Source organism: Pseudonocardia sp. ZF1, from assembly GCF_056835605.1.
Genome location: NZ_JAJNBY010000001.1, coordinates 5110902 through 5168572 on the forward strand (window position 1 = coordinate 5110902; position 57671 = coordinate 5168572).

At 75.6% G+C, this 57671-nt stretch carries 46 protein-coding genes, 1 pseudogene and 1 riboswitch (1 of these 48 only partly in view); of the genes and pseudogenes, 22 read left to right on the forward strand and 25 right to left on the reverse strand.

The features are described 5' to 3' along the window. Together moaA and ZF1_RS24590 are read left to right on the forward strand one after the other, a co-directional pair. On the forward strand, nt 1–658 hold the 3' portion of the coding sequence (moaA, locus tag ZF1_RS24585) for a GTP 3',8-cyclase MoaA (protein ID WP_251786766.1). Its footprint begins 401 nt before the window's first position; only the last 658 of its 1059 coding nucleotides appear in the window; its start codon lies off the left edge, out of view; its stop codon occupies nt 656–658. A 2-nt stretch (nt 659–660) separates the two neighbouring features. Further along, nucleotides 661–945, forward strand: a complete 285-nt coding sequence (locus tag ZF1_RS24590) for a MoaD/ThiS family protein (protein WP_251786767.1) — start codon at nt 661–663, stop codon at nt 943–945. A 63-nt stretch (nt 946–1008) separates the two neighbouring features. Here the strand turns inward: ZF1_RS24590 and ZF1_RS24595 are convergent, their stop codons facing one another. Beyond that, nucleotides 1009–1470 (reverse strand): hypothetical protein, encoded by a 462-nt coding sequence (locus tag ZF1_RS24595; protein ID WP_405414648.1) that lies wholly within the window; start codon nt 1468–1470, stop codon nt 1009–1011. Between the two features lie 103 nt (nt 1471–1573). Here ZF1_RS24595 and ZF1_RS24600 point away from each other — a divergent pair, with 103 nt between their 5' ends. From ZF1_RS24600 to ZF1_RS24610, 3 genes are all read left to right on the forward strand, one after another. After that, on the forward strand, nt 1574–2284 hold the full coding sequence (locus ZF1_RS24600) for a response regulator transcription factor (RefSeq protein WP_346103295.1): 711 nt from the start codon (nt 1574–1576) through the stop codon (nt 2282–2284). Next, entirely contained in the window at nt 2284–3561 is a 1278-nt protein-coding gene (locus tag ZF1_RS24605; protein WP_482638441.1) for a HAMP domain-containing sensor histidine kinase, read from the forward strand. The genes ZF1_RS24600 and ZF1_RS24605 overlap by 1 nt, the downstream gene beginning before the upstream one ends. Before the next feature lie 107 nt (nt 3562–3668). Then, on the forward strand, nt 3669–4085 hold the full coding sequence (locus ZF1_RS24610) for a PepSY domain-containing protein (RefSeq protein WP_346103299.1): 417 nt from the start codon (nt 3669–3671) through the stop codon (nt 4083–4085). A gap of 18 nt (nt 4086–4103) precedes the next feature. Here ZF1_RS24610 and ZF1_RS24615 read toward each other — a convergent pair whose 3' ends face one another. From ZF1_RS24615 to ZF1_RS24630, 4 genes and pseudogenes are all read right to left on the reverse strand, one after another. Further along, the gene (locus ZF1_RS24615) at nt 4104–5096 is read right to left on the reverse strand and encodes a DUF2399 domain-containing protein (protein ID WP_346103301.1); all 993 of its coding nucleotides are present in this window, start codon (nt 5094–5096) and stop codon (nt 4104–4106) included. Further along, entirely contained in the window at nt 5093–9574 is a 4482-nt protein-coding gene (locus ZF1_RS24620; protein ID WP_482638442.1) for a hypothetical protein, read from the reverse strand. Before ZF1_RS24620 ends, ZF1_RS24615 begins: the two co-directional genes overlap by 4 nt. Before the next feature lie 517 nt (nt 9575–10091). Further along, nucleotides 10092–10829, reverse strand: a pseudogene (locus ZF1_RS24625) (hypothetical protein); the annotation flags it as partial. Further along, the gene (locus tag ZF1_RS24630; protein ID WP_482638443.1) at nt 10826–12286 is read right to left on the reverse strand and encodes a hypothetical protein; all 1461 of its coding nucleotides are present in this window, start codon (nt 12284–12286) and stop codon (nt 10826–10828) included. The gene ZF1_RS24630 and the pseudogene ZF1_RS24625, both read right to left, overlap by 4 nt. 148 nt (nt 12287–12434) lie before the next feature. On the opposite strand from ZF1_RS24630, the gene ZF1_RS24635 reads away from it, so the two are divergent. Next, nucleotides 12435–12956, forward strand: coding sequence for a PepSY domain-containing protein (locus ZF1_RS24635; protein ID WP_482638444.1), 522 nt, complete (start codon nt 12435–12437; stop codon nt 12954–12956). Between the two features lie 59 nt (nt 12957–13015). On the opposite strand, the gene ZF1_RS24640 is transcribed toward ZF1_RS24635, so the two are convergent. From ZF1_RS24640 to mftF, 7 genes are all read right to left on the reverse strand, one after another. Further along, a complete protein-coding gene (locus ZF1_RS24640; protein ID WP_062398168.1) occupies nt 13016–13324 on the reverse strand; it encodes a hypothetical protein in 309 nt (102 codons plus the stop codon). Then, a complete protein-coding gene (locus tag ZF1_RS24645) occupies nt 13321–14337 on the reverse strand; it encodes a P1 family peptidase (protein WP_350591022.1) in 1017 nt (338 codons plus the stop codon). Before ZF1_RS24645 ends, ZF1_RS24640 begins: the two co-directional genes overlap by 4 nt. 76 nt (nt 14338–14413) lie before the next feature. Further along, a complete protein-coding gene (locus ZF1_RS24650; RefSeq protein WP_350591021.1) occupies nt 14414–15130 on the reverse strand; it encodes an SRPBCC family protein in 717 nt (238 codons plus the stop codon). Nucleotides 15131–15219: 89 nt separating this feature from the next. Then, nucleotides 15220–16071 (reverse strand): FAD binding domain-containing protein, encoded by an 852-nt coding sequence (locus ZF1_RS24655; protein WP_350591020.1) that lies wholly within the window; start codon nt 16069–16071, stop codon nt 15220–15222. Continuing rightward, nucleotides 16068–18551, reverse strand: coding sequence for a xanthine dehydrogenase family protein molybdopterin-binding subunit (locus ZF1_RS24660; protein WP_350591019.1), 2484 nt, complete (start codon nt 18549–18551; stop codon nt 16068–16070). Before ZF1_RS24660 ends, ZF1_RS24655 begins: the two co-directional genes overlap by 4 nt. 1 nt (nt 18552) lies before the next feature. After that, nucleotides 18553–19068 carry a (2Fe-2S)-binding protein gene (locus ZF1_RS24665; protein WP_482638445.1) on the reverse strand — a complete coding sequence of 172 codons (516 nt, stop codon included), beginning with the start codon at nt 19066–19068 and terminating at the stop codon, nt 18553–18555. A 383-nt stretch (nt 19069–19451) separates the two neighbouring features. Continuing rightward, entirely contained in the window at nt 19452–20945 is a 1494-nt protein-coding gene (gene mftF / locus ZF1_RS24670; RefSeq protein ID WP_482638446.1) for a mycofactocin biosynthesis glycosyltransferase MftF, read from the reverse strand. A gap of 96 nt (nt 20946–21041) precedes the next feature. Between mftF and ZF1_RS24675 the strand changes: the two genes are divergently transcribed. After that, nucleotides 21042–22175, forward strand: coding sequence for an alkaline phosphatase family protein (locus ZF1_RS24675; protein WP_350591611.1), 1134 nt, complete (start codon nt 21042–21044; stop codon nt 22173–22175). Nucleotides 22176–22182: 7 nt separating this feature from the next. Here the strand turns inward: ZF1_RS24675 and mftE are convergent, their stop codons facing one another. From mftE to mftA, 5 genes are read right to left on the reverse strand one after another with little or no spacing between them, the layout of a single operon-like run. Next, a complete protein-coding gene (mftE, locus tag ZF1_RS24680; RefSeq protein WP_482638447.1) occupies nt 22183–22905 on the reverse strand; it encodes a mycofactocin biosynthesis peptidyl-dipeptidase MftE in 723 nt (240 codons plus the stop codon). After that, nucleotides 22887–27548 (reverse strand): oxidoreductase, encoded by a 4662-nt coding sequence (locus ZF1_RS24685; protein WP_482638448.1) that lies wholly within the window; start codon nt 27546–27548, stop codon nt 22887–22889. The genes mftE and ZF1_RS24685 overlap by 19 nt, the downstream gene beginning before the upstream one ends. Before the next feature lie 11 nt (nt 27549–27559). Continuing rightward, nucleotides 27560–28795, reverse strand: a complete 1236-nt coding sequence (gene mftC, locus ZF1_RS24690) for a mycofactocin radical SAM maturase (protein WP_100878817.1) — start codon at nt 28793–28795, stop codon at nt 27560–27562. A gap of 37 nt (nt 28796–28832) precedes the next feature. Continuing rightward, nucleotides 28833–29144, reverse strand: a complete 312-nt coding sequence (gene mftB, locus ZF1_RS24695; protein WP_062398180.1) for a mycofactocin biosynthesis chaperone MftB — start codon at nt 29142–29144, stop codon at nt 28833–28835. After that, a complete protein-coding gene (gene mftA / locus ZF1_RS24700; protein ID WP_060710386.1) occupies nt 29134–29220 on the reverse strand; it encodes a mycofactocin precursor MftA in 87 nt (28 codons plus the stop codon). The genes mftB and mftA overlap by 11 nt, the downstream gene beginning before the upstream one ends. Nucleotides 29221–29378: 158 nt before the next feature. On the opposite strand from mftA, the gene ZF1_RS24705 reads away from it, so the two are divergent. The 4 genes from ZF1_RS24705 to madC all read left to right on the forward strand — a co-directional run bounded on the left by ZF1_RS24705 (nt 29379) and on the right by madC (nt 34672). Next, nucleotides 29379–30515 carry a GNAT family N-acetyltransferase gene (locus tag ZF1_RS24705; protein WP_073576620.1) on the forward strand — a complete coding sequence of 379 codons (1137 nt, stop codon included), beginning with the start codon at nt 29379–29381 and terminating at the stop codon, nt 30513–30515. A 134-nt stretch (nt 30516–30649) separates the two neighbouring features. Next, nucleotides 30650–31921 (forward strand): NDMA-dependent methanol dehydrogenase, encoded by a 1272-nt coding sequence (mdo, locus tag ZF1_RS24710; protein ID WP_100878819.1) that lies wholly within the window; start codon nt 30650–30652, stop codon nt 31919–31921. Between the two features lie 103 nt (nt 31922–32024). Further along, entirely contained in the window at nt 32025–33143 is a 1119-nt protein-coding gene (locus tag ZF1_RS24715; protein WP_357436987.1) for a MadB family AAA-type ATPase, read from the forward strand. Next, nucleotides 33140–34672 carry a MadC family VWA domain-containing protein gene (gene madC / locus ZF1_RS24720; protein ID WP_073576622.1) on the forward strand — a complete coding sequence of 511 codons (1533 nt, stop codon included), beginning with the start codon at nt 33140–33142 and terminating at the stop codon, nt 34670–34672. Before ZF1_RS24715 ends, madC begins: the two co-directional genes overlap by 4 nt. 7 nt (nt 34673–34679) lie before the next feature. Here madC and ZF1_RS24725 read toward each other — a convergent pair whose 3' ends face one another. Beyond that, entirely contained in the window at nt 34680–35267 is a 588-nt protein-coding gene (locus ZF1_RS24725) for an NADPH-dependent FMN reductase (protein WP_073576623.1), read from the reverse strand. A 42-nt stretch (nt 35268–35309) separates the two neighbouring features. Here ZF1_RS24725 and ZF1_RS24730 point away from each other — a divergent pair, with 42 nt between their 5' ends. The 6 genes from ZF1_RS24730 (at nt 35310) to ZF1_RS24755 (ending at nt 42990) form a co-directional block, all read left to right on the forward strand. Next, complete coding sequence (locus ZF1_RS24730) at nt 35310–36878, forward strand: ABC transporter substrate-binding protein (RefSeq protein ID WP_357436989.1); 1569 nt, start codon at nt 35310–35312, stop codon at nt 36876–36878. 73 nt (nt 36879–36951) lie between these two features. After that, nucleotides 36952–38241 carry an MFS transporter gene (locus ZF1_RS24735; protein WP_217266913.1) on the forward strand — a complete coding sequence of 430 codons (1290 nt, stop codon included), beginning with the start codon at nt 36952–36954 and terminating at the stop codon, nt 38239–38241. Between the two features lie 9 nt (nt 38242–38250). Next, on the forward strand, nt 38251–39774 hold the full coding sequence (locus tag ZF1_RS24740; protein WP_357436992.1) for an ABC transporter substrate-binding protein: 1524 nt from the start codon (nt 38251–38253) through the stop codon (nt 39772–39774). Next, nucleotides 39771–40745, forward strand: a complete 975-nt coding sequence (locus tag ZF1_RS24745; RefSeq protein WP_073576626.1) for an ABC transporter permease — start codon at nt 39771–39773, stop codon at nt 40743–40745. Before ZF1_RS24740 ends, ZF1_RS24745 begins: the two co-directional genes overlap by 4 nt. After that, entirely contained in the window at nt 40742–41548 is an 807-nt protein-coding gene (locus ZF1_RS24750; RefSeq protein WP_251782896.1) for an ABC transporter permease subunit, read from the forward strand. The genes ZF1_RS24745 and ZF1_RS24750 overlap by 4 nt, the downstream gene beginning before the upstream one ends. Continuing rightward, nucleotides 41545–42990, forward strand: coding sequence for an ABC transporter ATP-binding protein (locus ZF1_RS24755; RefSeq protein ID WP_482638449.1), 1446 nt, complete (start codon nt 41545–41547; stop codon nt 42988–42990). The genes ZF1_RS24750 and ZF1_RS24755 overlap by 4 nt, the downstream gene beginning before the upstream one ends. A gap of 10 nt (nt 42991–43000) precedes the next feature. Here ZF1_RS24755 and ZF1_RS24760 read toward each other — a convergent pair whose 3' ends face one another. Beyond that, nucleotides 43001–43363: a four-helix bundle copper-binding protein gene (locus ZF1_RS24760; protein WP_073576628.1), complete on the reverse strand. Its 363-nt coding sequence runs from the start codon at nt 43361–43363 to the stop codon at nt 43001–43003. A 120-nt stretch (nt 43364–43483) separates the two neighbouring features. On the opposite strand from ZF1_RS24760, the gene ZF1_RS24765 reads away from it, so the two are divergent. Then, nucleotides 43484–43870, forward strand: coding sequence for a hypothetical protein (locus ZF1_RS24765; RefSeq protein ID WP_482638450.1), 387 nt, complete (start codon nt 43484–43486; stop codon nt 43868–43870). Beyond that, nucleotides 43867–45387: an ABC transporter substrate-binding protein gene (locus tag ZF1_RS24770; protein ID WP_482638451.1), complete on the forward strand. Its 1521-nt coding sequence runs from the start codon at nt 43867–43869 to the stop codon at nt 45385–45387. Before ZF1_RS24765 ends, ZF1_RS24770 begins: the two co-directional genes overlap by 4 nt. On the opposite strand, the gene ZF1_RS24775 is transcribed toward ZF1_RS24770, so the two are convergent. Then, nucleotides 45388–46137 (reverse strand): class I SAM-dependent methyltransferase, encoded by a 750-nt coding sequence (locus ZF1_RS24775; RefSeq protein WP_482638452.1) that lies wholly within the window; start codon nt 46135–46137, stop codon nt 45388–45390. It lies immediately after the preceding gene. A gap of 169 nt (nt 46138–46306) precedes the next feature. Beyond that, nucleotides 46307–46509, forward strand: a riboswitch (cobalamin riboswitch). A gap of 131 nt (nt 46510–46640) precedes the next feature. Between ZF1_RS24775 and ZF1_RS24780 the strand changes: the two genes are divergently transcribed. Together ZF1_RS24780 and ZF1_RS24785 are read left to right on the forward strand one after the other, a co-directional pair. Beyond that, nucleotides 46641–49529, forward strand: coding sequence for a ribonucleoside-diphosphate reductase subunit alpha (locus ZF1_RS24780; protein WP_482638453.1), 2889 nt, complete (start codon nt 46641–46643; stop codon nt 49527–49529). Nucleotides 49530–49534: 5 nt separating this feature from the next. Next, on the forward strand, nt 49535–50611 hold the full coding sequence (locus ZF1_RS24785; protein WP_482638755.1) for a ribonucleotide-diphosphate reductase subunit beta: 1077 nt from the start codon (nt 49535–49537) through the stop codon (nt 50609–50611). Nucleotides 50612–50729: 118 nt separating this feature from the next. Here the strand turns inward: ZF1_RS24785 and ZF1_RS24790 are convergent, their stop codons facing one another. After that, the gene (locus ZF1_RS24790; RefSeq protein ID WP_482638454.1) at nt 50730–51740 is read right to left on the reverse strand and encodes a DUF6925 family protein; all 1011 of its coding nucleotides are present in this window, start codon (nt 51738–51740) and stop codon (nt 50730–50732) included. Nucleotides 51741–51826: 86 nt separating this feature from the next. Between ZF1_RS24790 and ZF1_RS24795 the strand changes: the two genes are divergently transcribed. Then, nucleotides 51827–51958: a hypothetical protein gene (locus tag ZF1_RS24795; protein WP_337830655.1), complete on the forward strand. Its 132-nt coding sequence runs from the start codon at nt 51827–51829 to the stop codon at nt 51956–51958. A gap of 2 nt (nt 51959–51960) precedes the next feature. Here the strand turns inward: ZF1_RS24795 and ZF1_RS24800 are convergent, their stop codons facing one another. From ZF1_RS24800 to metE, 4 genes are all read right to left on the reverse strand, one after another. Further along, nucleotides 51961–52767 (reverse strand): ABC transporter permease, encoded by an 807-nt coding sequence (locus ZF1_RS24800; RefSeq protein ID WP_482638455.1) that lies wholly within the window; start codon nt 52765–52767, stop codon nt 51961–51963. 8 nt (nt 52768–52775) lie between these two features. Then, nucleotides 52776–53720: an ABC transporter permease gene (locus ZF1_RS24805; RefSeq protein WP_476652913.1), complete on the reverse strand. Its 945-nt coding sequence runs from the start codon at nt 53718–53720 to the stop codon at nt 52776–52778. Next, complete coding sequence (locus tag ZF1_RS24810; RefSeq protein ID WP_482638456.1) at nt 53717–55240, reverse strand: ABC transporter substrate-binding protein; 1524 nt, start codon at nt 55238–55240, stop codon at nt 53717–53719. Before ZF1_RS24810 ends, ZF1_RS24805 begins: the two co-directional genes overlap by 4 nt. 90 nt (nt 55241–55330) lie before the next feature. Then, nucleotides 55331–57640 (reverse strand): 5-methyltetrahydropteroyltriglutamate--homocysteine S-methyltransferase, encoded by a 2310-nt coding sequence (metE, locus tag ZF1_RS24815; RefSeq protein ID WP_482638457.1) that lies wholly within the window; start codon nt 57638–57640, stop codon nt 55331–55333. Nucleotides 57641–57671 lie beyond the last annotated feature (31 nt).

The window sequence follows — 57671 nt, forward strand, 5'->3', positions numbered from 1 at the left end:
GGCCTCCGGGGTGAACCGGCTCAACGTCTCGATGGACACCCTGCGTCCGGAGCGGTTCGCGCAGATCACCCGGCGCGACCGGCTGTCGGACGTCATCGACGGGATGGCCGCCGCGCACGCCGCGGGCCTGTCCCCGGTGAAGATCAACGCGGTGCTGCTGCGCGGCGTGAACGACGACGAGGCCGCGGACCTGCTGGAGTTCGCGCTGACCCACGGCTACCAGCTGCGTTTCATCGAGCAGATGCCGCTCGACGCCCAGCACGGCTGGCGCCGCACCGAGATGATCACCGCCGAGGAGATCCTCGCGCGGCTCGAGGAGCGCTTCGTGCTCACCCCGTCCGACGAGGACCGCGGCGGTGCGCCCGCCGAGCGGTTCGTGGTGAACGGGGGCCCCGCCACCGTCGGGGTGATCGCCTCGGTGACCCGTCCGTTCTGCGGGGCCTGCGACCGGACCCGCCTCACCGCCGACGGCCAGGTCCGCACCTGCCTGTTCGCCACCGGCGAGACCGACCTGCGCGCCATGCTCCGCGGCGGCGCGACCGACGCCGAGATCGCCGACGTCTGGCGCGACGCGATGTGGGGCAAGAAGGCGGGCCACGGCATCGACGACCCCGGATTCCTGCAGCCCGCGCGCCCCATGAGCGCGATCGGAGGATGAGCATGACCCCCTCGCTCACCACGCCCCTGGTGACCCGCACGCTGACCGTCCGCTACTTCGCCGCCGCCAAGGCGGCCGCCGGCACCGGTGAGGAGACCGTCGCGCTCCCCGGCGACGCGACGGTGGCCGACGCCGTCGCCGCACTCGGCACCGCGCACGGCCCGGAGCTGGAGCAGGTGCTGCTGCGCTGCAGCTTCCTGCTCGACGAGGTGGCGGTGCGCGACCGCTCCACCGCGGTCGGCGGGGCGGCCACGCTCGACGTGCTCCCGCCGTTCGCCGGCGGCTGAGACCCGGCGCCTCCGGCGGGGAGCCCGGTCCGTCCGGGCGGCTCGGTCCTCGGGGACAGTCGGTCAGTCCTCGGGGACGCTCGCGACCCGGCCGGTCGGCACCCCACCGGCGCAGCTCAGCGTGACCCGGACGTCCGGGACGTCGTCGCCGTCGAAGACGACCTCGGCCGGGCCGATGTCCTTGTCGTCCTCGCGCTCCCAGCCCTGCGCGGGGTTGACCGACACGATCCGCGGGGTCGCGCCGTCGCACCGGACCAGGACGTTGCCCGCCGTCCCGGCCTGCACCACCGCGGGCGGGGCGGAGGCGGGTGCCGTCGTCGGGACGGGCGCGGGTGCCGGTGGCGCGGCGGTGGCGGCCTGCTGGGCCAGGCGGGCGTCCACCTGCTCGGCACTGAGCGGCTGCGTCTGTGTGCCCGCGAGGTCGCTGCCGATGCTCCCGACGGCCGTCAGGCCCAGGAGCAGGGCACCCGCGGCCGCGGCGGTCCAGAGCGCGATCTGCAGGACGGGGCGCGTCGGTCGTTCCACGCGCACAGCATGCCCCGGACCCCGGTTAACGGATCCCTAAACGGGACACAAGCGACGGCTGTGCCCGCCGCGGGCGGGGTCGCGGCGGATAGGTTCTCCCTCCGTGGCCCAGATCCTGATCGTCGAGGACGACCCCGGCATCCGCGGAGCGCTCATCCGCGGGCTGACCGAGCGGGGGCACGCCGTCGACTCCGCACCGACCGCGATGGCCGGGCTGGAGCACGCCGTCGGGAAGCGGCCCGACCTCGTGGTGCTCGACCTCGGCCTGCCCGACATGGACGGCACCACCATGCTGCGGATGCTGCGGGGCGCCAGCACGGTGCCGGTGATCGTCGCGACCGCCCGCGACGACGAGACCGAGATCGTCTCCGTGCTCGACGCGGGCGCCGACGACTACCTGGTCAAGCCGTTCGCCGCCGCCCAGCTCGACGCCCGGATCCGGGCGGTGCTGCGCCGGCTCGGCGACGGGGCGGGCGACCCCTCCGTCGTCGTCGGCGGGCTGTCGGTGGACCCCCGTTCGCGGCGCGCGGTGCTCGACGGCACCGAGCTGGAGCTGACCCCGCGCGAGTTCGACCTGCTGCACCACCTCGCCGCCCGCCCCGACCAGGTCGTCAGCAAGCGGGAGCTGGTGACCGAGGTCTGGCAGCAGCCCTACGGCGGCGCCGACAAGACCGTCGACGTGCACCTGTCGTGGCTGCGCCGCAAGCTCGGCGAGACCGCGCAGGCCCCGCGCTACCTGCACTCGGTGCGCGGCGTCGGGGTCCGGCTGTCCGCGCCGCCGGCGCCGCCGGGGACCGGGGAGGGCACCACCTGATGCGACGGCGCATCCTCGTCCTCGTCGGGGCGACCGTGCTGCTGGTGCTGGTCGCGTTCGCGGTCCCGCTCGCGACGCTGATCCGCACGGTCGCGGAGAGCTCGGCGGTGTCCGCGGCGACCGTCCAGGCCCAGGTGCTGACCCCGGCCGTCGCGGGCGGGGACCGGTCGGTGCTGGTCCCCGCCGTCCAGAACGCCGACGGCCGCGACGCCTCCGACGTCTCGGTGTTCCTGCCCGACGGCACCGTGCTCGGCGCGCCCGCACCGCGGAGCCCGGTCGTCCGGCTGGGTCTGCTCGGGACGAGCGCGTCGACCGAGGCGGCCGGCGGACGCGAGCTGGTGTTCGCGGTGACCGGCGCCGCGGGCGGCAACGCCGCGATCCGCGTGTTCGTCCCCGACGCCGAGCTCACCCGCGGGGTGACCCGCTCCTGGCTGCTGCTGGGCGGGCTGTCGCTGGTGCTGCTCGCCGGAGGACTGCTGCTCGCGGACCGGCTGGCCCGCACCCTCGTCGACGCCACCACCGACCTGTCCGGGGTGTCCGAGCGGCTCGCGGCCGGCGACCTGTCCGCGCGCGCCGACCCCGGCGCCCCGGCCGAGCTCGGTGTCGTCGCGAGCGCGCTGAACGGGCTGGCCGGGCGGATCTCGGAGCTGCTGCGCGAGGAGCGGGAGAACGTCGCGGACCTGGCACACCGGGTCCGCACCCCGCTGACCGCCCTGCAGCTCGACGCCGAGGCCCTGCGCGACCCGGACGAGTCCGCACGGCTGTCGGCCGGGGTCGACGGCGTCCGGCGCGCGGTCACGGGCGCGATCGAGCAGGCCCGGCGACGCGGCGGCACGACCCGCAGCGCGGACGCGGCGGCCGTCGTCCGGGAGCGGGTGGAGTTCTGGCGGGTGCTGGCCGAGGACACCGACCGCTCGGTGACCCTGCACCTGGCCGACGGCCCGCTGCCCGTGGCCTGCGCACCCGGCGACCTGGAGGCGTGCGTGGACGCGCTGCTGGGCAACGTCTTCGCGCACACCCCGGACGGCACGGCCTTCGGCGTCGAGCTGTCGGCCCGGACCGGCGGCGGCGCCCGGATCGTCGTGCACGACGACGGTCCGGGGCTGCCGCCCGGGACCGACCCGACCTCCCGCGGGGTCAGCGGCGGCGGCTCGACGGGGCTGGGCCTCGACATCGCCCGGCGCACCGCCGACCAGGGCGGCGGGGCGCTGACGGTGCACTCCCCGGCCGGGGGCGGGCTGCGGGTGGAGCTGAAGCTGGGGCCGCCCGCGGGCTGAGCGGGCACCGATCTTGGGGTGCCGTTAGGAGTCGCGCAACGCGCCGTTGATCAACTGCGCGGCATCGTCACCGGTGTCAGCACGACCCCTCCCGGAAGGACATCCCGATGCCCTCGACGCTCTCCATCGCCGCCCTCGCCGCCACCGGCCTCCTGCTCGTCGGCGGCGGCGCCGCGTGCGCCTCGCCGGCCGAGGTCGCCGTGACCCCCGCCGCGCAGAGCGCCGCCGACACCGCCCCCGCACCGGGCGCCGGTGCCGCCGTGGACCGTGCCGCGGCCGAGCGGATCGCCGTCGAGCGGGCCGAGGGCGGGCAGGTCGTGACGGTCGAGTTCGACCGCGCCGACGACGGCCGCGACGACGACCGCGACGACGACTCCCGCTCCGACGGCCGCGACCACTGGGAGGTGGAGGTCCGCACCGCCGACGCCGAGCACGACGTCGACGTCGACGCCGCGACCGGCGAGGTCCTCGACCACGACGTCGACCGGGACGACCGCACCGACGACGACCGCGACGACAGCTGATCCGGACCGGGTGAGCCCTCAGGCCGGGGCGAGCCCGTCGCGCCAGTCCGGGTCGCCGGCCAGGACCGTGACCCCGACGGCCTCCTGCGCCAGGCGCGCCCCGGCCGCGAAGAGGTCGCGGACGGGGCCACGCAGTCCGGCGTCGAGCCACTCGACGTCGCTGTGGTCCACCGTCCGCGCCGAGGCCGGGCGCCCGTGCCGCAGCAGCGCCCGGTACAGCCCGGTCGCGGGCCGCACCGGCGGCAGGCCGTGCGCCTCGGCGAGGTCGGAGGCGGCCCGCGGGATCCGCAGCCCGGCGGCGTCGAGGTCGCCGAAGTAACGGACCGCCGCGGGCGGGTCGTCGCGCAGGGCGAGCACCGATGCGGTGAACGCGTTCCCCACGCCCCAGGCGAGGCCACCGACCGGGCCTGGCTCGGGCGCCAGGGCACGGCGCAGCGAGTCCAGGGTGTCGGCGTTCTCGACGACGAGCAGCACCGGCCCGCCGCCGGGCAGGCGCTCGCGGTGCAGCGGCGGGACGACCCGGCGGGCCCGCAGGACCTCCGGCGTCAGCCCGCCGGGCAGCGGGCCGTCGAAGGCCTTCTCGTCGCCGGTGATCTCCAGCGCGCGCTCGCGCAGCGGGACCTCCACCGCCCGGGACGCGTGGGCGAACAGCCAGTCGTTGACCTGCAGCAGCACCCGCGACGGCCGCCGCAGATCCGCGGCCCCCGCCAGCGCGGGATGCCACGGGCCCCGGTCCACGGCCGGTGCGGCGTCGGTACGCGGCCGGACCAGCCGTACCGAGTTCGGCAGCGGCGGCACCCCGTCGTCGGTCCGGCCGGTCGGCTCCAGCACGCCCGCGGCGGCCAGCTCGGCCAGTACCCCGGCGAGGTTCCGCCGGGCGTCGACGCTGCCGACCATCGTGGGGTCCGCCTGCAGGAACGCCGCGCGCACCGCCGAGCGCGGGATCCGGGTCCGCCCGGAGGCCGCCAGCAGCTCCGCGAGCCGCTCCGCGACCGGCCCGGGCGGGGTCATCCGGCCGACCCCGCGCCGTCGTGGCCGGTGCCGGCGGCCACCGCGGCCTCGGGGCGCCGGTAGACGCGGGCGGCGGTGATCCGGCCGCCGGGGGCGTCGGCGTCGGGCACCGACCGGGTGACCCGCTCGTCGACGGACAGGTACTTGCGTCCGGCGCGCAGGTCGGCGTCGTTGCGCAGCCGCACGAGCAGCGGGAACGACGACAGCGCGCCCGCGTCGAACAGCCCGGTCGTGTAGACCAGCTGCACCCCGAGGGCCTGCGCGACGCCGAACTGCAGCTCCAGCAGGTACCCCGCCGACGCCCGCCCGATCGGGTTGTCGAGGAACAGCACGCCCGCGTGCGCCCGCCTGCCCTGCCCGCGCTGGTGCGCCCGCAGCGCCGCCATCGTGCAGTACAGGACGATCGCCGCGGTCAGCTGCTGCCCGCCGGAGAACACGTCCTTGATCGCGGAGACGCGCAGCCGCTCGGTGCGCAGCACGGCGTCGGGCTTGAGCATCTCGACCCGGACGCCCTTCGGCATCGCCGCCCGGACCCCGCGCAGCAGCATGGACATGCCGTCGCGCCGGTCCTTCGCCTTCCCGCCCGCCATGACGGTGGCGGTGCGGTCGACGACGGCGCCGAGCTCGTGGCGCAGCGCCGCGTCGGGCAGCTCCTCGAACCGGATCCGCAGGAACTGCTGGCCCGACCAGTCGCCGAGGCCCTCGGGCAGCTGGGACAGCCGCTGCGCGAGACGCACCGTGCGCAGCGCCTCGCCGACCATCCCGGACAGCCGGGTGACGATCCCGGAGCGGTGCCGCTCGATGTTGCCGAGGTCGTCGTCGAGGGAGCGCAGCCGCGGGCGCAGCGCGGCGATCCACTCGGCGGCGAGGCCGGGCATCTCCGACCGGTCGACGCCGCCGATGTGGCGGTGCACCGGGGAGCTCAGGGTCGCGAACCGCGGGTCCTGCGCGAAGCGGGCGACGGCGTCGACCCCCTCGCGGACCTTCTTCTCGGCCCGCGTCCGCTCCCCCGCCGCGTCGCGGACCGCGTTCTGGTGGCGCTTGAGCGCGGCCTGGGCGGCCTCGACGTCACCGTCGAACGGCACCCCGGACGGCTCGGGCGTCTCGTCCAGCGAGGACACGACCAGCCCGAACCCGCGGGCGAGGTCGGTGGCGGTGCGGTGGGCGCCCTCGGCGTCGGTCCGGGCCCGACGACGGCGTTCCAGGTCCTTGCCCGCCGCGTCCAGGTCGGCCGTGGCGCGGGCGACCAGCTCGCGGCCGTGCTCGGCGTCGCGGGGCGGGTCGTAGGGGTCGATCGGCCGCTCGCCGCCGGTGAACCGCTCCAGTTCTCGGCGGGCGACGGCCAGCTCGGTCGCGGCGTCGGCGCGGCGGCTCTCGGCCTCGTCGTAGGCGGTTCGGGCCTGCTCGGCGGCGGCGCGGCGGCTGGCGGCGTCGGCGCCGTCGGGGGTGTGCAGGAACGCCGTCGCGGCCTCGACGACGGTGCGCGGCAGCCCGTCGACGGCGACCCGCCGCTCCCGCGCGTCGGCCTCGGCCCGCTCCAGCGCACCGTGCAGGTCGGTGTCGACGGAGGCCGAGGCGTAGGCGTCGCGGGCCCGCTGGAACTCCTCGCGCAGCTCGGCCAGCGACGTCCCGGGGGTCCCCTCCGGCTCCCCGTCCCGCCCGCCGACCTCGTCGGCGGAGACCGGGAGCGCCGCGGCCTCGTCGCGCAGGGTCGTGCCGATGCCGCGCTGCCGGTCGCGCGTCTGCTGGGCGTCGGCGGCCTCGCGACCGGCGCGGTCGGCGGTGGTCCCGGCGGCGTCGGCCTCCTCGCGGGCCCGCGCGGCGTCGGCCTCCCCGGTGCGCATCCGCTCCTCGTGCGTCGCCCGGCGGGCGAGCTCGGTGCGCAGCGCGGCGAGCGCGTCCGCCCGGCGACGGGTGTCCCCGGCGGTGCGCTCCAGGCCGGGCCGGTCGACGGTGAGCCGGTCGGCGCGCTCGTCGAGGTCCTCGACCTCCGCGCGGGTCGCCTCGTGCTCGGCGACGGCGGCGGCCCGCGTGGTCTCCGCGGCCTCGGCGGCCTCGGTGAGGTCGGCGAGGGTGGGACGTCGGTCGCGCAGCGCGGCGAACCGGTCCCGCAGCCTGCGGTCGTCGTCGAGGACGGTCTCCAGCTCGGCGAGCCGGGCGGCGCGCTCGGTGGTCTCGGCGACGAGCCGGACCCGGACCTGCTCGGCGGCCTCCTCGTCGTGCAGGGCCGGGTTGGGCGGCACGACGAAGTCGATCCCGGGCGCCGCGTCGGCGTCGGCGCGCAGCGCGGCGGTGGTGCCGACCGCGACCAGGCAGGCCGGCAGCAGCCGCGCCGCGTCCAGCTCGGCGCGGGCCCGCTCGGCGTCGCGCGCGTCGTTGAGCAGCACCCCGCCCGCCAGGTGCGGCAGCCGCGTCAGCACGGTCTCCCGGTCGGGGGCGGGCAGCTTCGCCAGGTAGCGACGGCCGGACCAGGCGGTGATCCCGGCGGCCTCCAGCGCCGCGAGGACGTCCTCGATCTCCGTGGGGTCGGGCAGCAGGCCGCCGTCGCCGAGCGCGGCGAGCGCGCGTTCGTCGCGGCGCTGGTCGCCGTGCAGGGTCGTCCGCTCCCGCTCGGCGCCGCGGATCGCGGTGGTCAGGGTGTCGACGACGAGGCCCGCGTCGGTGTCCGGGCGGATCTCGTCGAGTCCGAGCAGCTCCGCTGGCCGGACCTCCCCGGCGAGCGCGACGGCGTCGGCCTCCGCGGCGGAGCGCGCGGCCTCGGCGGTGGCGGCGTCGGCGCGGGCGGCGGCCGCCGCGTCCTGGGCGGCGGTGCGGCGGGCCTCGGCGGCCCGTCGCTCCTCGCGGATCGTGGCGGCCGCGCTGTCGGCGTCGGCGAGCGCGGTGGCGCACCGCTCCGCCTCGGTCCGGGCGGCGGCCGCGGAGTCCTCGACGTCGGCGGCGGTCGAGCCCGCCTTCAGGTGCCCGGCGGAGACGGCGGCGGCGACCCGGGTGTCGAGGTCGTCGAGGGCCTCGCGGGCGGTGGCGGCGGCGCTCTCGGCGCGGGCGGCGTCGGCGGTGCGGGTGACCTGCTCGCGACGGGCGGCCGCCGCGCGCTCCTCGGCGTCGGCGCGGTGTTCCTCCGCCGCGTCGGCGGCGGCGTCGGCCTCCGCGGCGACCCGGGCCAGCGCGACCGCGAGCGCGCGGGCGGCGTCCTGCCGGGCGGCGAGCGCGGGCCGGGCCTTCTGCTCCTCCTCCTCGACGCGGGCGCGCAGCCGCGCGGCCTCGGCGGCGGCGACGCGGTGCGCCAGGACCGGTTCGACGGCGTCGCGGGCCATCGAGACGGCCGACGCGGCGTCGCGCTCGCGGGTCGCCTCGGCCGCGGTCCGCTCGGCGGCCTCGACGGCGAGCCCCGCGGTGAGTCTGCGCAGCTCACCGACGGTGTCCTGCAGCCGCTCCGCCGCCCGGGCCGCGGACTGCTCGGCCTCGACCGCGCCGGTGGCCTCCTCGGCGGCGGTCACCGAGCGGGCCTCCTCGGCGATCCGGCGGGCCGCGATCCGCGACGCGGTCGCCGCCAGCTCGGTGCGCGCGGCCGTCTCGGTGTCGCGGGCGGCGGTCGCGGTGGCCTCGGCGTCGACCATCGGCTCGAGCCGGGACAGCGTGCCGTCGACGAACTCCCGCTCGGTCTCCAGCTCCTCGCGCTGGGCGAGCCGGTCGGCGTAGCCGGCGACGAGCTCGGCGACGTTCTGCGGCTCCGCCGGGTCGAGCACCGCGCGCAGCAGGAAGTCGACGAACGCCTCGTCGGAGGAGAACGAGAACGCCTCGGCGGCCTCGCCCTCGCCGGCGTTCATCGCGCGCTGGTAGCGGAACAGCTCCGGGTCCAGGCCGACCTCGACGAGGTGGCGGGTCCAGTCCCGGTGCCCGGTCTCCCAGGCGAGCTCGGCGTCGGGGTGCTCGCGGTGCGCGGTCTGCAGGCGCTCCCGGAAGGCGGCCAGGGTGACCCGGCGCCCGTCGTGGGTGAACGGCAGGTCGTCGAGGCCCATCCCGGGGACCGGCCGGAAGGAGAACCAGGCGTCGGCCAGCTTCTCCGGGTCGCTGGAGGCGACGTGCCCGCGCCACTCCGACACCTTCCCGGTGACCAGCAGCCGTCCGGTGCCGACGTGCATCCACTCGCAGACGACGTGCGCCACGTCCTCGGCCAGCACGAAGTTCTCCAGCACCGTGGTGCTGGTGGTCCCGACCACCTGGCGCCGCCCGGGCAGCAGGACCGAGAAGATCAGCTTGAGCAGGACGGACTTGCCGCCGCCGTTCTCCAGGAACAGCACCGAGGCCGGCGACGGCCGACGCGGCGTCGTGCGGTCGAGCGCGTCCGGGGCGAACAGGTCCTCCTGCACGGCGACCTTCACCGGGGCCCCGACGCCCCGCAGGTCGAGCGCGACGTCCTGGTAGCGGGCGGCGGTCGGACCGACGGAGAACAGGCGGACGCGGGTCAGCTCATACATCGCGGTCCTCCGTGGGGTGGTCGGTCGGCGGGGTGTCCGACGGGCCGGCCGGATCCGCACGCTCCGTACCCGTATCGGCAGGGTGTCGGTCCCCGGCCGTGTCGCCACCCCCGGCACCGTCCTGTGCGAACTCGCTTACCGGGTCAGCGGGTTCCCCCGACACAGCCCCGCCGACGGGATCGACAACGCCCATCGGGTCACCGGCCACGCCGTCACCCCCGACACCGCTCTGCACGAACTCGCTTACCGGGTAAGCGAGTTCCACGGACACGGGGCCCTCGACCGAGCCGACCGAGCCGTCGGTCCCGGCACCGTTCGCCCCGTTCACCGGATGAACGATGTCCGAGGAGGTCTCCCCCACAGGCTGCCTCGCCGCGGGTGCCGGATCGAGTGCCGACGACGGCCCGGCCGTCTCCCCCGACCCCGGCGGATCGTCGAGGTCGGGCGCGCTTCCCGTCCCGGCCGCGCTCTGAGCACCGGACCCGGGCGCGTCGAACACGCCGTCGTGCTCGGTCACCAGGGTCCCGGCGGCGGTCGCGGCGGGCAGGACGTTCAGGGCCAGCAGCTCGTCGAAGGCCCGCTGGGCCGCGAGCTCGCGCACCTGCACCTGGTAGCGCGGCGTCGTCCGGTAGGCGCCCTCCGCGCCGACCGGGACGAGGAAGCCCTGGTCGGCGAGGAACCGCAGCGCCTTGCCGACGATTCCGCGGGTGGTGGACTCCCCGACGCGGCCGTCCTTGGTCGCGGTGGCCTCCGGGCGACGCTGCCAGACCCGCCAGACCTCCTCGAGCTGCGGGGCGTCGGACTCGGGGTCGGCGGGACCCGCGGCACGCTCGTTCAGCACCCGGCAGGCCTCGCGGACGGCGCCGTCGACGAGCTCCACCGAGACCCGGCCGACGTAGGAGTCGTCGCCGAGGTCGTCGGGGCGGGGGAAGGCCAGCGCGGCGACGGCGAGGTGCGCGATCCCGTGCAGGACCTTGTCGGCGCCCCGGTTGGCCAGGGCGGTGCGGCGGGCGTACTCGTCCATCCGGATCTCGAACACCGAGCCCTCGGTCGCGGCGAGCACGATGCCCGGGCCGGTGTCGACGGCCAGCACCACCAGGCCCAGACCGGACGCGACGCGCTGCACGGTCGTGCGGAACTCGTCGTCCTCCCGGTAGCGCCGGACCAGGTCGGCGTAGTCGGGGTCGCGGCCGGGCAGCGCCTTGGGGCGCATGCCGTAGCCGACCAGGCGGGCCGCGGTCTCGGTGTCACTCATGTCTGCGCCGTCCGTCGGTTCGTCTGTCCGCCCTGCACCCCGGCCCGCGCCAGCAGCAGGTCCGCGCCGCCGAACTCGGGGTCGTCGAGGACCGTCCCGTCGTCGACGGCGACCAGCACCGACGGGTCGCCCTGGGTCCGTGCCGTGGCCACCGCCGTCCCGACGGCGTGCATCGCCCGCAACGCGACCAGCTGCGGCAGGTCCGCCCCGGCCGCGCGGGCCGCCGCGAGCGCCGCGGACAGCCGCACCGGGTGCTCGACGTCGGCGGGCAGCACCGCGTCGGCGGCCGCCCACGTGTCCACCCCGAACCGCTCGCGCGGCTGCGGCGCCAGCTCCGGCTCGGGAACCTCGGCGCCGAACGGGTCACGGTCGCTCGGCGGTGTCAGCAACGTCTCGACCAGCCCGCCCAGGCTCGGCACCGACGGGTTCCGCACCCCGGCCCCGGCACCGAAGTAGCCGGTCACCGGGTCGTGCGCCGCCTCGACGGTCAGCGCCAGCGACGGCCGCAGCAGCTGCCCGAACACGTCGACGGCGGCCCGCTTCGGCTTCCCGGAAAACTGCTGGCGGTCCTGCTCGGCGCGGAACGACGCGCCCGCCTCCTGCAACCGTGCCTGCAGCTGGGTGTGTCGCTGGATGCAGTCGTCGACGACGGTCACCAGCTCCGCGGCCTGCCTGCGGCGCCCGGGCTCGGTGGCCTCGTCACGGGCGTCGGCGATGTTCGCCTTGATCATCGTCTCGGCGCGGTAGCGGGATTCGATATGGGTCAGTGCCTCGTCGAGCAGCTGCGGGACGGCGTCGAGCCAGTCCACCGAGCGGACGTCGCGCCGGGTCGCCTCCAGCTTGCGCCGCAACGACTCGGCGTACTGCACGGTCCGGTAGCGGGCCTGCTCGGCCGCCAGCCGGGCGTCGCCGAGACGACCGCGGACGATCAGCGTCTCCAGCTTCGTCTCGGCGGCCTCCTGGGCCGACTCGACGTCGGTGTCCAGCGCCCCGACCAGCACGTTGATCGCCTCGTCCGAGGCGCGCAGGTAGATCCCGCCGTCCGGGGCGGCCACCTCGACGAGCAGCTTGAAGTCGAACCGGCGACGCACGTAGCGCCCCTCGTCGTCGGTCGTGCCGTACTCCACGGCGAACCCGCGGTCGATCGACCCCACGTTGATCAGGTTGTCGATCACCCACTGCGCGACGCGGACGTACTCCGACCGCGGCGCCCCCGGCACCTGCGCGCCCACGAACGGCAGCAGCCGCCGGACGACCTCCGCGTGGTCGGCACCGTGGTCGAAGTCCATGGCCAGGGTGACCTGGTCGATCGCCTGCAGGCCGATCTCGGCCATCTGGTAGCCGGTCGCGTCCCAGTCGAGCCGCCCCTTGCGGGCGTCGAGGTCGTGCAGCGGCGCCGTGCAGGCCAGGGCCTTCAGCCGGCGCGCCACTCCCTCGTCCGGGCTGATGGTCGACACCCCGACGACTGTAGTTCGGCCGCTCCGGGCCCTAACGCCGCCTTAGGGCTCACGCAGCGCGACCTTGGGGAGGGCGGCGGCACAGTTCCCACCAGCATCCGGGTCGCACCGACCCGGACCAGCCGGAACCTCTCGGAGGAAGATCACCGTGCGTACCCCGCTCACCGTCGCCGCCGTCGCCGCCACCGGTCTCCTGCTCGTCGGCGGGGGCACCGCCCTCGCACTCGGCGCGGGCGGCGCCCCGGACGAGCTCACCGTCGTCCCGACCGGCGCCGCGATCGCACGCACCGCCGACCTGCTGCCCCCGGAGCTGCCCCGCACCGCCGTGCCCACGGCACCCGCGGCCGCCACCGCGCCCGCAGCCCCCACCCCCGCCCCGCCGGCGGTCGACCGCGCCGCCGCCGAGCGCGCCGCCCTCGCCGCCGCGGGCGGCGGGCGGGTCACCGAGGTCGAGTTCGACCGGGCCGACAGCGACGACGACCGACACGACGACGACCGCGACGACGACCGCAGCCACGGCCGGGACCACTGGGAGGTCGAGGTCGTGAACGGCACCACCGAGCACGATCTCGACATCGACGCCGCCACCGGCCAGGTCCTCGACCACGACGTCGACCGGCACGACGGCGACGACCGGCACGACGACCGGCACGACCGCGACGACGACTGAACCGGCGCCGGGACCGGGGGCCGGCGGGACCCGGGTCACGGGGCCCGCCGATCGGGCGGTCAGCCCCGGCCCGCGGTCCCGTCGGCCGCGGCCAGCACCGTCGCCCGCAGCAGCTCCCGCTCCCCGGGCGGGGCCACGGCGTCGAGCAGCTGGTCGAGGGTGTGGCAGAGCGTGTAGTAGCCGCTGAGGAACGACACGGTCCACCCGTCGTCGAACGCGCGCACGTCCACGCCCCGCACCACGTCGTTCACCGCCCGGGCCGCGGCCCGCCGCCGGGGCAGCCCCACCAGACGCACCGCGTCCGGGTCCGGCGCCGACGGCGGGCGCGGGGCGCGCGGTCGCCCCAGCCACGGGTTGGGCGCGCTCACGGGCCCACCAGGAGCGACGAGTACGACGGCCGGTCCGGCGCCGGTTCCGCCGCGAGCAGCGCGTGCGCCACCGCCCGCGCCGTCACCTCCGCCGCGGCCGCCTGCAGCGCGAACACCCCGGCGACGTCCGGTGCGGCCCGGGTGCCCGTGGCCAGCGCGAACGCGCAGTCGCCGTCGCGGATCGTGTGCACCGGCGAGATGGACCGGGCCAGGCCGTCGTGCGCCATCGTCGCCAGCCGGGTGCAGCCGACCTTGTCCAGGGCCGCGTCGGTGCCGACGACCACCAGCGTCGTCGCCGTCCCCAGCGGGTTCACGTGCCCCGCGTACAGCTCGGCGAGCCGCTCCGGCGGGGCGAGGGCCGGGGCCACCCCGGCGGCGAACTCGCCCGGCAGACCGTGCCGGGCGCCGTACACCTCACCGGTGGCCGGGTCCGCGGCCGCACCGGCGGAGTTGAGGACGACCAGGGCCGCGATCGTCGTCCCGGCGGCAGAGCCCTCGGTGAGCACCGCGGACGCCGACCCGATCCCGCCGCGCAGCCCGCCGGACACCGCGCCGGTGCCCGCCCCGACCGAACCCTGGACGACCGGGCCGGCGTGTGCGTCGTCGTAGGCGGCCGTGCCGGTCGCCGCGGTCGGGCGGACCCGGGGGTCACCGCCGCGACCGAGGTCGAACACCACGGCGGCCGGCACGATCGGCACGACGGCGCCCGGCACCGGGAACCCCTCGCCGTCGCGCTCCAGCCGGGCCATCACGCCGGACGCGGCGTCGAGACCGAAGGCGCTGCCCCCGGACAGGGTGACGGCGTGCACGCGCTGGACCGTCGCGACCGGGTCGAGCAGGTCGGTCTCCCGGGTGCCGGGCGCGGCGCCGCGCACGTCCACGCCGGCGACCGCGCCGCCCGGCGGGGTCAGCACGACCGTCGTCCCGCTGCGGGCACCCGGCCCGTTCACCGCCGCGTGCCCGACCCGCAGGCCCTCGACGTCGGTCAGCCCGTTCCGCTCGCCCGCTCGCACCGCTCCATCCTGCCCCGCAACGCCACGGGCCGGCACCGCGGAACGCGGTACCGGCCCGGAGGGACGTGCGGGGGACTCAGCCCTTCGCGCCGCGCAGACGCCGGATCAGCACGACCAGCAGCACGAGCGCGCCCACGCCGCCCAGCACCGGCCCGAGGCGCTTGAGCACCGGGGCACCCGCCGAGTCGAGCAGGTCGATGGCCTCGACCGGGCTGCTCTGCGGCTGGTAGGTCCGCTTCACCGGGGCGGGCGCGGCCTGCTCACCCGGGCCCGGCGGGACGGCCGGGATCGGGCTGGTCTGGTCGGCCGCGTGCTTCGGGCCCGCGCCGTTGGACGTCGCCGCACCGGGGCCGGTCAGCTTGTCCGCGACGCAGCTCGAGAACTGGCCGATGATCTTGTCGGCGACGTCGGAGATGACACCGCGACCGAACTGGGCCGGACGACCGGTGACGGTCATGTCGGTGACCATCGTGACCGAGGTCTTGTCCGGGCCGTCGGCGACCATGGTGCCGGTGACGATGGCCTTCGCGGTGCCGTTGCCGCGGGCGTCGCGGCCGGACGCGTCGATGACCACCTTGTGGTTCGCGTCGTCACGCTCGATGTAGGTGCCCTTGCCCTTGTACGTGAGCGAGATCGGGCCGAGCTTGACCTTGACGGTGCCCTGGAACGAGTCGCCCTCGTACTCGGTCAGGGTGGCCCCGGGGAAACACGGGGCGATGAGCTCCGGGTCGTTGAGGGCCTTCCACGCGTCCTCGATCGGCGCCGCGATCGTGAACTTGTTCTCCAGTTGCATCTTCTCTGCCCAGCCTCCTCGAACGAACGCCGGCGCCGGTCCCGGGGGTTCCGGGGCCGGCGCCGGCGTCGGTGTGTTCCTCGGGTACGTCAGCCGGCCGCGGCCAGCACCGCACGACCGGTGAGAACCTTCGCCAGGTGCTCACGGTAGTCGGCGGCGGCGTCCGCGTCACTCGGAGCGGACGTGCCCTCGAGCGCGTGCTCGGCGGCCGCCTTCGCGACGTCCGGACCGGCCGCCTTGCCCACCAGGGCCGCCTCGACGCCGGTCGCCCGGATCGGCACGTTGCCCATGTTGGTCAGGCCGACGCGGGCCTCGGTGATGGTCCCGCCGTCCACCTTCAGCGCCACGGCGACGGCCACCATCGACCACGCCTGGGCGACCCGGTTGAACTTCTCGTAGTGGCTCTTCCAGCCGGTCCGCTTCGGGAACCGGACCATGGTGAGGATCTCGCCCTCGCCGATCGCGGTCGTGAAGTAGTCCTGGAAGAAGTCCGCCGCGGTCACCAGGCGGGTGCCACCGGCACCCAGGATGACGAACTCGGCGTCCATCGCCAGGGCGGCCGCGCCCAGGTCACCGGCCGGGTCGGCGTGCGCGAGCGCGCCGCCCAGGGTGCCGCGGTGCCGGACCTGCGGGTCCGCGACGGTCTCGGTGGCCCGCGCGATGAGCTCCACGTGGGTGTTCACCAGGTCGTTGCGCATGACCTCGTGGTGGGTGGCCATCGCGCCGACCATGACGTACTGGTCGTCCTCGCCGATCCGCTTGAGCTCGGGGATGCCCCCGAGGTCGATGACGGTGCTCGGCGCGGCCATCCGCAGGCGCAGCACCGGCAGCAGGCTCTGCCCGCCCGCCAGGATCTTCGCGTCCTCACCGGCCGACTGCAGGGCCGACACGGCCTCCTCGACCGAGGAGGGCCGGACGTAGTCGAACTTCGCCGGGATCACTGGACCTCTCCCTTGGGGTTGTTCGGGTCGATGGAACCGAGGCCGGCGCCGGGCGCGTGGGTGTCGCTCGGGGTCTCCTGCGGGCTCTTGCCCTTGGCGACCTGCAGGGCACGCCACACGCGCTGCGAGGTGGTCGGCATGTCGATCTCGTCGACGCCGAGGTGACGGACCGCGTCGAGCACACCGTTGAGGATGGCCGGGGTCGAGGCGATGGTGCCCGCCTCGCCGACGCCCTTCACACCGAGCGGGTTGGACGTCGCCGGGGTGGAGACGGTCTCGGTGGTGAAGCTCGGCAGGTCCGCCGCGGACGGGATCGTGTAGTCGACGAACGTGGCGTTGACCAGGGTGCCCTGGTCGTCGTAGTTCGCCTCCTCGAACAGGGCCTGCGCGATGCCCTGGGCGAGACCGCCGTGCACCTGGCCCTCGACGATCAGCGGGTTGATGACGTTGCCGATGTCGTCGACGCAGACGTACTTGCGCAGCGTGACCCGGCCGGTGTCGGTGTCGACCTCCATCGCGGCGAGGTGCGTGCCGTGCGGGTAGGAGAAGTTCTCCGGGTCGAAGACGGCGTCGGAGTCCAGCGACGGCTCCATGCCCTCCGGGTAGTCGTGCGCCATGAACGCGGCGAACGCGATCTCCTGGATGGCCTTGCCCTTGTCGGTGCCGCGGACGGTGAACTGCCCGTTCGCGAACTCGATGTCGTCCTCGGACGCCTCGAGCAGGTGCGCGGCGATCTTCGTCGCCTTCTCGATCACCTTGTCCGCGGCGTTGACGATGGCGACACCGCCGACGACCAGCGAGCGCGAGCCGTAGGTGTCGAGGCCCTTCGGCGCCACCTGGGTGTCGCCGTGCAGGATCTCGACGTCCTCGAACGCGACGCCCAGCTTGTCCGCGACGATCTGCGAGAACGCCGTCTCGTGGCCCTGGCCGTGGGCGGAGGCACCGGTGGTGACCTCGACCTTGCCGGTGGCCAGCATCCGGATGCTGGCGGCCTCCCAGCCGCCTGCGCCGTAGTCCAGCGAGCCGAGCACGCGGGACGGCGCGAGGCCGCACATCTCGGTGAAGGTCGAGATGCCGATGCCCAGCTGGACCGGGTCGCCGGAGCGGCGGCGCTCCTCCTGCTCACGGCGCAGACCGGCGTAGTCGAACAGGTCCATCGCGCGCTGCGTGGCCTGCTCGTAGTTGCCGGTGTCGTAGGTCAGGCCCACGACGGTCGTGAAGGGGAACTCCTCGTGCTTGATCCAGTTCTGCTCGCGCAGCTCCATCGGGTCGCGGCCGAGCTCGACGGCGAGCTCGTCCATCATCCGCTCGATGGCGAACGTCGCCTCGGGACGGCCGGCGCCGCGGTAGGCGTCGGTCAGCGTCTTGTTGGTGAAGACGTTGGAGCAGGTGAACTTCAGCGCGGGGATCTTGTAGATCGCGTTGAACATGAACGCGCCGAGAATCGGCACACCCGGCCCGACGAGGCCCAGGTAGGCGCCCATGTCGGCGTAGAGGTGGACGTCGAACCCGGTGATGGTGCCGTCCTTCTTGGCGGTCATCACGAGGTCCTGGATCTGGTCCCGGGCGTGGTGCGCGGTGAGCATGCACTCGCTGCGGGTCTCGGTCCACTTGACCGGCTTGCCCAGCTTCTGCGCGAGCAGCACGCAGAGCATCTCCTCGGGCAGGACGCCGATCTTGCCGCCGAAGCCGCCGCCCACGTCGGGGGCGATGACACGCAGCTTGGACTCCGGCACCCCGAGGGTCACCGTGGTCATGGTGCGCAGGATGTGCGGCACCTGGGTCGCGGCCCAGATGGTCAGCTGCTCACCGGTCGGGTCCACCACGCAGGAGCGGGGCTCCATGAACGCGGGGATCAGGCGCTGCTGGCGGAAGCGGCGGCGGACGACGACGGAGTCGCTGTCGGCCTCGGCGGCCTTGATGGCCTCGGCCACGTCGGCACCGGTGCCGGCGGCGGCGGAGTCGAACACCCAGGTCGCGGAGACGTTGGTGCCGAGGTCCGGGTGGACCAGCTCGGCGCCGTCCTGCGCGGCGGCCTCCATGTCGAGGACCGGGTCGAGCGGCTCGTAGTCGACCTCGACGAGCTCGGCGGCGTCGCGCGCGGCGGCGGCCGACCGGGCGACGACGACGGCGACGCCCTCACCGGAGAAGTTGACGCGGCCGACGGCGAGCACCGGGCGCTGCGGGGCCTTCTGGTCCGGGGTGATCGGCCACGCGCAGGGCATGCCGACCTCCTCCGCACCGAGGTCGGCCGCGGTGTAGACGCCGAACACACCCGGGGCCTTCTCGGCCTCGGACTTGTCGATCGAGGTGATGGTCGCCCGCGCGATCGTCGACCGGACGACGGCGATGTGGACGGTTCCCGGAGGGGTGATGGAGTCGGTGTAGCGGGACCGGCCGGTGATGAGGCGCTGGTCCTCCTTGCGGACCCGGGCCTTGCCGATCTCGCCGGTCGTGGTGGGTTCGGCGGTCGTCGTCACGTCAGTTACCTCCCGCAACCGGGGCGGCCTGGCCGGAGGGCTGAGCGGCTCCCGGCTTCATGTTCTTCGCCGCGGTCTGCACGGCGCGCACGATGTTCTGGTAGCCCGTGCAGCGGCAGAGGTTGCCCTCGATGCCCTCACGGACCTCCTGCTCGGACGGGTCGGGGTTGTCCCCGAGCAGGTCCACCGAAGCCATGATCATTCCCGGCGTGCAGTACCCGCACTGCAGGCCGTGGCACTCGCGGAAGGCCTCCTGCACCGGGTGCAGCTGACCGTCGCGGGCGAGACCCTCGATGGTGGTGACCTCGGCGCCGTCCGCCTGGACCGCGAGCACCGAGCAGGACTTCACGCTCTGCCCGTTGAGATGAACCGTGCAGGCACCACAGTTGCTGGTGTCGCAGCCGATCAGCGTCCCCGTCTTGCCCAGCGTCTCCCTCAGATACTGCGCGAGCAACATGCGGGGCTCGACGTCGTCGGCGTAGTTCACGCCGTCGACGGTGACCCGGACCTCTGTCATGAACTCTCACTCCTCGTACGCGACCACGCACGCTCCGAAGCGCGGGGTCTGACCGGGGACTTCGTCCGAGGAACGCCGATCGCCGTCGCCTGTCTCGCGACCACGCCGGCGCGCCCGGAAAAGTTGCCGCACGTCTCGTGTGGCAGCGCCCACATCACACTCCCGATCTTCCTGGGGTGCAAGGAGCCGGGACCGGGGCGACCGGAGGTCGACTGGCGTGGTGCCGACGTCACGGCGACAGCCTGTCGTGCGCAACCGCAGGCGCGGAGAAGGTGGGCGAGAGGCGCCCTCAGAATCGGATCCGTGACGCAACACGAATCACCCGTTCAGACCAGTCCTGATGGAGTGGTGCAACGCCGGAGGTCAGGGAAGCCTAACCTGCGTCAGGGTCGTGCGCCAGGACCGGTCGGCCGCAGCGGGGCGGAGGTCCGGTGCTCGACGGCCCCCCACCACAGACCGGCACCGTAGGCGAGGTCGTCGAGCCGGTGCGCGAGCAGGTGCAGCAGCGGCCCGGTCCGGACCCGCGGGTCACGGTCGCGGTGGCGCCACCAGTCGGTCAGCCCCTCCGCCAGCGCCGCCGCGACGACCGCGCGGCGGGCCCGGCGCGACACCAGGCAGGCGAGCGCGGCGACCGGCCAGAAGTGCCGGGTCAGCGCCGACGCCGTCTGCCACAGCGCCCCGGACAGGCCGAGCGCGGTGAGCAGGGCCGCCCCGCGCCGCGGGTGGTCGAGCCGAGGCAGCTTCCGGGACAGCCGTTCGGTCGCGACCCCGGTGACGACGGCGGCGAGCGCCGTCGCCCCCCGCCGCTGGGCGAGCAGGAGCAGACAGACCGCCGCCGTCCAGGGGGAGAGGATCACCGGCGGCACCGCCCCGGGGTGCCTGCGCGCCAACGGCGCCGCCCCGGTGCCGTAGAACGCCTTGCGCCGCAGCCACTCCCCCGGGTGGGTGCGGTGCTCGTGAGCGACCCGCGCGACGGGTTCGAAGCGCATCGCCCAGCCGGCCGCGTGCAGGCGCAGGACGAGGTCGACGTCCTCGGCGACGTGCATCCGCGGGTCGAACGCGACCGGCCCGACCGCCGACACCCGGACGAGCATCGCCGCGCTCGGCACGTAGGCGACACGGGACCGCGGCACGATCAGTGCCGGGTCGGGGCCCAGGTCCAGCGACGACCGCACCGCCTCGTAGCGCCCGACCGCCCCGCGCAGCCCGCCGCCCCGTTCCGGGTCCGGCGCCACGATCCGCGGTGCGACGAGACCGACCGCGGGGTCGGCGAGGTGGGCGAGCAGCGGGGGGAGCCAGCCGGGTTCGGGGACGACGTCGGAGTCGAGGAACACCACGAACGGGGTGGTCGCGGCGGCGAGGCCGGCGTTGCGGGCGGCCGCCGGGCCGCGCGGGGTGGCGTGCCGCAGGACCGTCCCCCCGGCCCGTTCGACGGCGCGGCGCAGCGGTGCCGGGTCGGTGGACCCGTCGTCGACGACGACCGGGCCGGCCACCCCGGTCCCGGCCAGCGCGGCGAGGAGCCGGTCCAGCGGCCGGTCCTTCACCGGCACGACGACGGTGACCTCGGCCGCGGTGATCCCGGCCGGGGCGTCGGGGACGGGGTGGGCGAGCCCGGCGTCGAGCAGGGTGCGGGCCAGGGACCGCTCGGTGGGACCGGTGACGACCAGCGGCCGCCCGGGGGCGGGCAGCAGCGCGCGGGCCCGCGCGGACAGGTGCACCAGCCGGGGCGGGGCGCCGCCGAGCAGCGCCGCGCCGCCGTCGAGCCGCCGGGTGCGACGGTCGAGCACCACCCGGAAGCCGTCCGGGAGCCGCCGGTCCGCCGGGCCCGAGGGGGTCGTGGCGGAGGGACGGTCGGGGTCGGTCCGGGCGGCGGTCACCTCCGGGAGCCTTCCATCCCCGGCCGCCGCGGGTCGACACCCGCACCTGCCCGATCGGCGTGGTCCGCACGGGTCCCGCCGGGCAGACTCCGGGGCATGCCCGAGGTCCTCCCCCGCTACGGCTCGGCGACGCTGGCCGACGTCCTCCCCGCCCTGCTGCACGCGATCGGCGCCCCGCTCGACGACCGGCCGCCTGCGTTCGGGCTCCCGCGGGCAGGGGCGGCGGTGCTGCTGCTCGTCGACGGGCTGGGCCACGAGCTGCTGCACGCCCACGCCGCCGACGCGCCGGTGCTGGCCGGGCTCGCCGACGCCGGACCGCTCACCGTCGGGTTCCCCTCGACCACCCCGATCAGCCTGACCTCGCTCGGCACCGGGCTGCCGCCGGGCGCGCACGGCACGCTCGGGCTGCGGTTCCGCGTCGACGGCGAGCTGCTCGACGCGCTGGGCTGGTCCTCGGGCCGCCGGGATCTGCGGGAGCGGCTCGTCCCGGAGCGGGTGCAGCCGGAGCCGACCGTGCTGGAGCGGGCCGCGGCGGCGGGCGTCGCGGTCCGGTCGGTGTCGCCGCTGGAGTTCCGGACGTCCGGGCTGACCCGGTCGGGGCTGCGCGGCGGCGAGTACCGCGGGGTCGCCGCGCTGGGCGACCTGGCCGTGGAGATCCTCGCCGGGGTGGAGGGCCCCGGCCCGCGGCTGGTCTACGGCTACCACGCCGACCTGGACAAGGTCGGCCACCTGTACGGCCCCGGGAGCCCGGCGTGGCGCTGGCAGCTGCGCCAGGTCGACGCGCTGCTCGCGATGCTGCTGGAGGCACTGCCCGCGGGGACCCTGCTGGCGGTCACCGGCGACCACGGCATGGTCACCGTCGACCGGACCGTCGACGCCGACACCACCCCGGCGCTGTCCGACGGCGTGGCGCTGCTCGGCGGGGACCCGCGTGCCCGGCACGTCTACACCGAGCCCGGGGCGGCGTCCGACGCGCTGGCCGCCTGGCAGGCGGTGCTCGGCGACGACGCCGCCGTCGTCAGCCGGGAGGAGGCGGTGGCCCGGGGCTGGTTCGGGCCGGTCACCGACCGGGTGCTCGACCGGGTCGGCGACGTCGTCGCCGCGCTGCACGGGACGGCGGCGGTGGTCCGGAGCGAGGCGGAGCCGTTCCTGTCCACGCTGCCCGGCCAGCACGGCTCGTTCACCACGGCCGAGCAGCTCGTGCCCCTGCTGGTGCACCCCGCGGCGTGACCCCGCGCTACGCCGGCGGCGGGCGGAGGCGTCCGGTGCCGGGGTCGGGGTCCCACGCGGTGACCGCCGCGGACGCCGTCGCCGTGATCGCCGCGAGCAGCCGCAGCCCCTCCCCGGCCGACGCGCCGGCCGGGTCACCGAGCACGCCGTTCGGGCTGACCGCGGCGATCCCCCCGGCCCGCAGCTCCCCGATGACCTCGCGCAGCGGCCGGGTGTCGCCCACCTCGGCGCGGTCGGCGCGGACCAGGCCGGGATGCAGGTGGGCGAGCAGCGAGGTCTCGTAGCGCCCGGCGTGGGCGTCCAGCAGCACCCCGGGGACGTCGGCGACGCAGGACAGCCAGCCGGCGTCGCGGCCCTCGTGGCGCAGCAGGGTCACCGCCGAGCGGAGCGCGGCGACGTTGCCGCCGTGCCCGTTGAGCAGCACCAGCCGCGACGCCCACCGGCACGCCGAGCGGCCGTACTCGACGAGGACGGTGCGCAGCGCGTCCTCCCCGATCGACACGGTGCCGGGGAAGCCCTCGTGCTCACCGGCGGCGCCGTAGGGCAGGGCGGGGGCGAGGACGAGCCCCGGGTCGGCGTCGTGCAGCGCCGACGCGACCGCCGACGCCACGGCGGTGTCGGTGCCCAGCGGCAGGTGCGGGCCGTGCTGCTCGGTGGAGCCGACCGGCACGAGCAGCGTGTACGCCGCGGCCGGGTCGAGGTCGGGCCAGGTCAGATCCGCGAGGAGCACGGTCCCAGCCTGCCCGCTCGGGCCCCGGTCCGGCGCGGCGCGGTCGGCGCGAGGTCGACGAGGCGGCCCTCACGGATCGCGGCGTCGAACCGGCGCGGGGTCAGCGCGTCGCCGATCCGGTGCACCGGCCACGGCCCGCCGGCCAGCGCGGCCCACAGGCGGGTGGCGGGGACGGTGGCCGTCGCAGCGACGACGGCGCCGACGTCGCGCCGCTCGGTGCGGCCGGTCGGGTGGTGCAGCAGCTCCACGGTGCAGTCGGGCTCGGCGCCGCTCTGCTCGCTGCTCTGCTCACCCCTGCGCAGCACCCCCAGCACGGCGAGGTCGGTGCTGCAGCGGATCCCGGCGGCGTGCGCGCGGCGGCGGAACCCCTCGCGGTCCAGGGTGAGCCCGAGGTCCTGCCCGACGACCAGCGCCGGGGTGACGACCTCGACGGCGTGCCCGCGGGCGGCGAGCAGCTCGGCGACCGAGGTGGCCTGGTGGAACCCGAGCTCGTCGACGACGAGCACCGGGCCCGCGGGCAGGCGCACCCCGGCCAGCACGTCGTCGACGGGGACGGTCAGCCGCGCCGGGTCCCACGACGGGACGGCGGGCACCGACCCGGTGGCGACGACGACCGCCGCGGGCTCCAGCTCCTCGACGAACCCGCGGTCGACGGTCGTGCCGTACCGGATCTCGACCCCGGCCGCGTGCGCCTCGCGCAGCAGGTCGGCGACGACGTGGCCGAGCTCGGCCCGCCCGGGCGCGGTCGCCGCGAGGGCGAGCCGTCCACCGGGGGTGCCGGCCCGTTCGGCGAGCAGCACCCGGTGCCCGCGCCCGGCGAGCGCGGCGGCCGCGGCGAGCCCGGCCGGCCCGGCCCCGACGACGAGCACCCGCCCCGCGCCGGGATCGGCGGCCCGGGCGGGCGGGACGAGCCGTTCGCGCCCGGCGGCCGGGTCGACCGCGCAACCCAGCGGCAGGTTCAGCCCGACCCGGCCGATGCAGTCCTGGTTGCACCCGACGCACCGGCGTACCGGGCGTCCGGTGAGGGCCTTGTTCGCGAAGCCGGGGTCGGCGATCTGCCCGCGGGCGACGCCGACGAGGTCGCACTCCCCACGGTCCAGCGCCGCGGCGGCCTGGGCGGGCGTGGTGAACCGGCCGACCCCGATCACCGGGAGGTCCGCCCCGGCGGCACGGACGGCGCGGCGCAGGGTCGCGGCGAGGTGCCCGGCGTAGCCCGGCGGGGTGTGCATGGACGGCTCGATCAGGTGCAGCGTCGAGGTGGCGACGCCGATCGAGGTGTTGAGGTGGTCCACCTGCCCGGTCGCGGCGAGACGGCGGGCGAGGTCGGCGCCGTCGGCGGGGGTGATGCCGCCCTCGATGCGCTCGTCGACGCCGATCCGCAGGCCCAGCACCGGGTCCGGGCCGATGGCCGCGCGGACGGCGGCGACGACGTCGAGCACCAGCTTCGCCCGGTCGCTCCCCCAGGCGTCGGTGCGACGGTTGGTGGCCGGGGACAGGAACAGCCGCAGCAGCGAGGCGTGCGAGCACTGCAGCTCGACGCCGTCGAACCCGCCCTCGACGCAGCGCGCGGCGACGTCGGCGAAGGCGTCGACGACCGCGCCGATCCCGGCCGCGTCGAGCTCGGCGGGGACCTCGCGGAACATCGGGTCGGGCACCGGTGAGGGCCCGACGACGGCCGTGCGCGAGTACATCCCCGACCCCTGCGCGCCGTTGTGGTTGAGCTGGGCGAGGACGAGGGCGCCGTGGGCGTGCACCGCGTCGGTGAGGGCGCGGTAGCCGGGCAGCACGGCCGGGTCGTGGCCACGGATCAGCCGCTCGTAGGGCCGGTCGCCGGGGTGGACCGCGTGCTCCTCGGTGATCACCAGTGCGGCGCCGCCCGCGGCGCGGGCCGCGTAGTAGGCGGTGTGCCGGTCGGTCGGCATACCGCCCTCGGCGAAACCGGTGAGGTGGGCGGTGAAGACGATCCGGTTGCGCAACGTGGCGCGGCCGAGGCGCAGGGGGTCGCCGAGCCGGGGCCGCGGGGGTTCGGGGTCCGCTGTCTCCGGCATCGCGACCGCGGTGGGCCCCGGACGAGGTGTCACGCGTCCGCGGGGCCCGGCGGGCGCGGACCCCGGGAGCACGGACCTCAGGAGCTCGGACTCCGGGAGCACGGGCGTCGGGAGCACCGCGGGCGCGATGGCCGGGGGCAGCGGCAGAGCCGCACCGGCTCCGGTCACGGCGCACGGCCCGACTCCGGCCGGGGCCCCGGTCCCGGCCGCGGTTCGGACTCCGGGCGCAGCTCCGGTCGCGGGCCCGGCCGTGATGCCCGCCGAGGCGCCGACGCCCGTCACGGCGAAGGCGGCCCGCCGCCCCTCCCGCACCGCTTCGGCGAGCGTCCGCGGCGCCACCCGGTCACCCGCGACCGCGCAGCCGGGGAGCGCAGGCAGCGCGTCCTGCGGCAGCCGCGGTCCACAGTCGACGACGACCGCGCACGGCACGGTCGTCACCGCCCCGGTGTGGACGTCCACCAGCTCGGCGACGCCGCCACGGACGACCCCCGGCCGGGTGAACAGCGCCCGGCGGACACCGGCCCGTTCCAGCCGCGCGTTCGCCGCGGCCATGTCGCCGCAACGGCCGAGCTGGTGCCCGGCGACGGCGTCCGGCGTGGCCAGGACCACGGGATGCCCGGCAGCGGCGAGCAGCTCCGCGACCCCCGATCCGGTCCAGTCCCCGAGCGGGTCGACGACGAGCACCGGCGCGTTCCGCGGAACGCGCGCGGCGGCGAGCACCGCGACGACTGCGTTACGGTGCCCGCCATGGAGGTTGTCGTCGTCCTGTTCTGGCTGGTCATGGCGTTCGCGTTCTTCTACGTCCTCCACCACGTGGTGCGTCGCGCGGTCCGCGCCGGGATCGCCGACGCCCTCAGCCGCACCGACACCGCGCCCGGCAGCGGCCGGGACGACGACACGGGCTGACCGCGCCACCCCCGCGCAGAGTTCCGCCGCGGTGAGCACCGGGACGTCCGCGTCGACCACCGGCGGCGACGGCCGGGACCCGGTCGCGAGCACCACCGTCTCCCTCCGTGCCCGGGCGGCGCCGAGCGCGGCGGTGTCCACCTCGGATCCCAGCACGACCCGGACGCCGAGCCGGTCGAGCTCCGCGGCCCACCAGGGCACCGGCAGCGCGAGCCGGTCCCGCCCGGGCAGTACCGCGGCCGCGGGGAGCAGGCCGCCGAGCCGGTCGGTGCGCTCGTGCAGCGTCACCGGGTGCCCGCGCAGCGCCAGTGTCCGGGCCGCCTCGAGCCCCGCGGGCCCGCCGCCGACGACGAGCACCGGCCGTCGCGCTCCCACCCCGCGTTCCGCATCGCGGTGTCCGGGGCCCGCCGCGGCGTCCGGACCGCGTTCCGCGGAACGCGACGGGTCCGGGTCCGGGTCGGTCCGTTCGTGTCCCGACCGCGGTTCCAGCTCGTCCCCGACCACGGGGTTGCGCGGGTCCCGGGCCGCGGCGAGGGCGTTCGTCAGCAGGCACGGCCGGATGCGCTCCGGCGTCCCGGCCCGGGTCAGCGCGACGAGCCGCGGGTCCGCGACCTGCGCTCTCGTCATCTCGACGATATCCGCGTCGCCGCTGCTCAGGGCGTCCTCGGCGAGGGCCGGGGTGACGACGCTGCCGGCCAGGACGACCGTCGTCGCACCGCCGAGGGCACGCCGCAGCCCGCCGCACCGGGCCCGCAGGAACGCCTCGGGCGTGTGCAGGTCCGGCCGGGTCGCGGCGATCGACAGCGCGCTCCCGACGACGGGGACGAGCAGGTCCACCCGGTCGGCGACGGCCCGGGCGAGGGCGAGGCCGTCGTCGGGGGTGATGCCGGCCCAGGGGGCGAGCTCGTCGACGCACAGGCGCAGCGCCAGCAGGGGGTCCGGCCCGATCGCCGCCCGCACGGCGTCGAGGACCTCGCGCAGCAGCAGGGTGCGGTCGCGGCCGTACGCGTCGTCGCGGTGGTTGGTCAGGCCGGAGCAGAACTGGCGCAGCACCGAGTGCTGCCCGGCGGAGATCTCCACACCGTCCACACCGCTGTCCACAGCCGCGCGGGCGGCGTCAGCGAAGCCGCGGACCACGGCGCCGATCTCCGCGGCCCCCATCGCGACCGGGACCTCGCGGGACACGACGTCCGGGACCGGCGACGGCGCCCACAGCGGGTGCCCGGAGTGCGCGGAGCTGCCCTGCCCACCGGCGTGCGCGAGCCCGGCCAGCACGAGCGTCCCGTGCGGCCGGCACGCCGCGACGACCGCCGCCCACCCGGCCGCGGCGGGCACCCGCGCGCCGTCCCGGTCGCCGAGATGCAGCTCAGCGGGCGCGAAAGATCCACAACTCCCGCTGAGCTGCATCTCGACGCGCCCCGACGCCGCGGCCGAGCCGGGCGACGCGGCAGGACCGGGCGACGCGGTGGGGAACGCGGCGGGGGCGTAGGCGTAGGGGTGGTCCGAGGCGTGCACCGACGCCGGCTCGACCACGACGATCCCCGCACCCCCGGCGGCCCGCGCCGCGTAGTAGGCGACGTGGTCGGCCGTGATCCCGCGTGCGGCGTCGCCGAGGTTGGTCTCGTGCGGCCCGAACAGCACACGCGACGGGGCCCGCCGACCACGCAGGTCGACGGGCCCCGTCAGCAACAGGTCCGTGGTCAGCTCCCGGCGACCGGCTGTGCCACGGGCACGGCGTCCGGTGCGAACCCGGCGAGCGGGTTCTCGTCGCAGGCCCGGTCCGGCCGGCGCGGCGGCGGGGTGAGCGAGAGCATCGTCGGCTGCTTCGGCGCACGGGTGTTGCGCGGCGCGGAGCGCGAGTGGTCGACGTCGGACTTCGGGATGACCGTCCCGCCGTCGCGCGCGGCCAGCATCGCCTCGCCGTAGCCCTGCACGCACTCCGGGTCCGGGCCGTCGAGCGGCAGGCCGGTGAAGAACTTCGCGGCCATGCACCCGCCCTGGCAGGTGTCGTAGTGCGGGCACGACGCGCACGCCCCGCCGGTCTGCGGCTGGCGCAGCTCGGTGAACAGCTCGGAGTGCTCCCACACCTCCTTGAAGCCGCCCTCGTCGCGGACGTTGCCGGCCAGGAAGTTCTCGTGGATGGCGAACGGGCAGGCGTAGACGTCACCCACCGGGTCGATCAGGCAGACCACGCGGCCCGCGCCGCACAGGTTCAGCCCGGGCAGGGCCTCGCCGTAGGCGGACAGGTGGAAGAACGAGTCACCGGTCAGGACCTGGTCGCCGTGCGCGACCAGCCAGTCGTAGAGCTGCTTCTGCTGGGCCTGGGTCGGGTGCAGCTCGTCCCAGACGTCGGCACCGCGGCCGGACGGGCGCAGCCGGGTGATGCGCAGCTGGGCGCCGTACTTGTCGGCGATGGCCTTGAACTCGTCGAGCTGGTCGACGTTCTCCCGGGTCATCACGACCGAGATCTTGGGATGCTTGAACCCGGCCTCGGCGAGGTTCTCCAGCGCGGTGATCGCGGTGTCGAACGAGCCCGGGCCACGGACGTAGTCGTTGACCTCGGCCGTCGCGCCGTCCATCGAGATCTGGATGTCGACGTAGTCGGTCGCGGCGAGCTGCGCGGCCCGCTGCTTGTCGAGCTTGACGCCGTTGGTGGAGAACTTGACGCCGACGTCGTGGGCGATGGCGTAGTCCAGCAGCTCCCAGAAGTCCGGGCGCACGGTCGGCTCGCCACCGCCGATGTTGATGTAGAAGACCTGCATGCGCTGCAGCTCGTCGATGACGGCCTTGGCCTCGGCGGTGCTCAGCTCGCGCGGGTCACGCCGCCCGGAGCTGGACAGGCAGTGCACGCACGCGAGGTTGCACGCGTAGGTGAGCTCCCAGGTCAGGCAGATGGGCGAGTTCAGGCCGTACTGGAAGTGGTCGACCAGCTTCACGGGCACCTCACTGTGGTGGTCGGCGGGGCGGGCGGGACTAGCGGGCGACGATCGTGCGGGACTTCAGCAGTCCGGCGAGGGCACGCAGGTAGGCGTCGTGCTGGGGCTCCTCGACGCCGGCGGCACGGACCGCCGAGCGGGCGTCCGGCTGGTTCTCCAGGTCGCGCACGACCGAGACCAGCTGGGGCGTCTTGAGGAAGGAGAGCTTGCGGGTCACGAAGTCGTACACCAGGGCGCCGAAGGGCTCCGGACGCAGCGAGACGCTCTCGCTGAGCCGGTACGGCGCCGCGGGGTCGAAAGCCCCCGCGGCGCCGTCCGGAACCGTGGTGTCGAGGGGCTTAGTAGACACCGCACATGCCGTCGATGGAGACCTCCTCGACGAGGGTCTCCTCGGTCAGGGCGTCCTCGTTCTGGTGCTCGCTCATGCGCAACCTCCGCTGGATCCGACTCTCGGCGAGAGAGGTGGTGAACCGCCCCGCCGGCCGGCGGTGGCAGCGGATCGGACGCTATTGGCACCCGGTGCCGGAAATCAATACTCGATGTCCACGCCCGTCCGATCGGACGGGCGTGCAGGCTGTCTCCCATGACGGTCGGGACGGTCCTGCTGCACCTGTGCACCCCTGGTGAGTGGCGGAGGTGGCTCGGCACCGGAGCCGTGGCGCCCTCCTCCCTGGACGAGGTCGGGTTCGTGCACCTGTCGACGCCCGACCAGGTCGCCCTGCCCGCGCAACGCCTGTTCGCGGGCCGGACCGACCTGGTCCTGCTCGTCCTCGACCCGGCCCGGATCGACGTCGCCAGGGTCGACGTCCGGTGGGAGCCGGGGGTGCCGACCGACCCGGCGTCGATGCGGTTCCCGCACGCCTACGGGGCGGTGCCGGCGTCGGCGGTGCTGATGGTGCTGCCCTACCGCCCCGGCCCGGACGGCTTCGCCGCACCGGAGGTCCCCGACCCCGGCGCGGCGGCGCGGGCGATGGGGTTCGAGCCGTCGATGCTGCGGCGCGGCGCGACCGCGGAGGAACCGGTGACCGGCGGCGTCGCGGTCCGGACCGACGCCTGGCCGGTGTCGCGGATGCACAACCAGCTGCTGCTCGGCCGACCGGACCGCACCGACCCGGCCACCGTGCTCGCCGAGGCCGACCGGGCGCTCACCGCGCACGGCCTGCACCCGGGGGCGCTGCTGTGGGGCCCGGGCGCGGACGAGCTCGCCGACGGCCTCCGCGCCGCCGGGTGGTCGGTCTCGGCGAACGAGGCCATGACCGCCCCCACCGCGACCGGCGCGGCCACGGGTGCCGACGCGGCGGCGGTCACCGAGCTGGACCACCACGAGCTCCGCGGGTTCCGGCGCGCCTGCTGGGCCCGGGACCTCCCCGGCGCCGGACCCGGGGACCTCGACCAGCTGGTCGACCGCGACACCGGCGACGACCGGGTACTGGCCCTGCACCGCCTCGCCGTCGTCGCCGACGACCGGGTGGTGGCGGCCGCGACGCTGCGTCGCGACGGGGCCACGGCCTGGCTCGACGCCGTGGAGACCGATCCGGCCCACCGCGGCCGCGGGCACGGCCGGGCGCTGCTGGCCCGCTCCCGCGAGCTCGCCGCCGAGCACGGCTGCGACCTGCTCGCGCTGGGCGCGGACGCCGCCGACTGGCCGCGGGACTGGTACCGGCGCAGCGGTTTCACCCCGGTCGGCACCCACCTCGAGGCCTCCGCCCCACGCCGGTGACCCCTCCGGACGGAGGGTGGACCCGCCCCGGCGAACGACCGGGTGGTCAGGTACCCATCCGTAGCTGTTGCCAGTAGTTCGCAACAACCAGGGTTGTGCTCGTCCGTCAGCCGACGAAGCCGTCGAGGAGAGTCATGGCCATCGAGCTCAACCAGATCTGGGACTTCCCGATCAAGGAGTTCCACCCGTTCCCGCGAGCCCTGCTGGGCGTCGGCGCCCACGACATCCTCGGCGTCGAGGCGAAGAACATGGGGATGACCCGCGCCCTGTTCGTCACCTCGGGCCTGCGCGGCTCCGGGATCGTGGAGGAGCTCAAGGGCAAGGTCGAATACCAGGGCGTCGACGTGGTCGTCTACGACCAGGTCGAGTCCAACCCCAAGGACTACAACTGCATGGACGCCGCCGCGCTCTACACGAGCGAGAAGTGCGACGGCATCATCTCGATCGGCGGCGGCTCCTCGCACGACGCCGCCAAGGGCGCCCGCGTCGTCATCGCCCACGACGGCCGCAACATCAACGAGTTCGAGGGCTTCTCGAAGTCCACGAACATGGAGAACCCGAAGCACATCGCGGTCTCCACCACCGCCGGCACCGGGTCCGAGACCTCGTGGGCGTACGTCATCACCAACACCAGCGACATGGACAACCCGAAGAAGTGGGTCGGGTTCGACGACGCCGTGGTCGCCACCCTGGCGCTGGACGACCCGCTGCTCTACTACAGCTGCCCGCAGCACTTCACCGCCTTCTGCGGGTTCGACGTCCTCGCCCACGGGTCCGAGCCGTACGTCTCGCGGCTGGACTTCGAGCCCTCGCTGGGCAACGCGATCTACTCGATCGAGCTCGTCGGGCGCTACCTGCGCGAGGCGGTGTACGAGCCGCGCAACCTCGAGGCGCGGTCGAAGATGATGCACGCGCAGTACATCGCGGCCCAGGCGTTCAACTCCGGCGGCCTCGGCCTGGTGCACTCCGCATCGCACGCGGTCTCGGCGTTCTTCGACACCCACCACGGCCTGAACAACGCCATCGCCCTGCCGCGCGTGTGGGAGTACAACCTGCCGTCGCGCTACGAGCGCTACGCGAAGATCGCCACCGCGCTCGGTGTGGACACCCGCAACATGACGACCGTGCAGGCCGCGGACGCCGCGGTCGAGGAGGCCATCCGGCTGTCCAAGGACGTCGGGATCCCCGACAACTTCGGCGCGCTGCGGTCCGACAGCTACGACAAGAACCGGATGAACACCGGCAAGTACTCCGGTGTCGGCGACACGATCCCCACCGACGGCGACACCGTCCACCGGATCGCGGAGCACATGATGGGCGACTACTGCACCCCGGGCAACCCCCGCGAGTGCACGGTCGAGGCGCTGGTCCCGATGGTGGACCACGCGTTCAACAAGTCCTACTAGGACGTACCGCCCACCCGCCGTCGCGCCCGGATCAACCCCCGGGCGCGGCGGCGGCCGTCCGTCCGCCGCACCGCTGCGTGCGGCTCAGCAGTCGAGGAGAACGGTGTCCGACAGCACGGAGTTCGGCAAGGCACGGTCCGGCGGCGCGGCGTCCGGCCCGCCGGCCTTCGAGAGCGCGGAGGCGCTCACCGAGGCGCTGTCCGGTCAGGACTACGTCATCGACCCCGGGTTCGCCGTGGTGGTGCACCTCGCCACGGCACTCGAACGCCCGCTGCTGCTGGAGGGCCCCGCCGGCGTCGGCAAGACCGAGCTGGCGAAGTCCCTGGCCGCGGCGAGCGGGCGCCGGCTGATCCGGCTCCAGTGCTACGAGGGCCTCGACGACGGCCGCGCCCTCTACGAGTGGGACTACGGCAAGCAGCTGATGCACGTCCAGATGCTCCGCGACCGGATCGGGGAGCTGCTGTCGGGGACCACGACGATGGCCGAGGCCACCGCCCGGCTCCAGGAGCAGGACACCGGGCTCTACACCGAGTACTTCCTCTCCGCCCGCCCGCTGCTCGAGGCGGTCCTGTCCGACGACCCGGTGGTACTGCTCGTCGACGAGGTCGACCGCACCGAGGAGTCGATGGAGGCCCTGCTGCTCGAGGTGCTGGCCGAGCGGCAGGTCACCGTGCCCGAGATCGGCACCTTCACCGCGCGCTCCACCCCGTGGGTGGTGCTGACCTCCAACGACACCCGGGAGCTCTCCCCCGCCCTCAAGCGCCGATGCCTGCACTACCAGGTCGACTTCCCGACCCCCGAGCGCGAGACCGAGATCGTGTCCCGGCGGGCACCCGAGGTGGCCGCCGACGTCGTCGCCGACGTCGTGGAGCTGGCCCGCAGGCTGCGGGGGTTCCCGCTGCGCAAGTCCCCGTCGATCTCGGAGGTCATCGACGCCGCCCGCGCCGCGGCCGTGCTCGGGCTCGCCACGACCGGCGAGGTCGAGAAGGTGCGCTCGGCGCTGCTGTCCGCGCTGCTCAAGTACGGCTCGGACCGCGAGCTCGCCGTGCGCCGTCTCGACGAGGGCGAGCCGGAGGCCGAGGTGGACGTCGCGACCGACGAGGGCTGGGTCCGCCGGTCCTCCCGGCCCGCCGACACCACCTCCGGCGCCTTCGGGAAGGGCCGGGCGAGCTCCGGTGCGACGCGCGCCGAGGCCGACCGGGCCCGGCGGATGCGGCGATGACCGCGTCCGCGGCCGGAGACCCCGGCACGCGGCTGCTGTCGGTGCTGGCCGCCGCGTTCACCCGGGTGCTGCGGTCGCAGCGGGTGGCGGTGTCCCCCGCGGAGGCGATCGAGGTCCGCCGGGTGCTGGCGCTGCTCGGCGCGGCGGACACCGGGCGGCTGCGCGCAGGGCTGCGCGCCGTGACGGTGAAGTACGCCCACGAGCGGCCCGGGTTCGAGCGTGCCTTCGACGCGTTCTTCGGCCTCGTCGCCGCGGACGGTCCCGGCGCGGCCGGCGGCTCGGGGCCCGCCCTGCGCGAGCCCGGCGGCGACGGCCTGCCCGGGGACCTGGACCTCACCGAGGACGACGACCCGCTGGGCCGCTACGCCGGCTACGACCCGGGCGCCGCCGAGGTGGGCGACCTGCTCGACGCGCCGGAGCAGGAGAAGGGGTTCGACCCCCACCGCGACGACGACGACGCCTCGCTGGGCGGCTCGGACAAGGACCTGTCGGTCTCCTCCGGCGAGGACCGGGGCCGGCGCGGCACGACCTACACCGTCGACCTCGAACGCGCCGGGGCCGCGGTCGGCCGGGAGCTCACCTCCGGGGCCACCACGCAGGCGTCGGGCGAGATCGCCTTCGACGACCCGGAGGCGATCCTGGCCTGGCTCGCGGAGTACGACCCGCACGCCGTCTACGCCGACGGTCCCGACGGCGAGGACCTCTCGCAGATCCAGCTCGACCGGCTCGTCGACGCGATCACCGACTTCGTCGCCCAGCTGGCCGAGCGGGTCGCGACCACCGGGGCCGAGGGCCCGGAGACCGGGGCCGGCGGGAACACGCTGGACTCCGCGGACATGGCACAGGCCTGCCACGAGCTGCTGCACCGGATGCGCGGCGCGCCGCGCCGGGTGCCCCGCGAGCACGCGCACGGTCCGCTCGACGTGCGGCACACGGTCCGGCGCAGCATGCGCAGCGACGGCGTCCCGTTCCACCTGCACCACCGCGCGAAGGTCCCCGACCGGGTGCGGCTGCTGGTCGTCGCGGACGTGTCGCTGTCGGTGCGGTCGATCACCGCGTTCGTGCTCCGGCTCGCCCGCACCCTGCACCGGCAGGCGTTCCGCTGCCGGGTGCTCGCCTACGTCGACACCCCGGTCGAGGTCACCGACCTGTTGATGGCCGCGCACGACGACCACGCACTGGCCGCCGTGCTCGCGGCGCCCGGCATCGACCTGGACGCCACCAGCGACTACGGGCGGGTGCTCCGGACCCTGAACGAGGACTTCGCCGACGCCGTCGACTCCCGGACCGCCGTCCTGTTCGTCGGGGACGGCCGGTCCAACGGCCTCCCGCCCGGGACCGACGAGCTGCGCCGCCTCGCCCGCCGCGCGTACCGGGTCGGGTGGATCACCCCGGAGCAGCGCCGCTACTGGGACCAGGCGTCCTGCGCCATGGGCGAGTACGAGGAGGTCCTCGACCACGTGCTGGTCGCCCGCGACGCCGACGAGCTGCTCGCCGGGGCGGGCGAGCTGGGGCACGCCCTGTCCTGAGCGGTGCTCAGCCCTCGCGCAGCGACCGGCGCGGGATGTCCGGGGCGGCCGCGCCCGCGGCGTCGCGGGGCATCCGCCGTGCGAACGTGACGACGGCGTCGGTCAGCGCGTCGAGCCGGTCGCGGACGCCGTCGTCGACGAGCGCGCCGCCGTCGAAGTGGGTGTTGTTCGCGTACACCGCGCCGGGGACCGCCCAGGCCCGGAAGAACCCGACGAGCGGCTTGAGCTCGTGCTCGACCGCGAGGAAGTGGTGGTCGGTGCCCCCGGTCGCGACGAGCCCGACGGGCTTGCCCGCCAGTGCGTCGTTGGGGAGCACGTCGAACAGGTTCTTCAGCCGGCCCGTGTAGCTGCCGCGGTACATCGGGGTGCCGACGACGAGCGCGTCCGCCGCGACGACCCGGTCGATCACCGCGCGGGTGTCGCCGGTGTAGTCGGCGGGGTCGCGGCCGTCGGAGAAGACGACGTCGTGGTCGCGCAGGGCGAGCAGCTCAGCCGACACATCGTCGTGCGCGGCCGCCCTGGCCACCGCCAGTTCCAGCAGCAGCGCGGTCTTCGACGGGTCGGACGGGCTGCCGGAGATCGCGAGGAGGTCCATCCCGGCGACTCTAACCGTCACCCGACCCGGCACCCTGGTGTCGTGCAGCTGAGCCGTCGTTCGTTCCTGCAGGCCGCCGGTGCGTCCGCGGCGCTCGCGGGGATCCCGGCTCTCGCGGCGTGCGGCGCGCCGGCCGACGCGGCGTCGCCGCGGCTGGTCACCTCGTTCGCCGGGACCGGCCCGCTCGGGGCACCCGACCCGCACCGGGTGTGGCGGCCGGTGGACCGGGCGCGGGCCGCCGCCGTCGCCGACACGCTGCTGGTGTGGGACCAGGACATGACCCCGCGTCCGCACCTGGCGGCCTCCGCGGCACCCGACCGGACGGGGACGCGGTGGCGGATCCGGCTGCGCGACGCCGTCGCCCACGACGGGCGGCCGCTGGCCCCGGCCGACGTGCTCGCGTCGCTGCGCCGGGTACTCGACCCCGCGACCGGGGCGACGGCCGCGCCGCTGCTCGCGCACCTGGACCTGACCGCCAGCCGCGCGGTGTCGGCGACCGAGGTGGAGCTCGTGCTGGGCCGACCCGACTTCCTGTTCGCCCTGGCCCTGGCCGCGCCGGGAACCGGCATCGTGCGCGGCGGGCGGGGGGACGTGCCCGTCGGGACCGGCGCGTTCCGCTTCCTGCCCGGCTCGCCGGACGCCCTCTACCGGCACGACGGCCACTGGGCCGGCCGCCCGCCCGTCCCCGCGGTGGAGTTCCTGGTCGACGACGACGAGGAGAACCGCTACCAGTCCCTGGTGGACGGCTACGTGCACTGGGCACACGACCTGTTCCCGCACAGCGCACGACGGCTGCTCGGGCGGACCGGGACGACCGTGCTGTCCGCACCGGGCTCGGTGACCCGCTTCCTCGACACCGGGCCCGGCCCGCTCGCCGAACCGCGGCTGCGCGAGGCGGTGCGGCTCGGGATCGACCGGGTGGAGCTGGTGCGCCAGATCCTGCTGGACCTCGCGCAACCCGGTGACGACCTGTTCGGGGCGGGGTTGGCCTACCACCCGGGCGGGCTCGCGCCGGTGGTGCGCGACGTCGCGCGGGCCCGGGAGCTGGTCGTCGCGGCGGGGGCGGACGGGGCGCGGGTGCCGCTGTTCTTCGACCCGTTCGACCCGATGTCGCGACCTACCGCCGACCTCGTCGTGGAGCAGCTGGCGGCGGTCGGGCTGCGGTGCGAGCCGCGTGAGCCGGAGCCGCCGGACGTCGAGCCGACCCCGGGCATCCGGTTCCGCCGTGCCGCGGCGCAGCCGATCCCGCTCTACCTGCAGGCCGTGGCCGCGGCACCCCGGGTCCCCGGCGACGACACCGCGGGCGACACCGGCGACGACACCGCGACCGACGGTGCGGCCGGTCCAGGGACCGGCGGTGCCACCGGGAGCGGGGATGCCGCGGGGGGCCGCCCCGACGTGCGGGCGCTGCTCGCCGTCGCCGCCCGGGCACCGGACGAGGCCCGCCGGACCGACGCCCTGCGCCGCGCCCAGCTCCTGCTGCGCACCGACGCCACCGCCTGGTCGGTCGGGGACGAGCACGTCGGCGTCACCGCGGACCTGTCCGGCGTCGGACCGGCCCGCCCGGACACCGGGACCTGGGCCCGGTTCCACCGCGCCCGCCTCGGCTGACCGCGCTGCATCTGATCGGCAGGTGCGCATCAGTGGCACTTGTGTCCGCAGGGACGTATGTGATCCCGTTCAGGTGATCAACCGACGGGGGGACGTCGTGCTGCGCTCCTTCGGCGAACTGACCGCGCCGAGCCGGATGCTCGTGGTGAACCAGTTCGGCATCAACCTGGGCTTCTACCTCGTGCTGCCGTTCCTGGCCACCCACATGGGGAGCCTGGGCTACGCGGCGGCGACGATCGGACTCGTCCTCGCCCTGCGCAACCTGTCGCAGCAGGGGATGTTCCTGGTCGGCGGCTCGGCGGCGGACCGGATCGGCTGCCGTCCGGTGATCATCGTCGGGTGCGCGCTGCGGATCGTGGCGTTCGGGCTGTTCGTCGTCGCCGACTCCCTGCCCGGCCTGATCGCCGCCGCGGTGCTGACCGGGCTGGCCGGGGCGCTGTTCAACCCCGCGGTGCGCGCCTACCTGATGGCCGAGGCCGGCGATCGCCGCGCCGAGGTCTTCTCCGTGTTCAACGTGTTCGGCCATGCGGGGGCCCTGCTCGGGCCGCTGCTCGGCGCCGCGCTGCTCGCGGTGGACTTCCGCCTCGTCGCAGCCGTGGCGTGCGCCGTGTTCACGGTCCTGACCGTCGCGCAGCTGTTCGTCCTGCCCGCCCGTCCGGCGCCGCCGCAGGACCGTGGGCTGCTCGGCAGCTGGGGCGAGGTCGTCGGCAACGGCCGGTTCCTGCTGTTCGCGCTCGGCGGGGCCGGCTACTTCGCCCTGTTCAACCAGCTGTACCTGGTGCTGCCGGTCGAGGCGCAGCGCGTGTCCGGCGTCGCCGGTGCGGTCAGCGCGGTGTTCGTCGTGTCGACCCTCGTCGGCATCCTCGGCCAGGTCCGCATCACCGCGTGGTGCCGCGCCCGCTGGACCGACGGGCGCACGATGGCCGCCGGGCTCGTGCTGATGGGCGCCGGGTTCGTCCCGCTGGGTGTCGCGGCGCCGTTCGTGCCGACCGCGCCCGCCGGGGAGTGGACCGCGGCCGGGCTGCTCGCGGTCACACCGGTCCTCGCGGGCACGGTCGTGTTCACCGTCGGCATGGCGATGACCAACCCGTTCTCGCTCGCGCTGCTGCCCCGGGTCGGCAGCGAGCAGCTCGCCGGCACCTACTACGGCTGGTACTACCTCGTCTCCGCCGCCGTCGTGGCGGTGAGCAACACCGCCGTCGGGAACCTGCTCGACCGCCATCCCGACGGCGCCGGCCGCTGGATCCCGTTCGCCGTCCTGCTCGCGATCGGGCTCGTCGGCGCCGCTGTCATCGCCTGGATGCAGCGCACCGGCAGGCTCGAACCGCGCGCCGTCACGACCAGCACCGCCACCACCGCCTGAGGAGCACCCGTGGAGCTGACCCGACGCACCTTCCTGGGCGGCGCCGCCGCGCTCGCCGCGGCCCCCGCCCTCGCCGCCTGCGGCGGCGGCACCGGCGGGGGTTCCGAGCGGCTGCGCGCCGCCTTCCCCGGCGGCGGCTCCCGCGAGTCGCTCGACCCGCACGTCGTCCCGCAGTTCGTCGACCAGGTCCGGGCCAGGGCCACCTTCGACACGCTCACCGGGTGGTCGCAGGACATGACCGCCGAGCCCCGGCTGGCCGAGTCCGTCGAGCCGGACGCCGCCGGCACGCGCTGGCGGATCCGGCTGCGTGACACCCGCTGGCACGACGGCCGCCCGCTGACCGCCGACGACGTCCTGTTCACCTTCCGGCGCATCGCCGACCCCGCCACGACCGCCTCGGCCGCGTCGCTGTTCACCCGGGTCGACCTCACCGCGAGCCGGGCCGCCGGACCGCGCGAGGTCGAGGTCGTCCTCACCGCGCCGGACTTCACCTTCCCGCTCTGGCTGGGCGCGCCCGGCAGCGAGATCGTCGCGGCGGGCACCACCGGGTTCGCCACACCGGTCGGGACCGGGCCGTTCCGGTTCGTGTCCTTCACCCCCGGCGGCCCCACCGTCTACACCCGCAACGACGCCTACTGGGACGGCGCCCCGCCCGCCCCGGGGCTGGAGCTCACCCCCATCGACGAGGAGCAGGCCCGTCTCGGGGCGCTGCTGTCCGGCCAGGTCGCCTACGCCCACGACCTGCGTCCGGCGAGTGCCCGCCAGGTGGAGGCCCAGGGCGGGCGGGCCACCCTGCTCACCGCACCGCAGTCGACCACCCAGTTCCTCAACCTGCGTGTTGACCGGCCACCGTTCGCCGACCCACGGGTGCGGGAGGCCGTGCGGCTCGGCATCGACCGCGAGGCGCTGGTCCGGGTGGTCCTGCTCGACACCGGGCAGGTCGGCGCCGACCTGTTCGGCGGGCCGGACCTGGAGTACTACCCGGCCGGTGCGACGGCGGCCCCGCGCGACGTCGGGCGCGCCCGGGCACTGCTGCGCGAGGCCGGGGCCGAGGGGCTGGCGTTCGAGCTGCAGACCTCGGGCAGCGACCCGAACTTCCAGCCCGCGGCCACACTCGTCGCCGAGCAGCTGCGCGAGATCGGCCTGGCCCCGACCCCGCGGGTGCTCGACGCCCCGACCTACTTCACCACCGTCCGCACCTCCGGGGTCGCGTCGTTCACTCGCACCGGGGCGCTGCCGATCCCCGACTTCATCGGGCGTCGCCGGCTGTCGTCCGCCGACAACTCGAACTACACCGGCTACCGGAGCGCCGAGGTCGACCGGCTCTACGCCGAGGCCGTCGCGAACCCCGACGAGAGCGCCCGCGGGGCGGACCTCACCCGGATCCAGACCCTGCTGCGCGACGAGTCGGGGGCACTGGTGTGGGCGCTGTCGGACTGGAACGTCGGTGTCGCCGCGGGGGTCACCGGGATCGAGGCCGCCAAGCCCAACAGCCACCTGTGGGGCCGCTTCGACAAGGCCGCCGCCGGATGAGCACCGGCGCGGCCCCGCCCGTCGTCGACGCCCGGGGCGGACGGTCCCCCGCCGGACGGGTGGCGGTCGCGGCCGCCCAGCTGCTCGCCGCCGTCGTGGCGATCTTCGCGCTGACGACGCTGCTGCCCGGCGACGCGGCCGAGGTCGTCCTGGGGCCCGACGCGACCGACGAGCAGGTGGAACGGCTGCGCACCGAGCTGGGTACCGGCCTCCCGGCCGCGGAGCGGCTCGGCGACTGGCTCGGCGGGCTCGTCACGGGCGACCTGAAGACCTCGCTGGTGACCGGGCGGCCCGTCGTCGACGAGGTGGCGGACCGGCTCGGGAGCACCGTGCTGCTCGCCGCGCTGGGGCTCGCCGTCATGGTCCCGCTGGGGGTCGCCGTCGGCACCGCGGCGGGACGCAGGCCGGGCAGCGTCGTGGACCGGGTCTCCACGGCGACGGTGTCGGCGCTGCAGGCCGCCCCGCAGTTCGCGACCGGGCTGCTGCTGGTCGGGCTCTTCTCGCTGCAGCTCGGCTGGCTCCCCGCGACCGGGGGCGGCGGGTCCCTGCTCAGCCCGGCGGTGCTGGTGCTGCCGGTCGTCGTGCTGGTCGCGGCGCAGCTGGGGTGGCTGTCACGCCAGATCCGCCAGGGCGTGCTGCAGACCGATCGGGCACCGCACGTCACCCACCTGCGCCGGCTCGGCCTGCCCGAGCGCGACGTGCTGCTGCGCCACGTGCTCCCCGGCGGGCTCGCGCCGTCGGTGCAGCAGCTCGCCCGGATCGTCGAGGGCACGCTCGGCGGGGTCGTCGTCGTCGAGGCGCTGTTCGCGTTGCCCGGGGTGGGGGCCGGGGTGGTCGACGCGGTGCAGAACCGCGACATCCCGCTGATCCAGGGCTACGCGCTGCTCGCCGCCCTCGTCACCATCACGGTCAACCTGGTGGCCGACGCGGCGACCGCACGGCTGAGCCCGGTACGGGAGGACGAGCCGTGAGCCGGGTGCCGGTGACGACCGCGGTCGCCGCGCTGCTCGCCGGGGTGCCGCTGCTGTGCGCCGTGGCCGGGCCCGTCCTCGCGCCGCTGCTGCCGGTCCCGGGCGGGTCCGGCGCGCTGCTCCCGCCCGGGCCGGGGCACCCGCTGGGCACCGACGCGCTGGGCCGCGACGTGCTGACGCTCGCGCTCACCGGTGGCACCACCGTCGTCACGCTCGTCGTCGGCACGCTGGTGCTGGCCTACGCGGCCGGGGTCCCGCTGGGGCTGGTGCTCGCCGCGTCCGGGCGCCGGTGGGCGGTGCTGCTCACCCAGCGGACGCTGGACGTACTGCTGGTCCTGCCGTCGTTGCTGGTGCTGCTGGTGCTCGCCGGCACCGGACGGCGCGGTGTCGGCTGGCTGCTGGTCGCCACCGCGCTGCTGCAGCTGCCCGCGGTCGTCCGGGTGGTCCGGGGGGCCGCCGGGGCCCCCGCGCGGCGGGTGGCGCTGGAGACGATGACGCAGAACGGCGAGCGGTGGTGGCGGATCCATCTCGCCGAGACCGGGCGGTTCGTCGCCGGGCCGGTGCTCGTCGACGCCGGGACGCGCGGCGTGCTCGTGCTGACCGTGCTGACCAGCGCGAGCTTCCTCGGGGTCGGGCTGCCACCGGACACCGTCGACTGGGCGGTGGTGATCGAGCAGAACGCGGCGTCGCTGTTCCTCGCCCCGTACGCGCTGCTGGTGCCGGCGGGTCTGCTCGTGGCGCTCGCCGCGGGGACGAACGTGCTGGTGGACCGGCTCGCGGACCGGACGGGGGCGGTCGTGTGAGCGCGCTGTCGGTCCGCGGGCTGACCGCACGCACCGTCGACGGGACGGTGCTCCTCGACGGCGTCGACCTCGACCTCGCGCCGGGTGCGGTGCTCGCCGTCGTCGGGCCGTCCGGGGCGGGGAAGTCGACGCTCGGGCTGGCGGTACTCGGCGAGGCCGCCACCGGGGTGGCGCTCGACGGGTCGGTACGGATCGGGCCCGCCGAGCTGCTCGGCGTCGCCCCGCGGGAGCTGCGGACGCGCCGGGCCGGTCGGGTCGGGCACCTCCCGCAGCACCCGGGCCGGGTCCTGGACCCGGTGCGTCGGGTCGGGCCGGTCCTCGACGAGCTCGCCGCGACCGTGCACGGTCGCGGTCGACGGCACCGGACCGCCCGGGCCCGGGCGGTCACCGAGGCCTGCGAGCGGGCCGGCCTCGGAGCCGAGCCGCACCTGCTCCGCCGCCACCCGCACCGGCTCTCCGGCGGGCAGCAGCAGCGGGTCGCGCTGGCCCAGACGCTGGTGACCGGGCCGGCCGTCGTCGTCCTCGACGAGCCGACCACCGGACTGGACCCGGTCACCACCGACGCGGTGCTCGACCGGCTCGCCGTGCTGGCCGCCGGCTCCACGGCGCTCGTGCTGCTCACCCACGACCTCGACGCCGTCCGCAGGCTCGCCGCCGCCGTCCCGGTGACGCTGCTGGAGCTCGCCGCGGGCCGGGTCGTGCGCACCGGCCCGGCCGCCGCGCTGCTCGGTGCACCCGCCCCGACCGCGTCCCCGCCACCACCGGCGGCGGTCGGGGCGATGCTCGAGGTGACGGGTCTGGGGGTCCGGACCGCGGGCGGGGCGCAGCTGCTGTCCGGGGTGGACCTCGCCGTCGGGCGGGGCGGGTTCGTCGCGCTGACCGGGCCCTCGGGGGCGGGCAAGACGACGCTCGGCCGGGCCCTGGCCGGGCTGACCCCCTGCTCGGGGACCGTCCGCGTCGGCGGCCGGGACCCGGCGGGCGACCGGCGCGCCGTGCAGTACGTCCACCAGGACTGCCGGTCCGCGTTCCTCAACCACCGCCCGGTCCTCGACCAGGTCGCCCGGCCGGCCGTGCTGCTGCGCGGGCGGTCCCCGGCCGACGCCCGCGCCGCCGCCGTCGCGCTGCTGGAGCGGCTCGGGGTCCCCGCCGCGACGGCCGCGCGCCGCCCGGGCGGACTGTCCGGCGGTCAGCTCCAGCGCGCCTCGGTGGCGAGGGCCCTGCTCGCCGGGCCCGCAGTACTGGTGGCCGACGAGGCCACCTCGGCGCTGGACGGCGGGCACCGCGCGCTGCTGCTCGCCGAGCTGCGGCGCGTCTGCCGCGAGGACGGCACCGCGGTGCTGCTGATCAGCCACGACCCGGTCGCCGTCGCGTCGGCGGACCGGGTCGTGACCCTCGTCGACGGCCGGGTGGCCGCGGCACCGCAACCGGTCCCGGCCGGCTGAGCCGGAGCGCTCAGGCGCCCGCGTGCTCGCGCAGCAGCTGCGCGGTCTCCCGGGTGACCTCGGCGTGCAGCCGGCAGTGCTCGTGGTGGTCGGCGTGCGCGCCGCAGGCGGCCGAGCTGGCCTCGCAGGCGAGCGCGGCGGCCGACGCGGCGGCCTCGCCGACCGCCTTGTCCCCGGTCCGGCGGCCGAGCACGCTCGCGGCCGCGGTACAGAGGTCGGCGGCGTCGAGGGCGAGGAGCACCTCGGTCTCCATGCCGCCGGAGGCGACCATGGCCGAGGCGCAGGCGGTGCTCGCGCGGGCGGCGTCGTGCAGCTTCTCGACGACGGTGGCCGGGGTGCTGACGCCGGCGGCCTCGAGGACGTGGTGGCTCATGGGGATCTCCTGGTGTCCGGGGTGTGGGACCCGAGGGTTCCCGCGTGGCGGTGGCCGCACTCACCTGATTGTCACCCTCGACGTCTGAACAGTCCGTCATATGTCGCGTAGGGTCGGATCATGTCTGCGCTGTCCGCCGTCACCGTCTGCCGGGGATGCTGCTGCGGCTCCGGTCGCAAGCACCCGGGCCTGGACCGGCCCCACCACGACGGGCTGCTCGACCGGCTCACCCGGGGCATCGAGGGCCACGCGCGGCTGCGGACCAGCGCGTGCCTCGGCCCGTGCGCCGACTCCGACGTCGTCGTGGTCGGCCCCACCCCGGTCGCGCGACGGGCCGGTGCGCGGCCCGTGTGGCTGCGTGCGGTCCTGGACGCAGCGACGACCGACGCCGTCGCCGATTGGGTCCGCGCGGGCGGACCGGGTACGGCGCCCCGCCCGGCCGTCCTCGACGGGCACGTGTTCACCCCCGGCCTGCGCGCCTCGGACACCGGGCGGGCCGCCGGATGACCCCGCCCGAGCTGTCCCGGCGCCGGGTGCTGACCGGCGCGCTCGGCGTCGCCGCGCTCGCCCTCACCGGCTGCTCCGGCGGCGGGACGGGCGAGGAGCGGCTGCGGGTCGCCTTCGCGACCGGCGGCTCGCGCGAGTCGCTGGACCCGCACGTCCTGCCGCTCTACGTCGACCAGGCCCGGGCCAAGGCGTGCTTCGACACCCTCACCGGGTGGTCGCAGGACATGACCCCCGAGCCGCGGCTGGCCGAGTCCTGGGAGAGCGACGCGACCGGGCGGCGGTGGCGGATCCGGCTGCGCGCGGCCCGCTTCCACGACGGCTCCCCGCTCACCGCCGACGACGTGCTCGCCACCCTGGCCCGCATCACCGACCCGGCGACCACCGCGATCGCCGCGACCCTGTTCCGCGACCTCGACGCGGCCGCCTCGCGGGCGGTGTCGCCGACCGAGGTCGAGCTGGTACTGACCCGGCCGAACACGCTGTTCCCGCTGGCCTGGGGCGCGCCCGGCACCGAGATCGTCAAGGCCGGGACGACGTCGTTCGACCGTCCGAACGGGACCGGGCCGTTCCGGCTCGCGTCGTTCACCCCGGGCGGGTCCACCGTCTACGCCGCGTCGGAGGAGCACTGGGACGGCGCGCCCGGCGTACGTGAGCTGGAGTTCCTTCCCGTCGACGACGAGGCCGCCCGGATCGGCGCCCTGCTGTCCGGCCAGGTGCACTACGCCCACGACCTCACCCCCACCGGCGCCGCCCGGCTGGGGGGCGAGCAGCGCGCCTCGGCGCTGTCCGCGCCGGCCTCGGCGAGCCAGTTCCTGGTGATGCGGGTGGACCGGGCATCGTTCTCCGACCCGCGGTTGCGCGAGGCGGTGCGGCTGGGCATCGACCGCGAGGAGCTCGTGCGGGTCGTGCTGCTCGGGCGCGGCCGGGTCGGCGACGACATGTTCGGCCAGGGACTGCGCTACCACCCGGCGGGGGTGGGCCCGGTGGCACGGGACGTCGCGCGGGCCCGCGCGCTCGTCACCGAGGCCGGGGCACAGGGGGCGGCGATCGAGCTGCAGACCAGCGGCGCCGACCCGACCTTCGACGCCGCCACCGCACTCGTCGCGCGCCAGCTCGGCGAGGTCGGGCTGCGGGTCACGGCACGGCCGCTGCCGTCGTCGGGCTACTTCCGGGCCATCCGGCAGCAGGGCGTGTTCTCCCAGAACAGCACCGGCTCACTGCCGATCCCGGACTACATCGGACGCCGGATGCTGACCAGCACCCCGACCTACGACTTCACCGGCTACCGCAGCCCGGAGATCGACCGCCTCTACTACGCCGCCGTCGCCACCACCGACGACGCCGCGCGCACCGACGCGTTCGCCCGGATCCTCGGCCTGCTGCGCGCCGAGTCGGGCGCCCTGGTGTGGGGTGTGCGGGACTGGAACGTCGGCGTGGCGGCCGGGCTCACCGGGCTGGAGGCGGCCCGGCCGAACACGTTCGCCTGGGCGAACTTCGCGCGCGCCCGGCTCGGGTGATCAGCGGATCGCGACCAGGGTCCGCCGGTCGAAGGTCTGGGTGAGCGTCCCGACCTCGGCGAGCCCGGCGCCGGACAGCGCCTGCTCCCAGGCCGGTAGCGACGACCCGCCGGTGGCCCGGTCGGCGAAGCGGCGCTCCCGCTCGGCGAACCCGTCGGCCAGGGCGGGCTCGTCGGCGAGCGCGTCCCACCAGGTCCGGAAGTCCTCACCGGTCGCCAGTCCCCGGTCGGTGCGCTCGACCCGCAGGGTCCGGGTCAGCTCGGCCAGGCGCGGCCGGGCGGGGTCGGCGAGCAGGGTGTCGACGTTCACGAACACCCCGCCGGGGCGCAGCACGGACGCGAGGCGCTGCGCGAGCCCGGGCAGCGCGTGCTCGGGTAGCCAGTGCAGGGCGGTGGCCGAGACGGCCGCGTCGAACGGCCCGCCGCCGACGGCGTCGGTCCACCCGGGACGCGAGAGGTCGGCGTCGACCCAGTGGACGCGCTCGCCGGTGGTCCGCCGGGCCAGCTCCAGCATGACCGGGTCGACGTCGACGCCGACCACCTCGGCCCCGGTCCAGCGCGCCGCCGCGCGGGCCGCGAACGACCCGGGCCCACAGGCGAGGTCGAGCAGCCGGGCGGGGGTGCCGGCGAGCCGGTCGACGACGTCGAGCGCCAGCGCGAACAGTTCCTCCCGGTCGGGGATGTAGCGCTCCTGCTGGGCGTCCCACCGGCGCAGCCAGTGCTCGGCGTCGAGGTCCGTTCCGGTGGTCATCGCACTCTCCTGCACAACGGTGGCAACAGTGCGCCCGACGGTATCCGCGCGGACCCGTCGCACGGAAGGGACCGCCGGGCACGTGACCGGCGACGTTCACCGTGCGTGACTCGATGGTCGTCGAAACCGGAACTGATAGGGGGGTCGATCGTGTCCGGACCCCAGATGTAGTGTCCGGGGCGCTGGTGGTTCACCGGTCCGCACGGGCCGGTGAGGCAAGAGGGAACCCGGTGGGAATCCGGGACTGCCCCGCAGCGGTGAACGGGAACGACCGCCGTCAACAGCACTGGGAGTGATCCCGGGAAGCGACGGCCAGTAGGTGTGCGCAGTGCGCCCGTGAGTCCGAAGACCTGCCACCGGTGCGCGTGCCGACCGGTGCGCGCTGCTCCGGGGCCTCGTGGGACGGCGCCAGGGTGCGGTGGGCCGCCGACGACACGCCGACCCACCGCCTCCTCGTACCGCGCCCGCCCCCGGAGGGACGGCGACTCGCGAGGAGAGAGCCCGTGACGGCTTCCACCGCTGCACCGGCAGCAGCACCACCGGCCCTGCGCGTCATCCGGCGCGACGGGTCCGAGACCGGGTTCGACGCCACGAAGATCTCGGTGGCGACGACCAAGGCGTTCCTGGCGGTCGAGGGGGACTCGGGCGCGGCGTCGTCGCGCCTGCACCACCTCGTGGCCGGACTGACCGACCAGGTCGTCGCGGCGCTGACCCGGCACCCGGCGCGCGCCGTGCACGTCGAGCAGATCCAGGACCAGGTCGAACTCGCCCTGATGCGCGGAGGCCACCACAAGGTCGCCCGCTCCTACGTGCTCTACCGCGAGCAGCAGGCCCGGGCCCGCGCGCACGACGGCGGGGACACCGCCGCCGCGGACGCCCCGGTCGTACACGTCACCCACCCCGACGGCAGCCGGGCCCCGCTGGACCGGGTCCGCGTCGCCGCGGTGCTCGACGAGGCCTGCGCCGGCGTCGAGGACGTGACCCCGGACAGGGTGCTCGCCGAGCTGGACCGCACCGTCTACGACGGCATCACCGCCGACGAGCTGGCCCAGGCCCTCGTCCTGGCCGCGCGCACGCTGGTCGAGCGCGAGCCCGCGTACTCCCTGGTGGCCTCGCGGCTGCTGCTGGACCGGCTGCGCGCCGAGGCCGTGTCGCACCTGTCGGGCTCCCGGGAGACCCCGGACCACGCGACGATGGCCGGGCGGTACGCGGCCTACACGAAGGACTACCTGCGCCACGCCATCGCGATCGGCCTGGTCGACCCCGAGCTCGCGACCTTCGACCTGGACCGGGTCACCGCCGCGATCCGCCCCGGGCGCGACCTGCAGATCGGCTTCCTCGGCCTGCAGACCCTCTACGACCGCTACTTCCTGCACGAGCGCGGCGTGCGCTTCGAGCTGCCGCAGGCGTTCTTCCTGCGGGTCGCGATGGGGCTGGCGGTCCGCGAGGTCGACCGCGAGGCGCGGGCGGTCGAGTTCTACGAGCTGCTGTCGAGCTTCGACTTCATGGCCTCGACCCCGACGCTGTTCAACTCGGGCACCACCCGCCCCCAGCTGTCGTCGTGCTTCCTCACCACCGTCGACGACGACCTGGAGTCGATCTTCGGCGGCTACCGCAACAACGCGCTGCTGGCGAAGTACTCCGGCGGGCTGGGCAACGACTGGACCCCGGTCCGGGGGCTCGGCGCGCACATCCGGGGCACGAACGGCGTCTCCCAGGGCGTGGTGCCGTTCCTCAAGATCGCCGGGGACACCGCCGTCGCGGTGAACCAGGGCGGCAAGCGCAAGGGCGCCGCGTGCGCCTACCTGGAGACGTGGCACGTCGACATCGAGGAGTTCCTCGACCTGCGCAAGAACACCGGCGACGACCGTCGCCGCACCCACGACATGAACACCGCGAACTGGGTGCCCGACGAGTTCCTGCGCCGCGTGCAGGCCGACGGCGAGTGGACCCTGTTCTCCCCGGACGAGGTCCCCGACCTGCACGACCTCTACGGCACCGCGTTCGCCGAGCGCTACCGCGCCTACGAGGCGGCCGCGGCGCGCGGTGAGGTGCGGGTGCACCGCACGGTGCGCGCGGTCGAGCTGTGGCGGCGGATGCTGACCATGCTGTTCGAGACCGGGCACCCGTGGATCACGTTCAAGGACCCGTGCAACCTGCGCAGCCCGCAGCAGCACGCCGGCGTGGTGCACTCGTCGAACCTGTGCACCGAGATCACCCTCAACACCCGTGCCGGCGACGAGGGCGAGGTCGCGGCCTGCAACCTGGGCTCGGCGAACCTCGCCGCGCACGTCACCGCGGACGGGCTCGACGCCGACAAGCTGCGCCGCACGGTGACCACCGCGGTGCGGATGCTCGACAACGTCGTGGACATCAACTTCTACACGATTCCCGAGGCCCGCCGGTCCAACCTGCGTCACCGCCCGGTCGGCCTGGGCCTCATGGGCTTCTCCGACGCGCTGTTCACCCAGCGCATCGCGCCCGGCAGCGACGCGGCGGTGCAGTTCGCCGACCGCAGCGCGGAGGCGCTGTCGTTCCACGCGATCACCGCCTCGTCGGACCTGGCGGTCGAGCGCGGCCGCTACGCCAGCTTCGACGGGTCGCTGTGGAGCCGCGGGATCCTGCCGCTGGACTCGCTCGAGCTGCTGGCCGCGGCCCGCGGCGACGGCGAGCTCGACGTCGACCGGTCGTCCACGCTGGACTGGGACGCGCTGCGGGAGAAGGTGCGCACCCAGGGGATGCGCAACTCCAACGTGCTCGCCATCGCCCCGACGGCGACGATCTCGAACATCTGCGGGGTCGGGCAGTCGATCGAGCCGATCCACCTCAACCTGTACGTGAAGTCCAACATGTCCGGCGACTTCACGGTGATCAACCCGCACCTGGTCCGCGACCTCAAGGACCGCGGGCTGTGGGACGAGGTGATGGTCGCCGACCTCAAGTACTTCGACGGGTCGCTGGCCGAGATCGACCGGGTCCCCGCCGACCTGAAGGAGCTCTACGCGACCGCGTTCGAGATCGAGCCGCGCTGGCTCGTGGCCGCCGCCTCGCGCCGGCAGAAGTGGCTGGACCAGGCGCAGTCGCTGAACCTCTACCTCGCCGCCCCCAGCGGCCGGGCGCTCGACGAGCTCTACCGTCTCGCCTGGCGCTCCGGGCTCAAGACCACCTACTACCTGCGCACCCGCGCGGCGACGTCGGTGGAGAAGTCCACCCTCACCGGCACCGACGGCCGGCTGACCGGCGTGCCGAGCACCCCGGCCGCCGCCCCCGCCGCGTCGCCCACGGCCGGGGTGCCCGCGGTCCCGGCCACCGCCGTGCCCGCCACCGCCCCCGACCTCGATCCGGGCCGTGCCTGCTCGGTCGACGACCCCGACTGCGAGGCCTGCCAGTGACCACTCTGCAGCCCACCGGAAGCACCGAGAACGCCAGCGGCCTGGGCGAGATCGCCCGCGGCGCCGCCCCGATCGACGCCGACGACAAGCGCATGATCAACGCGCGCGCCGACGTCAACCAGCTCCTGCCGCTGAAGTACACCTGGGCCTGGGAGAAGTACCTGGCCGGCTGCGCCAACCACTGGATGCCGACCGAGGTCGCCATGCAGGCCGACATCGCGCTGTGGCGCTCCCCCGGCGGGCTCACCGACGACGAGCGCCTCATACTCACCCGCAACCTCGGGTTCTTCGCCACCGCGGAGTCGCTGGTCGCGAACAACATCGTGCTTGCGGTGTACCGCCACCTCACCAACCCCGAGTGCCGCCAGTACCTGCTGCGGCAGTCGTTCGAGGAGGCCGTGCACACCCACACGTTCCAGTACGTGTGCGAGTCGCTCGGGCTCGACGAGGGCGCGCTGTTCAACGCGTACCGCGAGGTCCCCTCGATCACCGAGAAGGACGCCTGGGCGCTGCGCTGGACCCGGGCCCTGTCCGACCCGGACTTCCGGACCGGCACCCCGGAGAACGACCGTGCGTTCCTGCGTGACCTCGTCGCGTTCTACGTGGTGTTCGAGGGCATGTGGTTCTACACCGGGTTCGCGCAGATCCTCTCGCTCGGCCGGCGCAACAAGATGGTGGGCATCGCCGAGCAGTACCAGTACATCCTGCGGGACGAGTCGATCCACCTGAACTTCGGCATCGACTGCATCAACCAGATCAAGATCGAGAACCCGCACCTCTGGACGGCCGACTTCGCCGCCGAGATCCGGACGATGCTGTACGAGGCGTGCGAGCTGGAGGTCGCCTACGCCCGCGACACCATGCCCCGCGGGATGCTCGGCCTGACCGCCGAGTCCTGCGAGCGCTACCTGCGGTTCATCACCGACCGGCGGGCCGAGCAGATCGGGCTCGCCCCGCTGTTCGGGGAGCCGGAGAACCCGTTCCCGTGGATGAGCGAGGCCATGGACCTGCGCAAGGAGAAGAACTTCTTCGAGACGCGGGTGACCGAGTACCGGACGGGTGGGTCGCTGGACTGGGACTGAGAGGGTGGGCCGGGCCGGGTGACCGGCCCGGCCCGCGGACCTGACCTTCCGGGGACGGGTCGAGCAGCGGTGGTCCGCCACCGGTGCGCCCGAACTGGCCGCGGAGGTCCGAGGGCCGTCAGCCGGCGTTGCGGTCGCCGCTCGGGTCGAGGAGCCCGTCCGCGCCGGTCCTGCCGCGCCAGGCGTCGAGCACGGCCGGGTCCGCCCCACCGGCGACGGCGAGCACCCGCAACGCGACCGCCTGCGCGGCCCGGCCGGGCGCCGTCGCCGGACGCGGCCCGGGCGCCTCCCCCGCCGCGACCGCCCGGACCACCCCGGCGGTCACCGCCCACTGGTCCGGATCCCCGAACCGCTCCAGCAGCCCGTCGAAGGCGGCCGCCCGGGTCGGGTCGAACGGGATCGGACGCCCGGTGAGGTCGGTCAGCGGGTGCGCCGGGTAGAGGTGCGCGCAGGCCAGGTGACCGGCGGGCACGGGCACGGTCGCCGCGTGCGTGCGGCCCTCGCGCAGCACGTGCGGGAGCAGGTGGGTGTGCGGCCCGTCGGGGGAGCGACCCTCCGGCGGCGGGATCGCGGCGTACACCTCGACCCGGCCGAGCGCGGTCGTGAACACGCGGTGCGGGCCCGCCTCGACCAGCGCGGTGGTCAGCGCGCCGTCGAGCGGGCCGCCCGCGGCACGGCGCAGCAGCCCGAGCAGGTCGGGGTCGGCCGTGCGCACGCAGGCGTCCACCGTGGTCGTGCCCAGCCCGAGGTCGACGAGCACGGCGTCGCGGTCGGCCCGCCGCAGCGCGGAGCGGTCGGGCCCGAGCACGGTGACGGCCCTCCGTGCGGCCCCGCGGGCCGCGGGCGCGGGCAGGCAGAGCGCGACCGCGTGGTTCCAGTGCTCGTGCGGGCCGACCGGCGTCCGGTAGGCCAGCGGCCGGGTCGCCGGGTGCGGCTCGATCCGGATCCCGCCGCGCGCGGTGACGACCGTGCCCGGCCCGGACGGCCCGACGGGCTCGTCGGGGGTCCGCACGAACTCCGCGATCGCGCCGGGCGCCCCCATGCTCCAGCCCGCGTACGGGTCGGCCAGGTACGCGCTCAGCAGCCCGGCCACGTCGTCCACGTCGTCCACGTCGTCCCCATCGCCCACGTCCCTCACCCTGCCCCTCCGACCGGAGGGTTCACACCCCGACACACTCTGTTGCACAGTGATGGCAACAACGATCGGGAGGCATCGTGGACGAGCACCCGCACGACGGCCCGGAGTGCGCCGGCTGCGACTGGGAGGGCAGGCCGGAGGCGTTCCGCTGGTTTCCCGAGCTGGGCAGGCCCCTCGAACCCGCGGGCGGGCAGGTCCACGCGGCCTGAGCTCACCGGGCACCCACCCGTTCCCACCGGCGTCCCCACCACAGGGCCGTCCCGGCCGTCAGCACGACCGCCAGCGAGGGCACGAGCACCACCTGCGGCGCGCCGAACAGGTACTCGCGGCCCTCGGCCACCATCGCGCCCCACTCCGCGGTCGGCGGCTGGACGCCGAGCCCGAGGAAGGACAGCCCGGAGACGGTGAGCAGGGTGCTCGCGAACCGGACGCACGCGTGCGCGGCCAGCGGCGGGACGAGGTTCCGCGCGATGTGGCGGGTCAGGACCCGCCCGGGCCCCGCGCCGAGGGCGACCGCCGCCGTCACGTACTCCCGCTGCCGCTCGGCGAGCGCGAGCAGGTAGGCCTGCCGGGCGAACGGGGTCCAGGCGATCACCGTGACCGCCACCAGCAGCGACCCGACGCCGGGACCCAGCGCGACCGCGGCGAGCAGCCCGAACAGCACCACCGGGATCGCGGCCAGGACGTCGACCACCCGCATCGCCGCCCGCCCGACCGGGCCCGCGACCGCGGCGAGCGACCCGACGGCCACCCCGGACACCCCGGTGACCAGCACCGCGGACAGCGCCAGCCCGACGGTCAGCCGTCCGCCGTGGACGGTGCGCGCGAGCAGGTCCCGGCCGAGCTGGTCGGTGCCCAGCGGGTGCGCCGCGGACGGCCCGGCGAGCATCCCGGCGAAGTCGACGGCGTCGGGGTCGGGCAGGAGTACCGAGAGCAGGCCCGCCGGAACGAGCATCGGCACCGGCGCGGCCAGGGCCAGGGCGGCCACCCCGGCCGCGACCCACCACCCCGTCCGCACCCGGGGCCTCACCGTGACCCCGCCGAGCGCAGCACCGGGTCCAGCGCCGTCGCCAGCACCTCCACCAGCACCCCCGCGACCACCGCGACCGCGACGACGAGCAGCGTGCCCGCCTGCACCACCGGCAGGTCCTGCGCGACGACGGCCCGGTGCAGCAGCCGCCCCAGCCCCGGGATGCCGAACACGACCTCGACCACCACCGAGCCACCCAGCAGCCCGGCGACGAACATCCCGGCCAGCGCGGTCACCGACGTCGTCGCGAGCCGGGCGCCGTGCCGCCACAGGACCCGGTGCGCACCGAGGCCCTTGGCCCGGGCGACGAGCACGTGCGGCCGGGTCAGCACCCCGGCGGTCTCGGCGCGGACGAGCTGCGCGGCCAGGGCCCCCGGGTAGGCGGCGAGGGTCAGCACCGGCAGGACCAGGTGGGCGGGGTCACCCCAGCCGAGCGCGGGCAGCGCCCCGGCCCACACGGCGAACACCAGCACCAGCCAGGGGGCGAGCACGAACTCCGGCACCGCGACCCCGGCGACCGTGCCCAGCCCGAGGAACCGGTCGAGCAGTCCGCCGGGCCGGCGTGCCGCGTAGGCCCCGGCGGGGATGCCGACGACCGCCGCGAGGGCGAGCGCGAGCACCGCGAGCAGCCCGGAGACCGCCGCGGCGTCGGCGATCTGCCCGGCGACCGGGGTCCGGGCGACGTAGCCGTGGCCGAGGTCGCCGCGCAGGACCCCGCCCAGCCAGCGCAGGTACTGCTCGGTGACCGGCGCGTCCAGCCCCAGCGAGGACCGCAGCCGCGCCTCGGTCGCCGGGTCCGGCACCGCCTCGGCGCTGCGGGCCCGCAGGACCGCCCGCGCCGGGTCGACGCCGACCAGCCGCGGCAGCGCGAACACCAGCACCGACGCGGCCAGCAGCACCGGCCCGACGACGGCGAGCCGGCGCAGCAGGAGCCCGATCACCCCGTGGTCGGGGAGAGCTGCGGCAGCACCGGGCGGATCTGCAGCGGGTCGGGGACGAAGCCCGTGGCGCCGCGCAGCACGGCGGTGTTGCGCGGGTGCACGACCATGACGCCGACGGCGTCGCGGGTCAGCATCGCGGCGGCCTCTCCGAACAGCTGCTGGCGGGCTGCCGGGTCCTCGGTGGAGTTGAGCCGGTCGACCAGCGCGTCGTAGGCGGGGTTGCAGTACTGGTCGATGGCGTAGCTGCCGTCGCAGGTGTAGTCCGAGGTCAGCGTGCTCGCCGCGTCCGGGAAGTCGGACAGGTAGCTGCGCGAGTTGAGGAACATGTCGTAGTCACCGGCGAGGACCTTCGGCTCCTGGGCCTCGTAGTTCCCGACGGTGATGTCGACCGTCACCCCGGCGGCACCGAGCATCGCCTGGATCGCGTTCGCCAGCGCGGGCAGCTCGGGCCGGTTCGGGAAGGTCCACAGCCGCACCGTCAGCGGGTTCTGCTCGGTGTAGCCGGCCTCGGCGAGCAGCTGCCGGGCGCGGGCGACGTCGGCCCCGGGCGGCGGCGCGGTCTCGCCCCAGGGCACGGCCGCGCCGAACAGGTCGGCCGCGGGTGCGGCCCCACCGGCGAGGACCTGCTGGGCCAGCACCGGGCGGTCGAGCGCCGCGGTGACGGCCCGGCGGACCCGCAGGTCCGAGAACGGCGTCGCGGACTGGTTGAGCTGCAGCGGCACGGTGCGCGCGTTGGGGTACTCGACGACCTCGGCGCCGGCGGCGCGGACCTGCGCCAGCTGGGCCTGCGGCAGCCCCTCGGCGAACTGGACGTCGCCGGCCTGGATCGCCAGCGCGCGGGCCTGCGGGTCCTCGACGTAGCGGACGGTGACCCGGGCGGCACCCGCCGGCTCGCCCCAGTAGTCGTCGTTGCGGACCAGCTGCGCGGAGTCGGCGCCGCTGACCGAGTCCAGCACGAACGGGCCGGTCGCGGTGCGCAGGTAGGCCGGCGCCCCGCCGCCGGCGTAGGCGGCGGGCGCGAGGATGCCGAGGTTGCCGCTGGACAGGCGCAACGGCATCACCGGGTCGGGCTCGGTGGTGGTGATCCGCACGGCGTCGGCGCCGTCGGGGGTGACGGCGAAGCCGATGCCCCGGATCGCCCGCGGCGGGGCCTCGACGCCCGCGACGTAGCGCAGCGCCGTGACGACGGCGTCCGGGGTGAGCGGGGTGCCGTCGTGGAACCGCACGTCCTGGCGCAGGGTGACCCGCCAGGCGTTGCCCTGCTGCTCCCAGCCCGTCGCGAGCATCGGCGCCGGGCGGGCGTCGGCGTCGACAGTGGTCAGGGTCTCGGCGACGCCGAGGGACTGCAGCCGGGCGCCGTCGTCGGCGTCGAAGGCGTAGTCGGCGCGCGGCGGGAACTGCAGGGCCACGGTCAGCTCACCGGCCGGGTCCGGGGTCCCGGCGCCGCCGGTGCCGGCACCACAGCCGGTCAGCACCAGGGCGGCGGCCGCGAGCAGCGCGGCCATCTTTCGTGCGATCACTCCATATGACTACATCTGATCATCTGTTCAATCAATGGCGCGTGAGCAACGCCCCGCGGCCGGGGAGCCGCGGGGCGTCGCGACGCGGGCTCAGCCGGTCGTCGCCGAGTCCCGGACCAGGCGGGCCGCGGCGACCAGGTTGGTCAGGGCCGCCACCGTCTCCGCCTCACCGCGGGTCTTCAGCCCGCAGTCCGGGTTGGCCCACAGCCGGTCCGGTCCGATGTGGCGCAGGGCCGCGCCGAGCTGCTCGACCAGCTCGTCGGTGCCGGGCACCTCGGGTGAGTGGACGTCGTAGACGCCCGGGCCGAGCCCGCGCGGGACCCCCGGTCCGAGGTCGGCCAGCACCTCCATCCGCGACCGGGCCGCCTCGACGGTGGTGACGTCGGCGTCGAGCCCGTCGATCGCCCCCACCACCTCGCCGAACTCGGAGTAGGAGAGGTGGGTGTGGATCTGGGTGGCGTCGGCGACGGCCCCGACGGCCAGCCGGAACGCGTCCACCGCCCAGTCCAGGTACCCGGGCCGGTCCCGCTCGTGCAGGGGCAGCAGCTCGCGCAGCGCGGGCTCGTCGACCTGGATGATCCGGATCCCGGCGGCCTCCAGGTCTCCTACCTCGTCGCGCAGGGCCAGCCCCACCTGCCGGGCGGTGTCACCCAGCGGCTGGTCGTCACGCACGAACGACCAGGCCAGGATCGTCACCGGGCCGGTCAGCATCCCCTTGACCAGCGCGTCGGACAGCGACTGGGCGAACCGCGCCCACTCCACCGTGATCGGCCGGGGCCGGGACACGTCCGAGTGCAGGATCGGCGGGCGTACGCACCGCGAGCCGTAGGACTGCACCCAGCCGTGCTCGGTGGTGGCGAAGCCGTCGAGGTGCTCGGCGAAGTACTGGACCATGTCGTTGCGCTCGGGCTCACCGTGCACCAGGACGTCGAGCCCGATGTCCTCCTGCAGCCGCACCACGCGGACGATCTCCTGGCGCATCCGCTCGGTGTAGGTGCCGGTGTCGATCGTGCCGGAGCGGTGCGCGGCCCGGTCGCGCCGGATCTGCGCGGTCTGCGGGAAGGAGCCGATCGTCGTCGTGGGGACGACGGGCAGGCCGAGCGCCTCGCGCTGGACCTTCGCCCGGACGTCGCCGGGACCGCGCCGGTAGTGGTCGGGGCCGAGCGCGTCGAGCCGGGACCGCACCCGCTCGTCGCGGCGCGCGGTGGCGGCGACCCGCTCCCGGACGGCCCGTGCGGCGTCGAGCTCCGCCGCGACCGCGTCGGGTCCCTCGCGCAGGGCCCGCCCGAGCAGCACGACCTCGGTGACCTTCTGCCGGGCGAACGCCAGCATGTCGACGACGTCGCCGGGCAGAGCCGTCTCCGCGGTCAGGTCGTAGGGGACGTGCAGTAACGAGCACGACGTCGAGACCTCGACCCGCCCCGCGACGCCGACCAGCCGCTGCGCCGTCGCCAGTGCCCGGTCCAGGTCGGTGCGCCACACGTTGCGCCCGTCGACGACGCCGGCCAGCACCACCTTCCGGTCCAGCCCCGGGACCGCCGGGTCTCCCACATCGAGGGCGTCCAGGTCGGTGGCCCCCGCGACGAGGTCGAGCGCCAGCCCCTCGACGGCCGTGGCGGCGAGCGCGGGCAGGGCGGGTCCCAGCTCCCCGAAGTACGACGCGACGAGGATCTTGGGCCGCCGGGTCGCCGAGGCGAGCCGGTCGTAGGCCCGGCGCAGCGCCGCGACCTCCTGCGGCGTCCGGTCGGCGGCGAAGGCGGGCTCGTCGAGCTGCACCCACTCCGCGCCCGCCTCGGCGAGCTCGGCGAGCAGGTCGCGGTAGACCTCGACGAGCGGCCCGAGCAGGTGCAGCGGGCGGAAGCCCTCCGGTGCACCGTCGGCCGGCTTGGACAGCAGCAGGAAGGTCACCGGCCCGACCAGCACCGGACGGGTGGTGATCCCGCAGCGCAGGGCCTCGCGGAACTCGTCGAGGGCCTTGCGGCTGCCCGGCGCGAGCCGGGTGTCCGGGCCGACCTCGGGGACCAGGTAGTGGTAGTTCGTGTCGAACCACTTGGTCATCTCGCAGGCCGGGGCGCCGGTGCGGCCGCGGGCCATCGCGAACAGCCGCTCCAGCGGGTCGGCGACGCCGGCGAAGCGCTCCGGCACAGCCCCGACCGCCAGCGCGGTGTCTCCGACGTGGTCGTAGAACGAGAACGTGTTGCCCGGCACCGAGCCGAGCCCGGCGTCACGCAGCCCGGTCCAGGTGTCGCGGCGCAGCCCGGCGGCGACGTCGTGCAGTGCGGACGCATCGGTCCGCCCGGCCCAGTACGACTCGGTCGCCCGCTTGAGCTCCCGGTCCGGTCCGATCCGGGGGTACCCCAGGACGGTGCTGCCGATGGTGCTGCTGGAAGGAATGCTCACGGCCCTCTCTCCTCGCGAGTGCGGTGGAGGA

What these genes read in the sequence shown, in the direction of transcription:
- ZF1_RS24590 (WP_251786767.1), top strand. Translation starts at nt 661, where the DNA reads ATGACCCCCTCGCTCACCACGCCCCTGGTGACCCGCACGCTGACCGTC.
- ZF1_RS24605 (WP_482638441.1), top strand. Translation starts at nt 2,284, where the DNA reads ATGCGACGGCGCATCCTCGTCCTCGTCGGGGCGACCGTGCTGCTGGTG.
- ZF1_RS24610 (WP_346103299.1), top strand. Translation starts at nt 3,669, where the DNA reads ATGCCCTCGACGCTCTCCATCGCCGCCCTCGCCGCCACCGGCCTCCTG.
- ZF1_RS24615 (WP_346103301.1), bottom strand. Translation starts at nt 5,096, where the DNA reads ATGACCCCGCCCGGGCCGGTCGCGGAGCGGCTCGCGGAGCTGCTGGCG.
- ZF1_RS24620 (WP_482638442.1), bottom strand. Translation starts at nt 9,574, where the DNA reads ATGTATGAGCTGACCCGCGTCCGCCTGTTCTCCGTCGGTCCGACCGCC.
- ZF1_RS24650 (WP_350591021.1), bottom strand. Translation starts at nt 15,130, where the DNA reads ATGCAACTGGAGAACAAGTTCACGATCGCGGCGCCGATCGAGGACGCG.
- ZF1_RS24665 (WP_482638445.1), bottom strand. Translation starts at nt 19,068, where the DNA reads ATGACAGAGGTCCGGGTCACCGTCGACGGCGTGAACTACGCCGACGAC.
- ZF1_RS24675 (WP_350591611.1), top strand. Translation starts at nt 21,042, where the DNA reads ATGCCCGAGGTCCTCCCCCGCTACGGCTCGGCGACGCTGGCCGACGTC.
- mftA (WP_060710386.1), bottom strand. Translation starts at nt 29,220, where the DNA reads ATGAGCGAGCACCAGAACGAGGACGCCCTGACCGAGGAGACCCTCGTC.
- ZF1_RS24705 (WP_073576620.1), top strand. Translation starts at nt 29,379, where the DNA reads ATGACGGTCGGGACGGTCCTGCTGCACCTGTGCACCCCTGGTGAGTGG.
- mdo (WP_100878819.1), top strand. Translation starts at nt 30,650, where the DNA reads ATGGCCATCGAGCTCAACCAGATCTGGGACTTCCCGATCAAGGAGTTC.
- madC (WP_073576622.1), top strand. Translation starts at nt 33,140, where the DNA reads ATGACCGCGTCCGCGGCCGGAGACCCCGGCACGCGGCTGCTGTCGGTG.
- ZF1_RS24725 (WP_073576623.1), bottom strand. Translation starts at nt 35,267, where the DNA reads ATGGACCTCCTCGCGATCTCCGGCAGCCCGTCCGACCCGTCGAAGACC.
- ZF1_RS24745 (WP_073576626.1), top strand. Translation starts at nt 39,771, where the DNA reads ATGAGCACCGGCGCGGCCCCGCCCGTCGTCGACGCCCGGGGCGGACGG.
- ZF1_RS24760 (WP_073576628.1), bottom strand. Translation starts at nt 43,363, where the DNA reads ATGAGCCACCACGTCCTCGAGGCCGCCGGCGTCAGCACCCCGGCCACC.
- ZF1_RS24765 (WP_482638450.1), top strand. Translation starts at nt 43,484, where the DNA reads ATGTCTGCGCTGTCCGCCGTCACCGTCTGCCGGGGATGCTGCTGCGGC.
- ZF1_RS24770 (WP_482638451.1), top strand. Translation starts at nt 43,867, where the DNA reads ATGACCCCGCCCGAGCTGTCCCGGCGCCGGGTGCTGACCGGCGCGCTC.
- ZF1_RS24775 (WP_482638452.1), bottom strand. Translation starts at nt 46,137, where the DNA reads ATGACCACCGGAACGGACCTCGACGCCGAGCACTGGCTGCGCCGGTGG.